This is a genomic window from Undibacterium sp. GW821-FHT11H02, assembly GCF_058808015.1.
Genome location: NZ_JBXARG010000024.1, coordinates 1 through 49,148, shown reverse-complemented (window position 1 = coordinate 49,148; position 49,148 = coordinate 1). Strand labels below are relative to the sequence as shown.

Below are 49,148 nucleotides of genomic sequence, written 5' to 3'. Positions count from 1 at the left end.
GACCCCTGTTGAATACCGGTTGTTTCACCAACCTCAAAACTCTAGTAATACCTGGCACTGATTGAGGGAGGTTTACACTCTAGTATGACTGAACATCTAAAAATTTCGATAAATCTCAAAAAAATTATTTACGAAGGGACTTCTCATTACGTCTGTCTTCATTTTGAAATGATGTTAATGTTGATGAACAAAGGGCACAAAAAAAGGGGTAATTCCAACATTAATATTTATTATCCTTAGAGTCACAGAGTAATAGCGAATAATAGGGTCCAGTCTTAAGATGCAACATCACTACACCTAACTCTCAACTTGAGTGACAGCCGAATCACGCAAAATAAAAAGAGCTCGCATAAAGATGCGTACCTGCTCTTCTACAACTGTAGTTACGCCAAACTCAACCACTGTGACAGATCACCAATATGTCATGTCAAGACTTTACGCTGCGCTTTCGTTTTCTTAAGGATTTTAACTTTTTGTTGTGTTACGACCTGACCATGTGCGGTTTGAATTCGTGAAATCATGAAGTTTGTTGTTTTGTATTCCAATTGCCTATTTTCTGACAGCGCAAAGGTAAAATGCCCATCACACATCTGCCGGTAATCGTGTATCTTTAGCGTACCATTTGAAGAGAACCGAGTTCAGAGCCTCATGTTAAATATCCTGACTTTGTGAGAATTGATCCCACTGCTATGCCAATTCCGCCTCTGTCTAGCACCACGAAGGAACATGAAATTACGCTCCTTCGTGAACGCAATTCATTACTCAATATCCTGAGTGAATTTGCCATCGCCCTATTACGCCTGCGTACTAAAGAGGAAGTGTTGTGGTACACCGCGAATGAAGTTGTGGGACAGATGGGTTTTGACGACTGCGTAATTTACTTATGGGATGCACCTAGCCAATTCTTGGTTCAACAATCTGCATTTGGACCGAAAATGTCGGATCAAGGCACGGTCAACAATGCGCTTTACCTGCGTTTAGGTGAGGGTATCGTCGGACGTGCTGCATTAAGCCGCGAAACGATCGTGGTAAATGATCTCAGTGCTGATCCCAATTATGTCGTCGATATCCAGCAATCTGGTTCAGAACTCGCCATTCCGATTATTCATTCCGATCAGTTAATTGGTGTCATCGATAGTGAAAATCTGGCAAAAAATTTTTATACCGCCGAACACATTAAGATTTTGACTGCGGTAACTTCGATGGTTGCCGCAAAATTGGGACAAACAAATTTGATTCATCAACTCGAATCGTCGATTAGTGAATTGGAGTACGCAAAAAAATTACAAAGTGTTTTATTCAATATTGCCGCACTCACCTATGAAGATGAAAATTTTTTCAAAGTGTATGAAAAAATTCATCATCTGATTGCCGAGCTCCTATACGCAAAATCATTTTTTGTCGCGGTCTATAATGAAGAAACCCGGCGGATCGAATTTCCTTATTTCGTCGATGAACGGCATCCAGAGTTAGCGGCAGATATTGGCCCGATTGATACCGAGATGCGAGGTATGTCGGCATGGATTATTTTCAATAACACCTCACTTTTGCTGAGTCGCCAAGACATCATCGAACGTTCACAGCGTGGTGATTTTGAACTCTTAGGCACTCTTGCCGAATCATGGCTGGGTGTACCGATCCATGCTGGCGATGATCTCAAGGGAGCCTTGGTAGTACAAACCTATTCCCCTTTGGTTTCGTATATCGAGAAAGACCGGGAGCTTTTAAGCTTTGTATCACGTCATGTGTCTAATCTCCTAAAACGGAAAGTCACGGAAAAAAAATTACAGCATTTGGCTCTGCACGATGCACTGACTGGCTTGGCGAATCGAACTTTGTTTCTTGATCGGGTAACACACGCCTTAAAGAAACATGATCGACAAGATCATCGACTCTGTGCCGTCTTGTATATGGACGTCGATTTATTTAAAACGATTAATGATCGCTACGGACATGCGGTCGGTGACGCGCTGTTAAATAAATTTGCCAACTTACTCACGCAGCAAACGCGCAAACTCGATACAGTTGCCCGACTTGGCGGTGACGAATTTGCCCTATTTTTGGAAGATATTGAGAGCCAAGACATTGCGATTCAATTGGCTGAACGTGTCATTCAAGCCTTACAGCAGCCAATTACAGCGAATGAAGTCGTGCTAGGCTGTTCGACCAGCATCGGCATCGCCTTCACGAATGGAACATTGATTTCTGCCAGCGAAATAATTCGTCGTGCAGACGCTGCCATGTATCAAGCCAAAGCTGCCGGTCGTGGGCACTACCAATTATATGATCCCTTGTTAGACAGCGCGAAGGTCCGAGATCTGGTCATGGGCGAAGACATCCATACAGCATTAGCGGAACAGCAGTTCGTACTACATTATCAACCTGTCATTGATGTCGCCAATGGCATGGCGGTCGGGTTTGAAGCGCTGATACGTTGGAAGCATCCGAGTAAATCGTGGATCGCACCAAATGAGTTTATTGATTATGCGGAGAAACATCGCCTGATCGAAAAGATTGATCGTTACGTATTGCGCCAAGCCCTGCAACAAATGTGTGTCTGGCGCGAACAAACTGGCAAGTCACCGAAAGTCAGTGTCAATATTTCAGGTCGCCATTTCGCCAGCGCTGAATTTATCAGCACAGCCTTGGCTTTATTAGACGAGTTTCAAATAGAGCCGCATACTTTAGGGATAGAGATTACTGAACGCGCTGTCATCGATAAATTTTCGATTGCTCAAAACAATATTCAAATACTGCAAAAGAATCACGTGCGGGTCTTGCTTGATGATTTTGGCACTGGTTATTCCTCTTTGAACTACTTGCATCAATTAACGTTAGACGTCATCAAAATTGATCGTACTTTTGTGAAAGGAAGTCGTGGTAGTAAGCACGATAACCCCATTATCAATAGTATCGTCGCGCTCGCCTCGGCGATGAATTTGACCGTGATTGCGGAAGGTGTCGAAACACAAGAAGAGTTGCTGGTATTAAGAGATGCTGGCTGTGAGCTATGCCAAGGTTTCTATTTTTCTAAAGCGCTGCCGCCGGATGACGCAATCAATTATTTTCTTACGCATCAAGCCAACTTGAAAGTCTCGATTTAAGTTCGCAGACTCGACTTCGGTTCAACGACGGGCAGGTGCTATGATCGGCAAACTTAATGCAAGGATGCGTTTATACGCAATGGATAGCTCACGCAAATCCCCCTCTTTGAGCGTCGCTTGATGCTGTTTGATAAAGGCGCCGTCGCCTAAATTATTTCAGCTCATCTCTGCGCATTGACAAGTCTAAATTAAGACTTTAAGCTGACTTCCAGTAATTTATTTAGGGGAGTTTTTCATGCGCCTTTCAGAACAAGTCAAACCTATCAGCTATTTCAAAGATAACGCAGCCAAGGCAATTGCTGAGATGACTGAGACGCAGGAACCACTCATCATTACCCAAAATGGCGAAGCGACCTGTGTCATACAAGATATCAAAAGCTATGAAGACACTAAAAATACGATGGCCTTGCTGAAAATATTAGCGCTTGGTCGAAAGCAAATTGAAGAAGGGCAATTTAAACCTGCTCGCAAAGTCTTCGCAAAAATGGACAAGGAAATACTCAAGTGAGTTACACCGTGTACATGTTGGACGATGCGGAAGAAGACTTATGGAACATCCATACCTACATTAAAAACCAATTCTCAAAACCATTGGCAGATAAAATTTATGTCGGTATTCGAGACAGCATTTTAATGCTAGAAACAAAGCCACTACTGGGGACAACAATACCGCAACTAGTCGCATTAGGAATGGCAAACTGGCGACAAATGGTCGTCATGGAAAAAAATAGAGTGGTCTATGAAGTTGAACAGAATCGCAAGCATATATATGCCTATTTGATCTGCACAGAACGGCAAGATTACGATACTTTTCTTCAACGAAGAATTTTTAAAAGATAATGCAGAGCGCTTGTTCGTGGCGAAATTTCAGCTGCAAATCACCTGTTGTTCGTCTGATTAACATCTCGTTTCACGGCTCAAATTACTCCAAGTGCAGACACTGTTGAGTGGAGGCGGCTAGATGATTCTCAGTTCTAACTTTCACGCATGGTAGTGGTTTTGCCAAATAGTGCATGGTCACCTTTGCTGCGAATTAAAGCAAAATCTTGATTGCCACCTGTTTGCTCGTAGATCACTGCCGATAATTCTTTTTCTGTCTCAGATAGCTTTTTGCGCGCTGTCACACGTTCAGTTTCTAGCAAGCGTTGCTCGATCAATTCGGCTTTACGCGTTTGTACGGCAAAGTAGGTCTGCGCGAAGGCAATTTCTGGTTTGCGCGGGTCACCATTTTGGGCAATCAAATAACAAGCGTAACGAGTCAACATCAAATCATCGACTTCACGCTGACTTCCTGAGCCTAAGTCAACCATTTTCCTGACGTCAGGAAAATGGTTTTCTATGACATGCCCAGAAACCTCGCAGGCTGTCTTCGCTTTATTCAGCACATTAAGAAAATTTTCCCACTTGGAATAACCTAATAGGTGCTGAATATCCCGTGCCAACCAAAATTCCACGCCTTGATCGGTGCGTTGAGCATGCGCTTCAAAATTGGTCGTGAGCGATTGAATAATTTCGGTTTTCATAAGTTATTTAAAGTGCGTGATGTACGATAGCAAAAGTATATTACACCACCCGACAGATGCTTGATCAAGCGTCAATAAATTATTTGGTTTTAACGCCGTCAACATATGACGCAATGCACTCTTAACTATTGACGCTCGGCGAACAGAGCGGACGGTCAAGCCTTACATTTGACATTTAAGATCAACCAACGCGACTTTCCATCTGTCTCACAGCCCGACTAACCGTCGCGTAACTTACCCCAAAATGCCTGCCGACTTGCTCAAGCGTGTAGTGCCTGCTCAAGTAGGCCAGTGCCATATTTTCGTTTCGCGTGTTTCCCAAATTAGCAAAATAATCCAATGGTTTGATGGGGGCTTGTTTTTGTTTTTTGGGGATGTCTTTGAGTGATTGTTCGGGATCGAGCTTGCATTGCATATCGAGTACAAAATCGTCGTCACCGAGATAAATTTGGTTCTTCAAGCTCTGCCAAGGAGAAGGCTGTCCTTTGCCCTGCTGAACAAATTCACGATAGCGCTGCTGTGCGATATTCTTTGTCTTAGCAAATCCACCCAGAACCCAATCGGTCGCTAAACATGCCACGCCTTCAGCCAATCCGGCAGTAGCACGATAGCTACTCCACGGCCAGTCTTTGGCACTGCGCACCATGCCTGCACGTACCGGATTTAAGGCGATGTAGCGCGCCAATTCAAGCAGGTAGGATTCTTTCTGCACCAAAATCGCTTTAAATCGTCCCTGAAAAACATGGCCAACGCGTTGATACTGCCGATTGACATACTGCGTATAAGAACCATTGAGCAATTTCATACCGTCAGACAAACTTGCGCGGTTTGTTTCAATCAACAGGTGATAGTGATTGTCCATCAGACAGTAAGCATGGCAATACCAATCATAGCGATCCACCGCGATTTTCAACAGCGATAAAAACCGCTGTCTATCATCGTCATTGCCATAAATATTCGCTCGTGCATTCCCTCGGGCGGTGACGTGGTACAAAGCACCTGCATACTCTATGCGTGATGGTCTCGCCATTTTGATCTCACGTCGGGTTAATTACGGTAGACACTCCCGTCAAATAAGACAAACTTTTGTTTCAAATTTATACGTTTATGTAGTTTTTTTTATTTTCTATAGCTTAATTAATGACCGTTACATATAAAATTCGTAAAGCTAAAAAATAAGCAGTCCTGTTTCGATTTACAATCATCACTTCAACACACTCAAAAATTTTATGTCCACAGCAAATATCAATGCACAAATGCTTAGCTGGGCGCGTACGCGCTCTGGCATCGCTTTGTCTGATTTTGCTCAAAAGTGTCATGTGGACGAAGAAAAGATTTTGGCTTGGGAAACAGGCGAGGCTGCACTAACATTTAGTCAGGCCATGAACTATGCCGAAAAAGCCTATATCCCATTTGGCTATCTATTTCTATCCACACCACCAGAAGATTCGTTGCCTATTCCTGATTTACGCACGATAGATGGTCAGGGTGTGCAACGCCCTAGTGCCGAGCTATTGGATTTGGTCAAGCTGATGCTACAACGTCAGGAATGGTACAAGGATTATTTGAAACAGCATTTGTCTGAATCTAATTCTATCGTCGGTCGCTTTAGTGTAAATGATGGCGTTATTGCCATCGTTCAAGATATGCGGAGCCGCTTGAACATTGGTGAGCATCCTGAACGTGGTACTTGGGAAGACTATTACCGCGACCTTGTTAAGCGTATAGAATCTTTAGGGATTTTGGTCATGCGCCAAGCCTACCTTGGTCATTTTACTCGACCACTTAAAGTCGAAGAATTTCGAGGCTTTGCCATCGTGGATGATTTAGCGCCAATGATTTTTGTCAATCATGCCGATGCTATGGGCGCGCGTTTATTTACCTTGATTCATGAACTCTGTCACATCTGGATTGGACAATCTGGGTTATCTGATGGCAGTACACAAACTCAACGACAAGACGAAATTTTATGCAATGCCGTTGCCGCAGAACTGCTTGTACCAGAAAAAGAATTCAGCAGTTTATGGAATGATCAACTGGAAAATTGGCAAGCCAATCTCCCGACACTTGAAGCGCGTTTTCATGTGAGTACTTGGGTACTCGCACGACGTGCCTTAACCTTAGGCTTCATCACGCAAGAAGAATACGGACTTTTTATTAGCGCGAAAGTCAAAGCGCACAAAAATAAGGAAGCTAGCGGCCCTTCATATTACACGATGAAAAAGGCACAGATCAGCTCGACTTTCTCCAAAGCGGTGGTGACGGAAGCACTCAGCGGACAGCTTTTATTACGCGAGGCAAGTGCTTTATTGGGCGGTATCAAACCAAACAAAATCGCACACTTCGCTAAGGAGCTAGGCCTTTGAAATACTTATTAGACGCAAACACTTACATCCAAGCAAAGAACCAATACTACGGTATGGATATTTGTCCAGCATACTGGGATTGGTTAGATCAACAGTTCCAATTTGGTGTGGTCGCAAGTATCAATATGATCGCCAAAGAACTCAAAGACGGTGACGACGAATTGGCTAGTTGGGTGAAAGACCGGCCTGCGCATTTCATAGCGAATGACGATGTGGACACACAATCAGTATTTGCGCAAATTGCGCAAACCGTCATAACAGGCGATTACAACCCTGGCAATCGAGATAATTTTCTAGCGAAAGCTGATCCTTGGATTATTGCAAAAGCGAAAACGATAGACGCAACTATCGTGACGCACGAAGCTTTTGCTGCCGCTAATACGAAGAAAGTTAAAGTACCTAATATCTGCCTTCAATTCGGTGTGCCTTGCGTGAATACGTTTCAGTTCTTACGGGAATTAAAGGCACGGTTTGTATTGTCTGTTTAATTTTGAATCCAAACGAAAATTGTCAGTGCCGTATTCTTTTAATCGATGCTGACCCCTTTGGTTGGTGATCGTTGTCGGCTTAGCGTTCGCCAGTGGCTCTACACTGGGAACAGAAGATAAACTGCTCATGACATACTCCAACTTTGCGCATCCAATTCTGATGATTGAATGTTGATTGGACGAGCGTAACGGAAGCTATCAACCGCTTCTGTGCGTTGCCCAACCCACGGGCAGAATAGGATGCAATCTTGACCTCCGGCGTATCCATGTTGCGCCTCGTGCCGTCACAAGCATTACACACAAAGGTGCACGAATTGTTCTTGTAGACGCTGAGTTAGCGGGCGGCGTTGTCATTATTCCAGCGTGATTTCTTTGAGGCGCGCAAAACCTGATTGAACTGCTTTGCAGTTGCCCACCAAAAGCGACACTTAGGTGCGACCATGTTTAACCGAGAAGTATCATTAGAATTTGCGATGTGTTTGCGATGTATTTGCGATGATAAGGGATGTATTTTTCGAGGCAGTTTTGACGAGAATGATGACAGCTCGTCTCTCGAAGGTTTTCAAGTCTGCGTGCAGCAAGGCGTCGTAGCTGCCGTGGCAGGATCAGCGTGACAGCAACGCCGCGCTTGGCGGAATCTATTAAGTCAAAAACCTATAATTCGATACCTCACCCCACTTTGGGGTCAGGCCATACGTTTGACATTTGACATCAGCCAACGCCATTCTCCCTCCGATTTCTTTACTGATGAATGTCAAATGCAAGGCCTGACCCCCGTGCTTTTATGAATGTCAAATGTAAGGCCTGACCCCGTGCTTTGAATGTCAAATGTAAGGCCTGACCCCGTGCTTTTATGACCCCGTGCTTTTATGACCCCGTGCTTTTACGTAAACGGTGCTTTGCGACCCGCGTGATAAGCCTGCCAAGCGATCTCTTCTAGTCTGGCAATGGCGAGGTCTTCCGCACCAAATGCAGGATCGATAAAGCTGGCGCGGTAGCGTCGACCAAACTCGGTGCGCGTGAGTTGATTATGTGCTTGACCGGTGCGTACTATAGGTACTATAGGTATGGTGATCGTTGTCGGCTCAGCGTTCGCTAGTGGCTCCACACTGGGAACAGAAGATAAACTGCTCATGACATACTCCTACTTTGCGCATCCAATTCTGATGATTGAATGTTGATTGGGCGAGCGTAACGGAAGCTGTCAACAGCTTCTGTGCGTTGCCCAACCCACGGGCAGAATAGAGCAGTCATGACATGCAACATCACCATATCTAACTCGCAATTTGAGTCACTGCCGTATCATACAAAATAGGAGGAGCTGGTTCAAAGATCGAGCCCGTTCTTCTACGATTCACCTTACGCAAAATTCAAGCACTTTGATCAGATCATTAATGTGTTATATCAAGACTTGACCCCGCGCTTTTTTCTCAAAGACCAGCAAAGCATCTTTTATCTTCCTTTCATTTCACACTAACTATACAATTACTTATCTATTTTTAGTCATATTCATAAAGATAGATGTCTCCAAATCTTGTAGTGCGTTTAACTCGGTTGCTTGCACTTCCTTATCTTTTACACAGGGCAACCTGCAATTCCTGAAGTACATGAAATAAGTATCGATGTACGAGCCTGCTCGTGACCTTAATGAACGCGACATACGCTTCAATATTGCGATCATCACCACAATTACCTCTGAACAATTAGGGAGTTTTCATGATTCAATTTAAGATAGACCAGCTATTCCGATTATCCGTGAAGGCCGCTGTCGCCTTGGCTGTTGGATTTTCTTCTACCTCAACGTTTGCTCAGTCAAATGCACTGATAGCCTTCGTAGAGGCCTACCCTGCTGAAGGTGTCGAACTGGCACGTGGTTGGTATGGAACTAAGAGTATTCCAGTAGCACGCAGCTGTGTGAGCGGCGATAAAGGCGATCTAGACAGCTCAAACCTAAGTTATACCTTCACTGAATTAACCAGTCGCGATCAAATCTACAAGGCTTTGCGCATCAACGCTGCAGCACAATATGGCGCAATCAAAGGTTCTGCCAGCTTCGCAGACACTTTCACCAATGAGCGCAATAAGCGCGCTGTTTTGGCGCAAGTTAGTTACCGTCGATTTGGTAACTACCTCGCTCCTATAGGAAAGAGCAAACAAATAGAGATCGTTAAAATTTACCTCGATAAACTAGTCAAGGCGTCCAAATCGGCCAATGTGGAAGAACGGCGTGCTGGCCTACGAGAATTCTATGAGGCCTGTGGTGATTCATACGTAGTGGCAATTGAGCGAGGTGGTGATCTTCTAACGCAATTCTCGGTGGAAACCACCATTGAAGAGCGAAATACACGCATGTCAGCCGCAATCTCTGGTGGCGCCGGTAAGTTCAAGGCCTCCCTTGGCGTTACTTCAGAACTTAAAAAGCTAATGAACGATGGAAAGACCTCGATTAATTCCACGCAAACTGGCGGCACGCCTGTGCTGGCTTCGAGCGTTCAGAATGCCTACGGTGTATTGGAGGATTTCGCCAGCAAAATCACGAAAGACAATGCAGCGCCATTTACCGTGATCTTACAGCCCTATGCAGCACATCCAGATTTTCCGGCCAATATGAAGTTTGTACGCACACCACCAAAGGAAATAACTTACTTAGCCGAATTAGCTGAAAAATTTGATGAGCTATCAAGCACCTACCGCGTAGCCACCGTCGGTCGTATTGCTTACCAATATCCATTTCAGAAAGTTCAAACAGACAGTAACCTTTGCAAAGACTTGAAAGAGGAAGGAACTCCTGGTGAGAGTTGCTTAGTGGCTGAGCTGGCAGATGAGTCGCGTTTTACTAATGGGATTGCAAATTGCATCAGAAAAGTTGTGGAATGGTGCAGAGACGACATTATTTGCGACTTGTCCAAAATTCCGAAAGACTTTTCTGCTGCCCAATGCCTGCAAAAAATGACGCTCGATAAATTAGTCACTGAGTCCAATCTTAGCCCAGGTGCGATCAGTCTGCGCAAAGCCGAAAGTGACAGTTTTGTTTCTCGCATCATGCAAGCTACAAGAGGAAACTATAAAGAGATTGAAGGCACCACTGTGGCCTTGAATGTAGATTCCTTAAACGAAACCTACCTTCGCAAACTTGCTGAGCTGCCGCTGGTAGCAGGTAATTTGCCCGATATTGGCGATGTGGAAACAATTTGCAAAAAATATACTGCGAAGCCTGAATACTGCAATTCCAAGCTGGCCGAGATTAAAACGGAAAAAGAGTTACAACCGATGAATGAAGCGCTACGTCAATGGACATTGCAAGAGCGGTTCGGCAAGACGATCGGATCTGCATGTTCTATCGATCCCGATCACCCCCTCTGTAACTCTCTAGTCGCCGCTGTGGACATATCGCAAAAACTTGTACCTAGCTTTGCGTCCCCGCGTCGATTTGCCACTGCCACTGCTGCACCTGCTGAGCCAGCTCGGATAACCACCCCGATAGTCGTTATCAAAGAACCTAGGTGCCATTCAGGTGGTAAAGGAATTGGTTGCTCACTGTAGCTTTGTTAACAAAACATCACGCAGTGGTATGTACTGCGTGATGTTTAATTGGGCGTACATCCCCGAGTAGTGAATAGAATGAACATGAAGAAAAACAGCAAGAATGGGGTCAAGTCTTGACATGCAACATCACCAAATCTAACTCGCAATTTGAGTCACTACCGAATCATACAAAATAGGAGGAGCTGATTCAAAAATCGAGCCTGTTCTTCTACGATCCACCTTACGCCAAAGTTAAGCACTTTGATCAGATCAATAATGTGTTATATCAAGACTTGACCCTCGATTTTCCTTGAGGTAAATAAAAGGCATGACCCTTTTTATTTAAATTTTTAGGTTAGTGAAATTTCGCACAAATCTTTTTCTCCCCAATACATTTTAGGGATTGCGGGCAAAGCATGACGAACCGATTTTTGAAAAGAGTTAGAAATATTATTCTCTAGTAGACGCTCCCAGTTCAACGGGTATTTTTGCCGAATTACAAAAAGAAGAAAAGACAAAGGATTCATCTCTCTTGGCAAAGCAAGGCGAATATTATTTTCTAGTCCAATATGCAAATGTGCAGCAGGATGAACGCCGCTACGATAGCTTTTAAAATCATAATCGTAGCGAATTGGCGTGACATGTGGTTTCAGACTAGCTGTATCGATTGCTTCAGCATAAAATTCAACGACGTCAGTATCGTTTCTCGACCGGTAGTTCATGTTCAAAGTTTTCATAAACTCACCCAAAGGTGGAACATCAAGTGGGCATTCAATCAAGTGGTATGACGGTGAAGGATTATTTTGGAATTGGACGATACTAAGGTCTTCAAATTGAATATGAAACCATTTTTTATCATGTGCAAGGCGCCACATTTTTTCATAAGATAATTCTCGTTGCGCTCGAATAATGTCTGCGTTAACTGTGAAGTCTTGATTTAGATTGCATCTCAAACCGGCAGCCCTCATCAAAGCATTCGTTCTAGACGGTACCATATTAAAATTTAGAAGATTTACGTCGAACCGGTGCTAGACTTTGTCTACGCTTGCGTTGCAAATCCATTAGCTTGGCTTTGAGAAGCTGCTCTAAATCATCGGCACTTAGACTTCTTTCCAACTCTTCCATCGTCGCCTCGGCCAATGCGGCACCATCATATGATAAATCACGCTTCAACCTGATTAACTGGGCTTCTTCTGGATATTTGAACCGCAAGTACGGAAGGTTACCCACAGCTTGTTCAACTTCTGCCTTAAAAGCTTCAGCCGACGCGCCAATACCCGAAACCCACAACCATCCCTTAGCTCGAGTCATAGCTGTAAATATAGTGTTTCTTGAACGAGCATTTGGCGAATGAAACAGCGCATCAATTCCAAGAACGTACACGGCAACCGCTTCGTTACCCTTTGCCTTATAAACTGTTGATAACGTAACGTGATCTTTTTCACTAAAATTCTTAATGGAATAAGAACCATCTTGCATATTGTGCGATCGAATACTACGGCTAGATAGTGCGGCAATTAATATGCCAAAATACCCCTTTGCATTTCTATCATCTGCACAGATGACAAGAATATCATCAGCCGAAAGACCTTCATTCTTAATATCTTTTTCAATACGGTCTGCTATAGCATTTACCTCATCCGTAATGTTCGAATATGTCTTTACAGTAATCTGATTGTCAACATGGTTCGCACCAGAGATACTTATTGGCGAATTTTCATTTGGCCTGATTACCTCGACAGTCGAACCACCTTCAAGACTTCCAGAAATCCATTTGTAACCAAAATCTTCCCAGTGCTCCTTGGACTCCAACATCTGCACTACTTTGCTTGAATAGAGACCAAAACCAATAGCATGTGCACAAACCAGTATCTCCAAAGGAGTTCTATAACAGCGATGCAATACTAAGTCCTCTTCAAATGAGACGAGTGGCTCTCCATTTTCCTTCGTTCCAAAAATAACTTCTGCTGTTGGCACCTCAACATCATAAATAGTCTGAAAAATGTCATATGCAATCACAAGTTTTTCTTCTATTGCTAACTTTAGCGCAAGGCGCAAGAAAGAAGGCGGAAAATCTTGCGCTTCATCCACAAAAATGTAATCAAACAGTGGAGTAACTTTTCCACTGTTAAGTAATCTTTTACAAACTTCATCAAATGGACGTCTTGAGTTGAAACTAATTGCTTGAGCAAGAGTCAATGGTTGTTCACCAACCGCTCGAGCGGAATAATGATACAAGCCTTCATTAACGCTCCCACCCCATGCATGAAGGATACGAAGATTATCCCAATCCGGGTCTCTATCATCAAATTGACGATAAAATCTCGTTATTAATTGCTTAATATGCTGGTACAAGCTTTTTGTATAGAACGTGACAGCGATACGCGCTTCCGGATTCCTTAAATGTGCCAACGCCGCCTGCATCGCCAATACTACTGTTTTGCCAGAACCTGCTAGACCGGTAATTCTTTGAAGTCCAAACACTTCGGTCATGTAACATAGCCGCTGTTCTCTATCGAACCGTCGAATTTCCTCTTCAAGCGCCTTAACAAGCGCAACTTTGGATGTAGCGGGAAAGGAATCAGTTTTCCGTTCTTTAACCCGAATGAGTCCTTTTGATCCTTCTATAACAGACGTAATTTCGAAGAACGTCGTTTTTTCCATCAAAGGCCCGAGCCTGCTTTCCAAGAATGATGAAATTTCTCCAAGAGTTTTGAGGGTTGGAGTATCTTCACTCAACTGGTTCTCGGTGATAGGAGCCTCAGGTGCAAAAACACATGCGTCAACGGCGAAATTTAAAGTAGTCCGGTTTCGACGCAATCTTGGACTTTTGATTAGTTTAGAGTAAATATGACTAAACACTGCTTCGGTTTGCGTTAATAAGCTACGCAAACCTGAAAAGTCATCATTATAAAGACCAGAATATGCTCCAAAAATAATAACTCCATGCTTTTCGCTAATAACCAAGAGTTGCGACAGCATCACTTCTTCGTCCTCACGAAAAAGTGGGAACTCACAAAATACAATTGCATCTTGTAGATCAAGATGATCTTGATGATCGCGAAGGTGTTCTAATAATCTTTGAGCCGAAGCTGATCCGTGAAATTGATAATTGCGTGGAAAAATGTCCATTGTTATCCAAGAGTACGTTGTGATCCATGATTGTCATCTAATTTCAGATGGGAAAATGGAAAATATGGAAAATAGCTTATATACGTAGGCATATTAATGTACTCAAAAAATAGATGCCACGCCATGAAATGCAACACCACCATACATCATTCACATTTTGAGTGACTTCTGATTCATTCAAAAAAATGGATGGGCAACAAAAACGTGCCCACCCAACTTTTCAACCAACTCAAGCCAAACTACGCAACTCCCGCAAAGCCACAGACACCGGTGCCAAATCCGCGCCCTGCGTGGTAATCGTCGCCAACAATTGATTCAACTTCACAATCGCTGCTGTGTGTTGTTCGCGCCAGCTTGCGATGTCTTCTTGGCGTGATAGCAGTGATTTGGTGACTTGGCTGGCGATGGAATACACGTCGTCGCGGGCGCTGCCGCGGGCTTGTGTTTGCCATAGCGTGTCGGTTGGCAGGCGGTTGATTTGATCGCGCCATCCGGTTAAGCCTAATTCGGCATCGACGCCAAAATAGGTGCGGGCGGCTTTTTCTAAATCACTGCTTGTGCTTTGTGCCAGATCGACTAAGTCCAAAGCTGGGAAGATGAATTCCAGCGCGGCTAAGTTTTCTGCCAGGCCTGCTTCAACACCGGCTTTGACCAAAGCTGCGCTGGCTTCTTGCAAGCTGGCATAGGCTGCGGCTGGTAACCAGGTCGCTACGTTGGCGCGGAGTTCGCGTGCGCCTGGTTGGTAGCGTTGGATCAGCGTTGGCAGGTCGGCGTTCGCGGTGCGGGCGCGTAGCATCCAGCGTGAGGCGCGTTGTGCGATGGCAGTCAATTTGCTGAGCAGGTCTAACTGCAATTTAGAATCGACTTTGTAATCGAGCGCATCGATTTGATCCCACAATGCTTCTAGATCAAAAATCTCGCGTGCCAGTGTGAAGGCGCGGATCACATCGGCGGCGGAAGCGGCGGCTTCTGAGGCGATGAAATTCACAAAGGTTGCGCCAGTGCGATTGACCACGGTGTTGGTGATAAAGGTGGCGATGATTTCACGTTTCAATTGATGATTGGCGATGGCATCGGCAAACTTCTCAGACAAGACTTGTGGGAAGTAGGCTTTTAAAGCGCGACTGAAGAATGGGTCGTCTGGCAAATTAGAGGCGACCAATTCATCAAACACTGCCATCTTGGCGTAGGCTAAGACGACGGCGTTTTCTGGTGCGGTGAGGCCTTGTTTGTGCGCGCGGCGACGGGCGATTTCTTCATCGGATGGGAGGAATTCAATCGCACGATTCAAGCGGCCTTGGCGCTCTAAAGTTTGCATCAGGCGTTGTTGACCATCGAGTACATACAAAGGACGGTGGCAAGCGATGTCGAGTGCCTGACCTTGGTAGTAGTTGTCGGTTAAGACTAAGTGGCCGACTTCATCGGTCATCGAGGCTAACAAGTCATTACGTTGTTTGAGCGTGAGATCGCCTGCTTCGGTGATCGCGCCGACCAAGATCTTGATATTGACTTCGTGATCGGAGCAATCGACACCTGCGGAGTTATCAATCGCGTCGGTGTAGATGCGGCCACCTTTTTGTGCGAATTCGATACGACCGTTTTGGGTGCAACCGAGGTTACCGCCCTCTGCCAAGACTTTGCAGCGCAGCTCGTTACCATTGACGCGGAAAGCATCGCTGGATTTGTCGCCGACTTGAGCGTGGGTTTCGTAAGCCGCTTTGACGTAGGTACCAATACCGCCGTTGTAGAGCAAATCGACTGGCGCTTGCAAGATCGCTTTGAGCAATTCGACTGGGGTGAGTTCTTCAGTCTCTATGCCTAAGACGGCGCGTGCTTCGGGTGTCAAGCTAATCGATTTGGCACCACGTGGATAGACGCCACCGCCTTTGGAGATCAGGCTCTTGTCATAATCTTCCCAGCTGGAGCGCGGCAGATTGAACATGCGCTGACGTTCGGCGAATGATTTAGCGACATCCGGATTTGGGTCGATGAAAATATGACGATGATCGAATGCCACCACCAATTTAATTTGTTCCGACAAGAGCATGCCGTTACCAAATACGTCACCCGACATATCGCCGATACCCGCGACCGTGAATGGTGTGGTTTGCGTATTGTGACCGAATGAGCGGAAATGACGTTTGACCGATTCCCATGCACCGCGTGCGGTGATGCCCATTTTTTTATGGTCGTAACCGACCGAGCCACCGGAGGCGAATGCATCGCCTAGCCAGAAGCCGTAATCAGCGGAGACGCCGTTGGCGATATCAGAGAAAGTTGCCGTGCCTTTGTCAGCAGCAACGACCAAATATGGATCATCTGGATCATGGCGCACGACTTTGGTCGGTGGCACGACATTGCCTTTGACGATGTTGTCGGTCACGTCTAACAGACCGGACAAGAAGATCTTGTAGCACGCTACGCCTTCAGCTTGATAGGCTTCGCGGTCGCTCATCGCTGGTGGATTTTTAAGGACGAAACCACCTTTAGAACCGACAGGCACGATGACGGTGTTTTTGACTTGCTGTGCTTTGACCAGACCAAGAATCTCGGTACGGAAATCTTCACGACGATCAGACCAACGCAAACCACCGCGAGCGACTTTGCCGCCGCGTAAATGCACGCCTTCGACACGTGGGGAATAGACCCAGATTTCGAATAATGGTTTTGGTTCTGGCACGCCTGGCACTTCGCGTGGATTGAGTTTGAAACTCATGTAAGGCTTGAACGCACCTGTTTCTGTGGTTTGCCACAAGTTGGTACGCAATGTCGCCAAAATCGTGGCGATGAATTGGCGCAAGATGCGATCTTCATCGAGGCTGGCGACTTGGCTCATCGCGGCTTCGATTTGTTCGCGGATATGCTTTTGTGCTGCATCACGGTCGCCAACAAAGTCTGGCTTGAAACGTGCGCCGAATAATTCTGCGATCAATTGCGTGATGCCACAGTTTTTATTCAATGCCGCTTCGATGTAGTTTTGGCTGTAAGCGAAACCGAGTTGTTTGAAATAACGTGAGCAAGCGCGCAAAACGGCTATGGAACGTGCGTCGAGGGCTGTGTTTAAGACTAAGCGATTCAGATCATCGCTTTCAACTTCACCGCGCCATGCTTGGCAGAATAATTCTTCAAAGCGCGCTTTGACTGCGGTGAGATCGGTTTCGACCGGTAATTGCAAACCCAGATCATGTATCCACAATTCGCTGTCGCCATCGGCCACGTGGTAAGGATGTTCGTCGAGCACGCGTGCTCCCATGCGTTCTAACACTGGCAAGGAATCAGACAATGCCACTTTAGAGGTGTTGTAAATCTTAAAGCGTAACAAGCCAGCGACTGCATCGAGTGGGCGATACAACTTAACCGCCAATGGCGATGCTTTGGACAGATGCGCCAAGATATCGGCATCTTCGGCACCGCCTTGTGGTGTGAAATCTTCGCGATACGCGCTAGGGAAGGCATTGGCAAAACGATTGGCTAAATCCAGACCACGGCCTTCGCCATGCGTGCGCAAGAGTTCATTGCTGCAATCATCTTCCCAACGCTGGGCGAGTTTGGCGATACGCGCTTCGAGTGCAGAAACATTCACGTTCGATGGTGCATCCGCTTTAGCACGTACTAAATAATGAATACGCGCTAATGGACTGTCGGTCAGCATAGGCGTGAATTCGATGGAATGTCCATCGAGTGCAGTCAATAATTCGGTACTGATCTTGACGCGCAATTCGGTGTTGTAACGATCGCGTGGCACAAATACTTGCGCTGATGTGAAACGACCAAATGGATCACGGCGCAAGAACAAGCGCACACGCTGACGTTCTTGCAAACGCAAAATGCCAATCGCGTGGTCAGTCAAAGTGGCGGTATCGACTTGGAATAATTCATCGCGTGGGTAATCATCCAGAATCGATTGCAAGGCTTTTGCTGCGTGGCTCTCAGGTACGACACCCGCTGCGCTCATGACGGCGGCTGTGCGTTGACGCACTTGTGGGATTTCACTGACCGGTGCGGAGTAGGCGGTGGATGTGTAGAGACCGAGGAAGCGCGATTCGCCTATCACTTCACCTGCATCGTTAAAGCGTTTAACCGCGATGTAATCGAGCCAAGCGGGACGATGTACGGTGGCGCGTGTCATCGCTTTGGTGACCAACACGGTTTCTTCGGAATCGATCAGCGCCACGACTTCAGGTGGCAAAAGCGTTTCGTTCGTTTGCACTTTACCGCGCAAAATACCGAGGCCAGAATCTGGCAGCGCAACCAGGCTGACTTGATTGCCGTTGCGTTTAAGTTCGTAATCACGCGCACCGAGGAAGGTGAAGTGACGGTCTTCGAGCCAACGTAAGAAAGCAATGCCCTCGCCATGACTTTGATGCGTGCCTGTGAATTTTTCTGAAGCAATTATCAGTTCTTTAACGCGGCTCAACATCGGCTGCCAATCGACTACGGCACCACGTACATCCGCCAAAATATGCGTCAATTCATCAACCAAAGCTTGTTGCTCGGCGGCGCTGACGATACGGTCGCATTCGACCAAGATCAAGGATTCGACCGCATCATTGCGCCCTGCTGCTTGCGCTGCGGCGACTGTGCTGACCGTATCAATACTGCCATCGGCATTGCGCGACACGCTCATCAAGGGATGGACAATCCAGTGCGCGGTACGACCGCTGCGGTTAATCGCCATCGTCACCGAATCAACCAGGAAAGGCATATTGTCATTCACGATCTGCACGACCGTGTGTTCACTGACAAAGCCATCTTCGGCCAAACTAGGATTAAATACACGGATCTTCGGGCTATTCGCCGCACGGGGCGAATCTAACAAGCGCCAATGCGCGTTCGCCAAAGCAAACAAATTCGCCGCGCCACGGGCGGTGATTTCATCAGGATCGGTGTTTTCAAAATAAGCAGCGATAAAGCCGCCTTGACGTTTGCTGGCTGAGCCAGAATGTTCTTGGGCATATGCCATGAGTTCGGCAAAATGGGATGAGGTCATGCTTGTTCCTTACTTGTTTAAAGTTCAAGAAGTGCCAATTCGTTTTAATTTTATCGGTTTCGCAACAGCCGTCTTCTGGGTAAGAAGTCGCGCCGCCAACCTTAGTGGAAAGTCTCTAGAAATTCCCATATTGCAAGTATCCTCCATTCGAGAGGGAATGACAAATCGGCGAACGGAATTTCTACAGAATCCATGCCACTTTAATGAGCGGCGCTAGTGTAGCCGTAATTACATCTGCCAGACAGTAAGACCAGTAGGTGCGAGAACTTAGTTTGGCTTAGATCAAATTGCTGATCGGTGTTGAGGTTTTGCCATTGAAATCAATATGCGAATCGGTAGAACGGGTGCAACCCGACGAGATCTGTTGATCTGAATGTCCCCTCTCCCGCAAGCGGGAAAAGGCAGCACGCGCATGAGTTATTGGACTTACGTCGTTAGCGATGCCTTGAAGAGATCAGAAATCTAAGATCGCTAAACAATGTCCGTCATTAAAATTCAATAAAAAAAAGATCCGCGTGCAATGCTGGCACAAATCAAGCTAATTGCCATAGAATCTTAGTTTCCTTACATCCTCTTCCATCACCATTTCATGTCGACCTCTTCCTCTACGACTTCTTTCATAGGCTCGCTCTTCGCTCACCAAGTTCGCCTTTCACGTGGTGGATTCTGGTTACGAACTTTTTTGATTTGGTGTGGTATTTACGCGGGAGTGACGCTGACTGAACCGCTGCCAGTCGAAGTGAGTGTGGTGCTAGTCAATATTCCCGCTCTGATATTACTGGGCTGCGCCTGTATCCAAAGGCTGCATGATCGCAACTATTCTGGCTGGTATTTGTTGCTCATCCTGATTCCTATTCTCGGCGCACTTTGGCTGATGTGGCAGCTCGCCTTCCGTGCCGGTATCGCTGATGACAATCGCTGGGGCAAAAATCCCTTGCACCGTGAAGGCGATTACTTAGTCGTCAGCTAAAACTGTTTCAAATGCCTGAGGCGCCAGCGATTTTGTTTAATTGCTTAAGTTATCGAACGTCGTCAATAAATTTAGTGCATTTAAGTGAGAGCCACCTGTTGTGAAAAATTCGAATTTGATCGTTAACGATGTCACCGGCCTCAATCCCGTTCGTGTTTGGGCCATCAGCAAACCCAAGAACATCGCCGACGTGACCGATACCATTTGTCGAACCGATGGCCCGATCTCTGTCGGAGGTGGACATTTCAGTATGGGCGGCCAAACTGCCAGTGAAGCTAGTCTGCATCTCGATATGCGCGACATGAATCAAGTGATCGCCTTTTATCCTGGCGAAAAGCGCATCCATGTACAAGCCGGCATACGTTGGTGCGATATCCAAAAATTTGTTGACCCTCATAATCTGTCCGTCAAGATTATGCAAACCTATGCGAACTTCACGGTTGGTGGTTCACTAAGTGTGAATGTGCATGGGCGCTACATGGGACTAGGTCCTATCATCTTATCTGTGCGCTCATTCAAAATCGTCATGACAGACGGTAGCCTGCGGGAAGCATCCCGTGAACACGATGCCGAACTTTTTTTTGCCGTTATCGGCGGGTATGGCGGCTTAGGCGTCATCGTCGAGGTCGAATTAGATTTAGAAGACAACGTACGGGTAAAGCGCCTCGCCCGTAAGATGAGCACCCCGGAATACATATCGCATTTCAAATCCAAGGTGCGTTACTTTCCAGATGCGGTCTTTCACAATGCTGATCTTTATCCGCCACACTACCAACGGGTGCGCTCGGTAACTTGGGCACGCACTGAAGAGGCAGTGACGCAAGCAGAACGTTTGCAAAAGGGTGGGCAAAGTTATCCTATCAGTCGCTATTTTGTATGGGCAATCTCAGAAACACCGCTGGGCAAATGGCGCCGTGAATACCTCATCGACCCTATCTTGTATTTCTTCAAGAAGGTCCATTGGCGCAATTACGAAGCCAGCTACGACGCTGCCGAATTAGAACCTGCATCTCGTAAACTCAGTACCTATGTGCTGCAAGAGTACTTTGTGCCGGTGGATCGCTTTGATGAATTTGTACCGAAAATGGCAGAAATTCTGCAACGACATCAAGTCAACGCACTCAATATTTCAGTACGCCATGCGCTATCTGATCCGGGCTCCATTATGGCTTGGGCCCGCGGTGAAACCTTCGCTTTCGTACTGTATTACAAGCAGCGCACCAAGGATCACGCCAAACAACAAGTCGCGGTATGGACCCGTGAGCTAATCGATGCGGCCATTAGCGTCGGTGGTAGCTATTATTTGCCCTACCAACCTCACGCAAGCCGTGAACAATTTCATCGTGCCTACCCGCGCGCGCTGGAGCTATTCGCACTCAAGCGAAAACTCGATCCTGATTTTCGCTTTCGCAATGTACTTTGGGATAAGTACTATGCGCCCACTCTTACTGAAACGGAACACACCACATGACAGTCATACCTTCTTCCGAGTTTAAAGCTGTTTTTTCCGATACTGCATGGAGCGATCGCTTCTACAAGTTTTTACAAAACATCTATCGTCTGTATCCCGAAGATCAATTCCATGACTTGATACGTCAAGCCAGCCAAGAACATAACAACGATGAAGCGACATATCGCCGCATTCAGCGCGGCTTGCCTAATATCAAACCCTTCCTCGCCGATTTACGTCTCGCCTTACCTTCACTCTTCAAACAAAAGGGTGAAATGGCTCGCCAAACTCTACGCTTGTTAGGGAATAAGCGCGACATCAATACCTATCTCGAAATCGGTTCAACAGGCCGCTACATCAGCGAACTACGCAAACATGTGAAGGTCAAAGGTACTATCATTTTGGTCAATGAAGTGGCGCCGGGATATTCACCTATCGATATTGCAGAGCGAGGTCAGCTCAGCAAGTTGGGCGAATTTTATCCACTCAATAACTATGCGCCACTCAATCCAGAAATCGCCTCAGATAGCGTTGATTTGCTCAGTTGCTATATCGGTTTGCATCATATAGAACTCGATAAATTAGATGCTTTTGTGGCCTCCATCGCACGCGTACTGCGTCCCGGTGGCATGTTTATTTTGCGTGATCATGATGTCACCACGCCAGAGATGCGTACGTTTGTATCCTTAGTGCACACCGTATTTAATGCTGGTCTAAATGAAAGCTGGGAAACCAACCAAGCCGAGTTGCGCTTCTTCCGGCCTGTGAACGAATGGGTTGAGATCCTTGCCCGTCATGGTTTGCGCGACTTGGGTCACCGTGAATTACAGGCGCATGATCCTTCCGATAATGTACTGATGGCCTTCATCAAGTAGAACGATCTCCTTCAAGGACTTTAAATGAACACGATGAAATCCTCGCGCCTCTTCTCCATTTTGGCCTGCTCCTTACTACTATGTCTTTCAGCCTTTGCCATGCGCACTGACACGGCGCCAAAATCGGCACTTCCTCCTGAACATCAGCGTGGATTGGAGCAGACTTTATTGACGTTTCCAGAGTGGTTCTTAGTGTTCAGCCCAAATGAATATGCCAATTTTATTGCTCGTGAACCTGCGAGCCAATTTCCGTTTTACGGTCATCTCGGCCAATTTTGGCAGAGCTATCGCGCGGTCAGTAATGAAGCCAGCGCACAAAACTTACCTCCCAACCCTGGCTATCATTTAATGGTCATGGTCATTGGCGTCAGCACTACTATTGAATACGCCCTAAAATCAGCCTATGAAACTTTGCTTGGACGTCTAACAGAGGCAAGCGCCAGCGCTACGACTCAGGAAGATGTATATGCGGCCAAAGTGGCGCAGGACTATGTCGACTTCATCCGTGTCTATCCTTGGTATGAGTACGCCTATGCAGACAAACTACAAAGTCTATGGTCCGAGACTTCGTGGACGGGCAAAAACATGTTACGCAAGTGGGAACGCAAATTTGCTTTAACCACCGAATATAGCGCGAAGATGATCTACGCCAAGTTGATCAAACTTGGCACAAAATCGATCTACGATGCCCCCTTACCTGTAACAGGCGTGGTCACTAATGCGGCTCCTACGAACACCGCCCAGCTGCCCCATTTGCAAATCCTGAGTAAGCTCGACAATGGCGCTACTGCCCTCACCATTCCACGTTATGAAGCCTTCACTTCTTATGCCCGCAACATCGCCGCACAAGGCATCAACTTTCAAGAAATCGCAGGAAATCGCGACTTTATCTTAGTGAGTGTGTTGGGGCCAAAACAGTGGAGACCTTCAGACAAACAAAGAATCTTGTTTACGCAAACGATTCTCACGCAAAATGACAAGCAGCGATATGCCTTTTTGATCCCAGTCCATCAACTCGCTTCCTCATTACGAGAATGGGATCAAGCGCAGATTGAGATTGAACATGTGTTCGACTATTGAAGAAATGCCGGTTTCCCTAGCACCACCTCAACTGCCAGCGGTTTGAGTAGTAAACAATAAAAAAGAGCCGTTCGCACAAAGTGCAAACGGCTCGCAAATGACTGCCGAATTCCCCCCGGCTGTCTCCACACAACTAGGTAAAACTCAAGTTGCTTAGAATTTCTTGTTATATTCCACGCGCAATTTGACTGTCAGTGGATCGGCGTACTGACGCACACCGCCATATGTGGAGCCTAATTTAGCGTTCGAGCTACCATAGGACTCATTACGAGTTAAGGCGGATTGATCATTAAAGACGTTAAACACATCCACACCAAACACCATGCCTTGAAGTTGCTGCGGCTTGTAGGTCAGGCTCAGGTCTAAACGTTTTTCTGTCGGCATGCGTCCTAAAGAACCGCGCGGCGCTGGTTTGCCGTCGCAGAAGCTATACGCTGAACCGTAACCTGGGCCACCCCACTCTGCACCGATAGGGTAGTTCGGATTTTCACCATGTTCGGAGACCAAATCGGTGCCACGGCATGTTTTAGGACGTCCCGATTGCAGCAAGAGATTCGCGGCGATATTCCATTCAGAATTCAATTCATAGAAACCGAAAGCTTTGATCTGATGGGTGCGATCGTTTGGCAAAACCCCATTGGCGAAGGTCATGAACTCAGGAAAATCCCAGTTGGCTGTCACGGCAACATCGAGCTGGCCAGTGTCGGAATTGGTTTGACCTTCCATATTGCCCTTGCTGCGCGACCAGGTGTAGTTGAATTTGCCGTACCAGGAATTACTGAATGGATGTTCGGCAAACATATCAATCGCCGTATATTTGCGCTCAGCTTTTGGATAGCCCATTTGCTTCGCACTAAACGTCACCCAACGGCCATTACCGGTCGCATCGCCTTGGTCATTGTGGCTCTCCACCCAAATCGTGGAGGCTTCGCCCGGATTGAAAATCCAGCAAGACAAATAGTCGCGTGGTACACCATCTTGTCTGAGGCCTGCTTTTTTGGAGTAATCGGCGATCAAACGGGTGTCGCAAGTATCATCAATCCCCGCGCCCAGATTGCGGTAAGTGAATTTCAAGCCCAGATTTAAACTTGGGCTGACCGCCTTTTCAAAACCTAAAGTCATTTCATCTTGGAAGTTAGGCTTGAGATCGCGCGATGCAATCGAACGTGGGTCTTTGCGTGTACCGGATTCTCCATCGGGTGAGGAAGCGACGTTGATTGCTTTTAAGCCGGTAGGTTGGCCATTGCTATCGATGCCGGTGTAAGTGAAGTCTTGGTTCATATAGGTAGAACGACTCGCGGCACGAGCGGCTACCTGGGTTGGCAATTGCAGATAATAGCGACCAGCACTACCGAATACCTTCAAGCTTGAATCACCGTTGACGTCCCAAGAGGCGGACAAGCGCGGTGCCAGCTGGTTCTTCATATTGATAAACTTCTCGCCGTCACCATTGAAATTGCTGTACTGATCATTACGCAAACCAGCAACGATTAGGAGATTTTTTGTGGCTTGATAACGGTCTTCCAAATATTGCGCAGACTGTGTCGCCTTGGCTGAAGTCAAACTATCAAAAATGAATTCATTGACATAGTAGCCCTGCGTGCCATAGCCGCCATAATTGGCCACAATCGCCTGACGACCATTCGAGACTTCAGCTGGTTTGGTCGGATCACCATCCACTTTGAGATAAGTCCAGGTACCATTACCCGAGCTCTTTACACCCGCCATGCCGGATTCAATCGCATTGCGATCCAGACCTGCACGCAAAGTATGTGCACCCATTTTGTATTCAAGATCGAGACGTAAAGAATCTAACTGATCTTCACCCGGACGGCTCAAATTACCACCGTAGCGATTCGCATTGACGCTATACAAGCCGAGCTTATTCAAATCCGGCTGACGTCCATCGACTGTGGAGGAGACAGTATGAATGCTGCTGTTGTTTGGGTCACTACCGAAGTAAGTCACGCCACGTGGTGCTCGCAAGCGACCACCCATCGCGGTCAAAGTCAAATCCTGAGTCAATTGACCTGTGTACTTCAACATATTGGTTTGCGCACCGGCACCAAGTGCGGCAGGATTGGTTGCCGTGGTTTCGGTGAACTTGACATTGTTATGCGTGTCGCTGACTTTGTCGTAACCATAGGTGCCCACCACCGATTTGGTGCGATCACCGATCGAGGTCCATTCCAGACGATGATCATCGGTGATATTCCAGTCAATCTTGGTCAAATAGCGCACCGTCTCAGTATTGGTTTTTGCCCAGCCATTGTCCTTCAAAGAATTGCTGGCAACCAGATCGCCGTTGACTTGTCCAGTGTAGCTATCGACTTTTTCAACTGCACCAAATACAAATAATTTGTCCGCAATGAGTGGGCCGCCCAAGGTCAGACCGTATTGCTTGACACTATCTTCACGTGAAGACGTGCGAAAACGAATTTTTCCATCTGGTGCGGTCACTGTGCCGTTATATGGGTAATAAATATCTGCACGTTTGGCGCGTAAAGAATTCGGGCTGATGCTAAAAGTAGCGCCAGCTTCCCAGTTATTCGTGCCGTTCTTGGTCGTCATATTCATCACGCCACCAATAGAGCGGCCAAACTCCGCGCCGAAGCCACCGGTGATGACCGAGGTCTGTTGCACAGCGCCCCAAGGCAAAGCAGTGGAACCTGTTTGCGATAAGGGATTGGTGACCGGAAAACCATTCACATAATAGGAATTCTCGGATACGCCGCCACCGCCAAAGCTGGCGACATTGCCATATGCGGCATCGCCTTTGGTGGTGTTAGGGGCTAATAGGGCAACCGCTGTCAAATTGGTTTGTATCGGCAAACGTGACAGATCTTTAGCAGTGAAAATCGCGCCGTTATTAGTATTCGACACGTCAATTCTGGAGCGTACGGCTGACACCGTGACGGTCTGGGTAGCAGCACCGACAAATGAGGCTTCGACACCCTGACCAATCACGATATCAAGCTCTTGGGTATTAGCGACTTTGCCGCCTTTCAATAACTCCACCTTGTAATGTCCCGGCGGTAACGCGGTCGCGGTGTAGCGTCCATCCGCATCTACGTTAACCAGACGTTTCAGACCGGTATCGGTATTTTGCAAGGAGATGGAGGCGCCGGCAGCATTCTCTACTTTACCGTAGATGGTGCCGCTGGCATTCGACTGCGCGTAAGCGACTTGCATGCCGCCTAGCGACGTCAGCGTGACGCCAAACGCCATGACCAAGGCGTGTGCCAATAAAGTTTTTTTAAAGCGATGAGTCTGGTTCTGCATATGATTCCTTGATGTGCAATTAAGCTGCTTTGAATGTATTAATAATTGGAGTGACTGCTGTGCTTGCTGGAAGTATTCTTGAGCAGCGCTTGCAACAAAGACTGATGTTGCAAAATATCTGCTTTAACACTGCGTTTCCCGGTAGAAGAATTCGCTTCAAAAATACGCTCCGAACGAGATTGAAAAGAAACCCGCGCCAAGCCGCCGCTACGTCTTTTTTTGTACATAAAATGTCCTGAAAATAGGGTTGGAGCTGGCGTTTGATATCCAAAAAATCAGGCAATTCTCGTCGCGAAGATGTTCAAATATCAAACTTCAAGGTCGTCCAGCGATGTGAACTTTGGCATAGGGTTTTTCATCTCACCAGCTTGGCGGGATGAACATCAATAACTTTGGGAGACTATTTTTCGGGCTGGGATCAAACGAAAAAATGGTGGGATGAAGTGCAAGAATTTGTAGTGTTTTTGCACAGAAGTTTAGCTTGCCCCAATTTTAGAAATCACTGAAATTGAATGAGGAAATTTCAAATGGCAAAGACCCATTCTAAAGTCATACAGCATCTTATTTTGATAATGCGCGGCATCCAGATTTCAGCTTTATGTGCTGCGAACCTGGACGCAAATCATGAAACGACTCAAGTCCGATTAACATTGCTCATATCATCAGGCCTCAGAACAGCGCGGGTTGCATCCGCCCTACAGAATCTATGGTCGTAAAGCCTAATGTATGACGTCGATAAAGCGAGCGCTATTGCCGTCATTCCTGCGTGCTTTTAGCAGGAATCCAGCGGCGTCTGTTGCTCAACAAAAGACGCTGGACTCCTGCCTACGCAGGAGTGACGGTTAATGGGTTTTGCGCTTGGTTTGACATGTCTAGATACTTATGCCTAACCTTGAAGGAGAAGGAAAACAGCTTGCACTATCGAGCCAAGATCTGCTTGACCTTTTTGATATGGCTATCACTCACCCGAACCGTATCGCCATTGCTCAGCAAAACCGCATAGGCGCCGTCGGGCGAAGTTTCTAGAGTACGAATGGCATCGACTCTCACCAGCGCCGTTCTGTGCAAACGTAAAAACTGCGCGTTAGGTAGACGTTGTTCCATGGATGAAATCGTGGTTCTATGCAAAATCACGCGATCGACTAAATGCAATTCCACATAATTAGCGGCCGCACTTAACCAAATTATTTCACGGATGTCGATACGTTCTATCTTACCGACTGAGCGCACGGCGACATGACTTAGGCTGGGTGTGGCGGCGCCGGATTTCTCCGCATCTTTTTCCAGAAAATAATCTTGCATCACTGCGCTTTGGGCTAATTGTTGTTTGGTCTGTAGAGCATGTCGGGCGCGTGCCAGCATGGCAGCAAAGCGTTCATCATCAAAAGGTTTGAGTAAGTAGTCGAGTGCAAAAATCTCGAATGCGCTGACCGCATGTTTATTGTAAGCCGTGATAAAAACAATCAAAGGCGGTTGCGGATATAGAATCAATTCGCGCGCAAAATCTAAGCCCGATTGCGTCGGCATTTCTATATCTAATAAGACCAAGTCGATAGCTTCGTTTTGCAAAATGAGGCGGGCTTGAGCCGTGGAATGGCAGCTAGCGACTAGCATCCATTCTGCGTGATCGGCTAAGGCGTATTGCATATTGGTCAGAGCCGGTAGCTCATCATCGACCATCATGACTTTGTATTTTTGGGTGTCCATTTTTTGCTTTCAGCTTTTGCGCTAGGCGATGCCAAAGTCGCTTGCTCAAGTTGACGACTCAGAGGAATACGAATCTCGGCAATAAATTCATTTTCTGTTTGAGTCGTCTCCAAACTAGCTTGCCCTTGGTAGAGTATTTGCAAACGTTCGCGCGTGGAAGCGATGCCTAATCCATGTCCACCGCTCGCCTTGGCAGGGGCAAACCTGGCGTTGCGAATGCGAAAAATGGTCTTGCCATCCACCATGCTCAGTTCTATATCGATGCGGCACTGCTCATGGTGGGTTTCTACTCCGTGGTGTATCGCATTCTCTACTGAGGGTTGCATCAATAAAGGTGGACAAGGTACTGCCTGCCAATCTCGGTCCTCAACATGCCAAACTACCTGCATGCGGTCGCCGAAACGTAGTAACTGCATGTTCAGATAATCGCGCACAAATTGTAATTCATCGGCCACGCTCAACCATTCGTGCTTACTCGAATCAAGTACAAAGCGTAACAAGGCATTGAGTTGTTTTAAGGCAGTGCCGGCTAGCTGCCGGTCCGCACCACGAACCAGTGCGCTGATGCTATTGAGTGCATTGAATAGAAAATGCGGTTTCAATTGCCCTTGCAGGAGTTGCAGGCGCAATTCCATACCTTCATTTTGGGTCGAGATGAGTTCCAATTCACGCGCCACCGTACGCTGCCAGGCAGCAAATCCCGCTTGTAAAAAATAGGAAAATAGAATCAAAAACAAATCTATCCATAAAATAAAGGCCGAGGATTTTTTGAATTCAGAGAGAAAAAGTGACAGCGGTTGATCCGCGAACAGCAAGGTAATCATCACCTTATTTGCCGTAATGAGTGGCAGCCCCAAGACCACCAACAACAAGGCGCTCAATATCATAGCACTCGGTTTCAACATCGCTTCTGGCTTGAGCCAAATGGCGACTGCGAGTAAGCAGTTCCCCAAAGATAGCGGTGAAAAAATCAACAAATATTGTATCAATATCGAGGCTCTAGATTGCGTCAACTTTTGAGTATCAGCATCCAAAAAAACTGCCAGCACATGAAACACGGCAATACAGCTCCACAGGCTAAACGAAAGCACACAAATCACGATCAGCGATTGGTAACTGCGAGTGTCGCGTGTGACCGATGGTGTTCTGGCGCTAAGCATCACTAAGCTCCGACAAAGGGAAATCCAATGCGACGCCATGGGCAAATACTTCTGAATCCGCATGGCGCACAAAACGTAGCGCAGCGTCCTTGCCTTGCAATATCGCGATACGTTGCTGCACCGCCTGCAATTCTTCCGTCATGCTTGGCACCTGCCCGGCATCGCCACTAAAATCAAGCGTCAGGTGCAAGACATTCTGCACAATAGCTGCCTGAACCCGGATACGCCCACTGGCATGCTGCAAGCTCACCTGCATATTGCGCAGCGCATAATCAAACAAGGGATACAGTAGCAATGGTGGAATCTGGTGCGCCGACCAATCTCTGGCTTCCAATGCCCACTCAATCTGCAAGCGATCGGCGAAACGCAGGTTTTGCAAACTTAAATAGTCTCGGACAAAGCGAATCTCACACTCGATACTAATCTCCGTCTCTTGCGAAGACTCTAAAACATAGCGTAACAAATCACTCAATCGTGCTAAGGCACGCGTGGCCAAGGAGCCTTCGGCATTGATCAGCAAATTTTCTATTCCCTCCAACGAGCTGAATAAAAAATACGGTTCCAGATGTGAACGCAATTGCAGTAACTTCAGCGCGAGTAAGTCCTGGCGGGATTGAATAGCAATCATCTGTTGCTGACGGCTACGTTGCCAGTAACTGAAAGCCAGATGGGCCGAAAAGCTAAACAACAGCACCATGACATCCACCCAAATTTGCATAGGTGAAAGCAGTTGCACAATCTCATCCCAACTCGGTTCATGCTTCTTAATGCGAAACGCGATAAATGCGTGTTCATAAATGACGTGTACAGGTAAAAATACCAGTATCAGAAACAAAAAAGTCTTCACAGCCAGGCGCCAATGGATAGCGCCCTGCAGCTTAGCAAAATACAACATCAAACCTGTACTCAACAGAGGCCAAGGCAATAGAATCACAAAAAATTTAAACAACTGGCGCTGAATATTGACTGGCGCACCCACATTGCGCAGATCATAAAGATTCGCAAACGTCGCCAAAAAGAGTAAGACCGTCCACAACAACCAGACCACAACGATCGATCGCCACATGGTCTTTTTAGAACAAGCGATATCGGGAACCGTCGTCAAACTGAGGTGATCGAAGCTAGCCTGCATGGGCGTAAGGAAATAAGCATAGAAAGAATGTTACAGCTTGCCACGACTTTGGGATAAATGCATCTGGCTTGGGATCAAGCGGGAGAAAAGCGGGATGGTTTTCACTTACATCGGCATAGATGAATGAATTGCCTTGCCAATCTACTAGCAATCCCTCAGCCAATTCGCATACAATCCCCTTAAGCAAGCGACTCGCTTCGGTTCAGTCCAACAAGGTTTATCCGCCGCTGTGCTTCACCGAGTCTTATTTTTGCAGCTGAAGACACGGAGGAAGCCGAAGATAAAGCCATAGATATTTCGATTAAAGACTTGGGCGAAAAAATCCAAAATCCAAACAGCGAGCCACTTGTCGTTCAGGTCAGCAAAGTGATACCAGTACAACAGTTTCCCGCATGCGAGATAAATGTGGGTAGAACATTTTATATTGAAACGAAGTGGTGGCAGTTTTGGAAATAACGCGACTAATCGTTTTTCACCTAACCAGCTAAGGAGCCAAACATTCATAATTTAGCAAAAATCGTATTCACGTTTTTCTTATTAATCAATGCAAGCGGGTGTAGCACGATGAGCATGAAACCAGAAAATAATAAAGCAATAGAGGCAGAAGTTCTTGCTGCGTTTAAGGGCTTGGTTGATGCGAGCACGTCACTAGATTCAAATCGTTATTTTGAATATTTTGATAAAATAAAATTTACTGGTTTGAATGCAGATGGAAAGGTTTGGCATTCAATAAAAAACCTAGAGGATTTAATAGTGCCAGGATTTTCTGCGGTTGAAAAAAGCATTTCACTTGAATTTTACAATGTGAAAGTGACCGTCATAAACCAAACTACAGCAATCTTAGTGAATGAATACAAGCAAACCGTTCTTCTCAAAAACGGAAATGTGTTTGAGCATGCGGGTGGCGGCACACAAGTCTGGTCAAAGTCTGAAAGCGCATGGAAACTTGTAAGTGTTTCCGCTAGCAATGCGAGTCACTAGCGTAGATTCGGCACGTTTTTTTGTGCCCACGCGGACTTGTTGATTTGTCGATGGGCGGCTCCACAAGCTTAATTCTTTTCACCTTTTTCTACCGTAACGCGTGGGCACGAAGAGGCTGTGCCCACTCTACTACTAGCTGCGTTGCGGTTCAGCCAAGCAGGGCGGATGCAACCCGCGCCGACAATCGCTTAAAGATTAGCAAAAATTGGCGTCACTTCGGTACACAGAGTTCGAGTAGTGTCATATAGTTCAGCACAGCGCGGATCGCATTCGCCCTACATGACTAAATGTCCCATAAGTCTATGTGAGCCTTAACCATGCCAACGATATTACACAAATTCCTGCTCGTACTAGGTGCCATCCTGATTGCGGCTGGCATCACCTACCTGCCATGGGTCATTTTATTTAGACTGCCAGACTCTATCAGCACGTTCTGGGGGATGACCGCGATCCTTTGGGCACCCTTTTTTCTTATAGTTGGGATTGTTGCAGGCTATTTCTCAGCTTCTGCCCTTTGGCCACGATAGCCTTGTAGAGTGAGCACGCTTTTTTGTTGAGGTGGATTAGTTGGTTTGTCGATCAACCTTTCCACGGGCTTAATTCTTTCCACGATTTTCGAAGGTAACGCGTGGGCACGATGAGGCTGTGCCCACCCTACGAATCGGTTGCCGAATTGCAGCATGCTAAATTGGGCAATGCGGGACCTATCGTCAATCTATGCTATCCCCAACTCTTCCAATCGCAACAATATCTCCAAACGTCGCTCTTGTTTAATCGTTTGCCAATGACGGTTTTCTTGTGCACCCATAATGGCGTACAGCATGTTCAAACTGGTGGAAGGGAAAACTTGTTTGAGTTGCAGATAGAGGCGATAAGGATCTGCCGCCAATAATTCGGCGGCGGTATGGATGCCGATTTGACGTAGCATGGCACTGGATTTGGGGCCAAGTCCTGCTAATTTTTCCAATTCGGTTTGCTGCGCTTTCACCATACCACCACCTAGGTGTCAAATTAGGCTAATTTGCCATTCCCTTCTTCAAATTATCTAGCCCACCTACCACAGGCAAGACCAAAGATGTTTGCGCCAAATCCACGCTCAATTCGGTGCCCGCTTTCGGCCATAAAGTAAAATCATGGTCACTAGACATGATCATCAATGCCAAACGTTTACCTGCAGGGATGACCCGGTCCATAGGTTGAAGATCGAATGTCAGGTCGACAAATTTACCCGGAACTAGCGGTGTGCCTGGCAATTTAGAATCGTAATTGCCGGTCTTGGTCAGGGAACGATAGTTTTGTGGATCAGCCCAGGCGCGGCTGACTACGCCTAGTTGTCCAGCTGAGCCTACGGCCTTTTCATCAAATGGCAGGGTGACTAACCATACCGATAAATTGGCGGCGGCTTTGTTGGCGGCGACGCGGATTTTGATGCTCGGTGTGCCGGATAAATGAACCGCTTCTGTCAACTCAGGTGTGGCGTAAATCAAGCGGTGTGGTGATTGCTCGGCACTGGCTAATACGCCGCCCTTGTATTGCACATCGTCGATAATTTTTTCTATTGCGCCTTTGGTTTTAGCCACGGCTTTGAAACTCAAGCTACCGGCTTTATTACCGCCTGCACCTAAGAACAAATTCACATTGCTGGCTTCAGGATTAGGGAAGTCCAGATACGGCGTGGGCATCGCACCGCGCTCTGCGCTTTCACGCATGATCATGGCGCGGGCATCTTTTTCTACGCCGTTGTCGATACCGTACAAATAATGCGAGAGCCAGCGATTACGCATCTCTAATGGTGGTGGTCCACCATGACCGCCATGGTGTAGGAATAATTGTGTAGCCACGCCATTTTTCTTAAGTGCTTCGTAGATGCGAATGGAGTGTTCTGGCATCACATTCCAGTCATGCTGACCGTGGGCGAGCAGGGTGGCGGCTTTCACGCCTTTGATCTTGGCCAGTAAATCACGCTCGGCCCAGAAATCATTGTAGTCGCCATACTTACGATCGAACTTTGCGGGGTACAAACCATCCCGTATGGTGGCATTGCAATAGGCGCGTTTTTCTGGTGCGCCGCTGTACACAAAATCAAAAAGCTGATCCACGTCTTCGCCCAGATAACCGCCTGGATGACGTACTAAGCCATTGCTGCGATAGTAGTGGTAGTAAGACGTATTTGGCGCAATCGGAATAATTGCTTCTAAGCCTGCAACGCCCGTGGTCGCAGCAGCCAGTGGGATCGTACCGTTGTAGGAGGTGCCGGTCATGCCGACTTTGCCGGTGGCCCAGCTTGCTTTAACTTCGTCCGTGCCATCAATACTGGTATAGCCTTTAGCGCGGCCATTCAACCAGTCAATCACGGCCTTGGGTGCTAATTCTTCCACCGCGCCGCCTATGGTAGGGCAGCCTTGCGATAAGCCTGTACCTGGCGCTTCTGAGTGGACGACGGCAAAACCACGTGGTAGCCAGGTGTCGATTTCGGTTCTGGCGATCTCAGGACGGACCGGGATAAATTTTGCTTGCTCATTCACTGGACGGGCTGGTGGGGCTTCACCTAATTCGTGTTTTACATCCCACATTTTTTGATTCTTCATGGTGCCAGCGAAGTAGGGCGAAGACTCATACACGACGGCGACTTTTAAATTTTCGGTATCGGTTTGCAAAGGGCGCGTGACGTCGACATGAACCCGATCTTTTTTACCATCACCGTCGCTATCAAATTCGGTCTCTACCCATAATTCTTGTTTGATCCACTTAGTTTTATCCTGAAAGCCCGCTACGATTTGCGCCTGACCGTTAAAGAATACCGGCACGGTTTTATCCGAAACAGCGGCCGGTGTTTGTGCATAGGCCATGCTGCTGATGGCGACGGCCAATGCCAGAGTAAGCACTTTGGGTTGGCTCAATAGGGTCTTTGCAGACCGGTCATTAGTGTTTTTTTTCATAGTAGGCCCATGGGCTAAGAGGACATTATTAAGGGTTACAAAAGTACGTTGATGTTAGACGTGGGTAGGGCTTAGGACAGCGATTATGCCAAGAAGTTTAAATTAAATATATCAATCGTACGAAAATTTATACGGCTCAGCCTATTCCCCTAAAAACATGACGATTTTGGCATAGCTAGGGTAAGCACCAATGATCAGATTTAACCGAGATTTCGCATTAGGGCCTTAGGCACGCCTAATGGAAATTTCGGTTTAACCCAGAATTTCCATTGGGATTTGAGGCGATGGTGGATGCACTTTTCGAGGCAGTTTTTACGTGAATGAGGCGCAAATAGCTAGCTATTTGCAACGAAGAACGAAAAAAATGACCGAAAATGCGCCGCCAGCGCTCAAATAGCGTCGAAGACGCGCCTAATGGAAAATCTGGGTTTAAGACTTGCAGATTTTAGCGAACTTGCTATGCTGCGCGTCCTCTCTCCTGTTTTTTCTGGCCTCACATGCAACGTCGCTCAATTCTGATTCTGTCTTCCGTCCTCATCGTCTCTGGTTTATCGTTTTCTGCTTACTGGTGGCTGCAGCCCGAAGCGACACGTCCATCCATTTCGCTGTTGAAGAAGAAACCACTGGCGACCAGCTTTGATTGGGAAGCCGAAGTTTTTCAATTGAGCCAAAGTGCTTATTTTGAAGCGCCCAACAATACGGAGAAACGGCCTGATCCTAGTTTCAGTGACCCGTTTGGTATCGCCATGGATCAGCAAGGCAATCTGTATCTCGCCGATGCCGGCGACCACAATCGGATATTAAAAATCAGCAAAGATGGCTATGCCAGTGTGTTTGCGGGCGGTGAAGAGGGCTATCTAGACAGCGTGGCCATTAATGATTCAAAAAACAGCGAGTTCACCGCCGCCAAATTCCATACCCCTTCTGGTTTAGCCATAGACAAAAAGGGCAATCTCTACGTCGCCGATACCGGCAACCACGTGATCCGCAAAATCGAACCCAATGGCAAAGTCTCGACCGTCGCTGGTAACGGGCAAGCAGGGTATCGCGATGGCGCAGCGGCTCAGGCTCAATTTAATGCACCTATCGGCGTGGCAGTTGGCAAAGACGGCAAGGTCTATGTGGCCGACACCTACAACGACAAAATCCGCGTGATTTTGGCCGATGGTCAGGTGCAAACTATCGCTGGCGGCAGTCAACCTGGCTACCTCGATGGTGCTGGTGGCACAGCCTTATTCGATACGCCAAGTAGTCTCGTGGTGAATAGTCTGGGTGAAATCATCGTGGCCGACACACGCAATAACGCCGTGCGCAAAATCGGCATCGATGGGCAAGTAAGTACCCTGATCGCTAGCGATCCCAAGGATTTCGATGCATTGCTACGCCGCCCCGTTGGTCTGGCCATTACGCATGATGATTTTCTCTATGTCGGTGAACTCTCGCACGGTAGGATTTTGCAAATCGCCCCAGATGGCAAAAGCCGTGGGCTGACTGGTGTCGATATCGATATCATTCCGGGCGACGATACCAGCCCGCGTATGAGTAATCCAGTAGGACTCACGGTGAATGCGAAAGGTGATCTGATCGTCAGTGATAACGCCAAAAATGTCCTGCACGAAATTCGGCACAAAGGCGTGCTCGATAAGGAAATACGAAAATCATGGCCCGTCATCTTGACCGAACCGGTTGCACCACTTCTGCAGCCATCGCTGTGGCCTTTACTGCCACAAGATAAACCGCATGAAGTGGTCGGCACTATCGGCGAAGTACGCGGCAATTATGATGGCGAAAGCCGCGATCACTTCCACCGCGGCGTCGATATGCAAGCCGCGATGGGCGACGCCGTCGTCGTGATCAAAGAAGAAAAAGTCAGCTCTCCCGTACCTGCTTGGGCTGCCACGACAATCAACGAAGGCATGCGTGTGAATAAGCTGTCGTATATCCACATGAAGGTAGGGCGCAATTTAAAAGAGGCGCCGCTAGACCCACAAAAATTCCAATTCATCAAAGACGCGCAAGGCAAATTACTGCAAGTACGTGTACGTCGCGGCACACGCTTCCATGTTGGTGAAACCATAGGCACGGTCAACAGCATGTATCACGTGCACCTGAACTACGCGCCGCAAGGTGATGTGGTGAATCCGCTTAAATTGAATTTCATCGGTTTTCAAGACAGTGTCGCGCCACAGATCACGCGCATTGATATCGCTGACAAGGATGGCAAGATACTCAGCATAGCGCCCACCGCATCAGGCAAACTGACAAAAAACAGCAAAGGCAAAAAGCCAGCAGCGGAACCTGCCGCGCCAACTTCGACGGTCGTCAAATTAGCCAAATCCTTAGAACAAGTCAGCATCATCGTCGATGCCTTCGATCAAGCTGACGGCAATATGGCACGTCGCCGCCTAGGTCTCTACGAACTTGGCTATCAAATTCTGCAAGCAGACGGCACGCCTTTGGCCGGTTTTGAAAAGCCCAAAATGACGATACGTTTCAACCACCTGCCTGCCGATGAAGAAGCGGTCAAAGTCGCTTACGCGGAAAATAGTGGTATCACGGTTCACGGCAATGCGACCACCAAATTCCTCTACAACCTCACCAACGAAATTCAAGATGGCCACGCGATTATCAATTTTTGGAACATCAAAGATCTGGCTGCTGGCGAGTATCGGATACGCATCACCGCCAAAGATTTTGCGGGTAATCTGGCAGTAGGCAAGACCGAATTAACAGTCAGAATCGAATAGCTGGAACTAGCGTGGGGTCACCGCCGCGCCAACCATGAACCATCAAAGTGGACGAATCGGCCTATTGGTGCCATGAGCACGCTACGCACCTTAATCTAATTGTGCTAAGGTACTTATCTACCTAAATATAGATGCGCTGACGCGAATCGCTACTGCTTTGCAAAAACCATGGCCCACATTATCGAAAATTCAAAAGAGCATTTACAAGATTTCATTCGTCTCAATGAAGAATGGATTAGTCACTATTTCAAGATAGAAGAAACGGATAAAAAATTAGCGGCGAATCCTTATCAAGTCGTCGACAACGGTGGGTTCCTGTTTTTTCTGATGTCGGATAATGAAGTGCTAGGCGTATGTGCTTTATTCAATGAGGGTGACGGTGTTTATGAGTTAGCCAGAATGGCGGTTTCGCCGAAACATCAGGGCAAGGCGTATAGCAAGCAACTGATGGAACACTGCCTAAACAAACTCAAAACCCTACAGGCAAAAAAAGTCTATCTGGTGTCCAATACCAAACTAGAAGCTGCGATTCATCTGTATAAAAAATTTGGATTTCAAACCGTTTCTGAAGGCCCTCATCCGGTTTACTCGCGAGCTAATATTGTCATGGAACGTAACATTTGAAGACAACTATTGAGCAACGACAGTTCGATCCTGCAACCGAAAATAGGTAGTAGCCATTAGTGACTTATCGACATAAATTGAAATTTTTATTAACCTGAAATTATAGAGGGAGACAACATGAAAAAAACAGTTCTACAATGTTTCATCGCGCTTAGTATTGCCAGCTTCGGTAGTATTGCCACAGCTCAAATCGACCTGAATCAAGCCCATCGTTCCAGTGCGGACAAAATACGGGACGTCACCAGTAAGCCTTTAGAAACCTTGGCCCTGATGCCCATCAAAGAAGGCATGACGGTGTTGGATCTTTTGGGTGGCAGTGGCTATTTCAGCGAACTGTTGTCGCAACAAGTGGGTGCCACTGGCAAAGTCCTGTTGCACAACAATAAGGCTTATATGCCTTTCGTCGGCAAGGATTTAGAGGCACGTTTAGCCGATGGCTCATTAAAAAATGTGGTGCGTTATGACCGCGAAGTTGATCAATTAGGTTTGGCAGAAAATAGTCTGGATGCCGTGTTTTTTGTCATGGGGTATCACGACATGTATCACGTTGGACCGGGTTGGAAAATTGACGATAAAGATTTGATGGGCCAAATCAAAAGAGCCCTCAAACCCAACGGCTTGATGCTGGTCATTGACCACTCGGCACCCGTCGGCAGCAAACTGGCGCAAACCCAGAACAATCATAGAATTGATGAAGAATTTGTGAAAGCCTCACTCCAGGGCTTCGGTTTTGAAATCGTCAAACAAAGTGATTTGTTACGCAATCCTGCTGACCCTAGAACCAACCTAGTTTTTGAACCCAGTGTGCGCGGTAAGACAGATCGCTTTGTGTATGTGGTCAAGAATGTGAAGTAAGTTGATCGAAATGTGAGGGGTTGGGATGGGGATAGGGTTTAGTCGAAATCACTGAAACCCCTCAAAAAATCCATGCAAATACCCCCTTCTCCCGCAAGCGGGAGAAGGGTCGGGGATGAGGGTCGTCGGGAGGGCGAAATGATGTTTGATCTGCGCATCATAAATTTTGCGAATGAAATTAATTAGGCATTTCCATAATTTTAGCTACCCTCACCCCAACCCAGATTTTCCATTAGGCGCGTGTTAGCGCCTATCAGACATACTGCGGCATGACAAACCAGGCGATGCGGTTCTAGCACATATACCTTCGATCAGAGACGCTCTCAACGCAATGCCGAATACCCCCGCAAAGCCTGCCCCATAAAATCAACAAAGCTGCGCACCTTAGCTGAGCCGTCCCGTCCTTCTCTGTGCACAATATGGATAGGCAGAGCGGCGGATTCATACTCGCTCAATACGGTCTTTAATGTGCCCTGTTCCAATTCGCGTGCTATTTGATAGGACAGCAAACGCGTGATGCCGGCACCCTGTAGCACGGCAGCAATGGCACCATCATTGCTCGTGACCGTCAGACGCGGTTTGATACGAATAGATGCCGCGTGATCGCTGTCACCAAATTTCCATTCGACTGAAGGACTCACACCTGCGGCGGCAACGATATGATGCTGTTTCAAATCATCGGGTGTCTGCGGAATGCCATGTAGCGCTAAATAGTCGGGTGAGGCACACAATACCCGTCGCACTTGTCCCACCCTTAGGGCACGCATACTGGAGTCGGGCAGTGCGCCGATACGCACGCCGACATCCACGCCTTCTTCCATCATGTTGACGACACGATCTAAAAACAGTGCCGAGACATCGACCGCTGGATAACGCTGTAAGAATTCAACGATATGCGGCATGACAAAGATCTTGCCAAACAAGACCGGTGCGGTGACGGTCAAATGGCCGCGCGGATCGGCATTAATTCCCGCCGCAGCTTCATCGGCTTCCTGCACCTTGGCGAGAATCTGCCGTGCATCATCTAAATAGCGCTGCCCCGCATCGGTCGGCCTGACAAAGCGGGTCGTGCGATTGAGTAATTTCACGCCCAGACTCTCTTCCAATGCCGCCACTGCACGGGTGACTGCAGGCGGCGACATGCCCAGACGTCTAGCGCCGGCGGCGAAGCTTTCTTCCTCAGCGACCGCGACATACACCGCGATTTGATGAAACCTGTCCATAAGTCTGCCCCTGAATTATTCCGATTTTTGAAATAATCAATTGTAATCCATGAGTATTCTTCATTTCAATGACTATAGGCACAATGCATGCATTCGCTAAACAACTCAAGCAACAAGAGAGCGAAGCGATGCAAACCCTATCGACATTCAACTACGAAAAAGGAAATACCATGAGCCGCATTAATCTCGTCACCAATGAAACCGCTACGCAAGAACAACAAGCTTTGTTCGATGCGATCCAATCGCAATTGGGCGTAGTACCGAATTTTTTGAAAATCTTCGCTAACTCACCAATTGCGCTGAAATCCTTCCTCGGTTTATACGGCGTAGCGAATGAAGGTAATTTGGAACCATTGACGCGTGAACGTATTGCCCTCGCTTTGGCTCAGCAAAATTCCTGCGAATATTGTCTGTCGGCGCACACTGCTTTGGGAAAAAAAGCAGGCTTGAGCAACGACGAAATTACAGCAAATCGCGCTGGCAGCAGCCAGGACGCTAAAGCCGCAATTGCAGTGAAATTGGCGCGTTCCCTCGCAGAACACAAAGGTGAAATCACCACCGCAGAATTGATTGAAGCCCGTAACGCTGGGTTCACTGATGGCGATATCGTCGAGATCATTACCCACGTAGGCATGAATTTACTGACCAATATTTTGGGCAAAGCGAGCCGCGTAGAAATCGACTTTCCAAAAGTCACTTTAGCGTAATCGTCCTGTGCTCAATGGCCGTTTTCCATTGAGCACAACAAACCAAGATATTTGACCACTCCCCCGATACATTGAATAAAAAGGATACACCATGTTTCACTCAACTTTACGTCGCACCATTTTGGCTTCCACTTTATTGGCAGCATTTGCTGTGTCCGTTGGCACTCCGCTGACAGCGCAAGCACAGGATCAAAACTCTACTGCTGCGGTCAATCTTGATACACAAGGCGTGGCTTTGCACGGCTACGATCCAGTCGCTTACTTCACCGTGAAGGCACCGACCTTAGGTAAAGCCGCTTACACCCATACTTTTGAAGGTGCGACCTATCGCTTTGCGTCAAAAGAAAATCTGGAAAAATTTAAGGCACATCCAGCACAATACGCACCGCAATTTGGTGGCTTTTGCGCTATGGGTGTGGTCTTGGAAAAGAAGCTCGACGGTGATCCACAAGCATGGCGCGTGGTCGATGGCAAACTGTATTTGAACGTCAACAAAGACATTCAGAAAAAATGGTTAGAAGACGTTCCAGGTCATATCTTCAAAGCAGGAAAAACCTGGCCTGAGATCAAAAACAAAGCGCCGAAAGATTTGTAATCCGATCTGCATTTTAATCTGGAATTTCGATCTGAAATCTTTATCCAGGCGCAATCCTTGCATCACGCGATCTGATCTTAGTCTCGCAATCGAGTAGATCAGATCGCCTGAGGTGCCACCATCTAAAAAAGAAAGAAAGCACCATGCCTACAATCAGCATGTATAGCACAGGAACTTGTCCTTACTGCGTCCAAGCAGAATCACTCTTGGACCGCAAGGGTGCCAAAGTTAACAAAGTCATGGTAGATCAACTGCCACAAGAACTTCACAATATGATCGCGCGTACGGGTCGTCGAACCGTGCCACAGATTTTCATTGATGATTTGCATGTCGGTGGCTTTAGTGATTTGCATCAGCTTGATCAGACAGGACGTCTCGATCAACTTCTACAACGCGTCTAAGATTTTTATCTAAACCCGACGCCCCCTCATTTCGAGCGCTACGCAGGAAGGAAGACCCTATATGCAAACCAAGCCGGGCCACTCACTATTGACGCAAATTCTGAAGCCAATTTTTATTTCGCAACAAGGCTTACAAAGCTTGTTACCAATAACCGACCTGCTGATGCGTCTCTACGTCGGCAAAGTCTTTTTTATGTCTGGAATAAGTAAGCTTCGCGATTGGGAAATGACCATCTCCCTGTTTATGGATGAATATCACGTCCCTTGGTTGTCGCCTGAAGCTGCCGCCTATTTGGCGACAGGCGCCGAATTGTTACTTCCTGTCTTATTGGTACTGGGCTTCTTCAAACAAATCGCCGCCTGCGGATTGTTCGCAGTCAATATTCTGGCCGTAGTCGCCTATTACAGCGTGCTACAAGACCTGCCCGCTGCACTCCAAGATCATATCGAATGGGGTTTAATGCTGCTGTTGATTGCCTGCTCACGGGCCAATCCGCTCCAAATTGATCACTACTGGGGCGGTCAGCGCTTACGCTAATTCTTGGAATAATCAATTGCGTCGCCTAGCTATTCTCATTGTTTTGCACAGGCGATACACTGGTCACAGCTGCCTAATAAAGTCTATTTGTAAGATCTCATCCTTCTGGAGAACACCATGCCACGTGCATTCGCCGCCATCAACTTCACGCCTAGCGTCAAAGCTGCGCAAACCCGTTATCACAGCCGTGAGGCGAATATGGGCTTTGAATTAGCAAACGACACACGCAGTGATTTGACACTGCGTGAAGCGGAATTTATCGAAGCACGTGACAGCTTTTACCAAGCGACGGTGAACGAAGATGGCTGGCCCTACGTGCAACACCGTGGTGGACCGATTGGCTTTCTCAAAGTCTTGGATAAAAACACCATAGGCTTTGCCGACTTTAGTGGCAATCGCCAGTATCTGAGCGTGGGCAATTTAATTGCGAATGAACGCATCGCCATGATCTTGATGGACTACCCCGAGCAAAGACGCATCAAGATCTGGGGTCGCGTCAAAATTGTTCATGAACATGAAGCACCTGAACTCATCGCCCGCTTGGAAATGCCAGCCTATCGTGCTCGCATTGAACGCGCATTCATCATCACGGTCGAGGCCTGGGACTGGAACTGTCCGCAACACATCAAGCCACGTTATACCGACGAGGACATCGAACAATTGCTGGCACCCATGCAGGCAGAAATCGCAGCACTTAAGCAAATGCAAAAATCTAGTGATGAAACGAAAACGGTGAACACGCCAACCGTGCCCGCTGCCGGTCTTGACAACGGTCCCTTAAGCCTGGTCGTGAGCGGCATACGACAATTAACACCAAAAATTCGCGCGATTGAATTGCGTGATCCACAAGGCGCTGACTTACCCAAGGTCGAGGCTGGAGCCCACCTCAAACTTCCCGTCATCTTAAGCAACGGGCAGGCAGCGGTGCGTCATTACTCAATCGCCTCCAATCCAGCGCGGCGCGATATTTACGAAATCGCGGTACTACGTGAAGATCAGGGTGAGGGCGGCTCAGCCTTTGTGCATCAACACTATCAATTGGGCAGCCTGCTGCATTGCGAGCTACCGAAGAATGACTTTCGTTTGTCCAGCACCGCCCGACCTGCGCTCTTAATCGCTGGTGGTATCGGTATCACTGCCATCAAACCTATGGCGCAAAGTTTATCGGCAAGCGGCAATGCATTCGAGATGCACTATGCGGCGGCATCACAAGACGATATGGCCTTTGGAGATCGCCTACGCCGCGACTTAGGCGCGCAATTGCATTGCTACTTTTCGGATCAAGGACAACGCCTGGCCATCGATGAATTGCTGCAAAATGCCAACAAAGATAGCGACATCTATGTATGCGGCCCAAGTCGCCTGATTAATGCGGTCATGGAGGCAGCGAGTCGCTTTGGCTTTGACGAAGAGCAAGTCCATTACGAACATTTTTCCGCGGCCAAGACCACAGGAAATCGTCACTTCGAGGTCGTGCTCAAACGCTCGAATAAAGTCATCCCTATTCAAGCAGACCAAACCGTATTGCAGGCATTAAACGACGCGGGTGTTGATACGCTCTCCGATTGCGGCGTAGGCAACTGTGGCACCTGTGCGGTCAAAGTGCTGGATGGTGAGGTCGAGCATAGAGACCATGCGCTCAATGCCAAGCAAAAACAAAATAATTTGATGTGCATATGTGTCTCTCGCGCCCATAGCGACACGATTACCTTAGATCTCTAAACCCAATAAGGACAACGATGAGCATCGAAACCAAAGCACCTTTACCGCCCTTCAATTTAGCCAGCGCAACACAAAAAGTACGCCTGGCTGAAGACGGCTGGAATTCGCGCGACCCGCAGCGAGTCTCTTTGGTCTATACCGAAGATAGCCAATGGCGCAATCGTCATGAATTCCCCGTCGGTCGAGCCCAGATCGTCGAATTCCTACAAAGAAAATGGCAACGCGAACACGAGTATCGACTGATCAAAGAAATTTGGGCTCACGATGGTCAGCGTATCGCCGTTCGCTTCGCCTATGAATGGAAAGATGAAACAGGGCAATGGTTTCGCTCCTACGGCAATGAAAATTGGGAATTCGAGGAAAACGGCCTGATGCGCAAACGCTACGCCAGCATCAATGATCTAGCGATTAGTGAAAGCGAGCGTCTCTTTCATTGGCCGCAAGGCAGAAGACCGGATGATCATCTTGGCTTGAGTGAACTGGGTCTTTGATCCTACCAGCCTAAAGATGAACGACTCTACGATCGACTCTGACTGAAAGCTAAACTAGATCGCGATAAAAAGTATCAGCTTATTTTTTGCGTCAAAATTAACAGTTTTACTGGTATTTTGATTATGATGGCAGGCCACATCAATGTGCAACTCTCACCTACATCAAGATCAATCGCTAGGAAAAAACATGGCTGATACCGACAAACCCAAAGGCCCTGCCTCATATTTTCCATCCATAGAAAAGAAGTATGGATTTCCAATTCAACACTGGCTAGACCTGCTCAAAACCCAAAAAGCACTCAAGCATATGGAGATGGTCGCGTGGTTGAAAAGCGAACACCAAATGGGGCATGGCCATGCCAATGCATTGGTGGCGGTGTTTCGTAGTCAAGAAGGTTTGTGAGGGTCGCATGAGAATATTCGCTGGCATTATCCTGATGCTCATTTCTTTCGCTGGTTTTGCAAAAACAGAAGAGCCGATCCACCAAGACTGGGTAGCAAAAGATCGTGTATTCCTTAGCAAACTCAAAGAGCGCTATGCAAATTCGCCACACACCGTACTCAGCCTTTTACAAGCTGAAAAGCACCGCAAAACCAAACTGGGCTATGGGTATGAGTATGTAAAAGGCAGTATGGGCATGGGTTATGTGAGTACTTTTTTTGAAGTGATCTACAAGAATGGTGTCGCGGTATCGTTTAAATTAAAAGCCTACTTACCTGACGATGCGCGACTTAAAGACCAGTACATGAAGCCCTATGAAGGCCTTTACCAAATCGTCAATGGTGAGGTCAAACCCCTCATCTTCAATGCATCTGAAATGAGCCTGCCATTAGAGAGCTGCGAAGTTTCATTCAGCGTCACACCAGAGATCGCGCATTACATGACGCCATATTCAGGTATTCAATATGGGTCTAGAGGCGGCGAAGCCTACACATTACTTACCAATAGAGCGGAATATATCGCGCTCAAACCCAGCTTAAACGATGACGCCTATCCTTACCTACTTTGTAGCAAAAACCCATCGACCAGGCTCACAGCCATAGAACACATCTATGCACAAAAGCTGGATAAAAACGACGCAACACTCAAGAAAAAAATTGCGGAAATATTTAAGCAGACACCCGTCATTACCACTTTAGAAGGATGTTTTGAACTGCAAGTTAATTCAAAGAAATTGGTACGTGAATTGTCAGTAAGAGACAACAGATGAAAATCACTTGAGTCAGCAAAAAATAGACTAGCTCGTCGCCCATTGCGATGAGAAATATCCACATATACAAATCTCTCTATCGAACTTATGCCGCAAAAAAATTTCCTACTGACAGTAGATCAACTGAATGCCTACGAAAAAAGTGGCGAAGAATTTTTTCTTTCTATGGTCTGATATTAGTCGCTACCTTGATCTACCTGGTCGCTTTTTACTATTCACCATGGAGCAAGGCACCAGCTTGTTATGTGATTGGTTCGCTCTCAGTGATAGGCTGTCTCCACGCAGCAAAAAAACTGCGAGATGTCGATCGGGTCAATGCTGCGGTCGACGCAGAAATATTACTTGGTGTGCATAACGATGACTCACTTGGAGATATCGATGACTAGCTTATACGACGATCAGCAGCAATTCACGATGACCGCTGCCGGCATGTATCTGGCACACACGCGTTTGAGACAGCATCGATTCATCAATTCAAGTCGATCTCTTACAGCCCTTCAGTTTATCAGCAGTTTATTGAAGCTAACTACGCTTGTCGTGTTCATCATCATGTCGACTAATTCGTATGCCAAGTCAGGTTTTGAGGGCCGCTGGAAGGTGACGCACATCAAATTCGAAGAAGAAGTATCACCATGGCTAAAAGCAAACGCACTACCCGCCTACCTTGAAATCAGCAACGACAATGGCACAACTGTGGCACGCTACACGGATCAAAGTGGCATGACACTTGACTGTATGAGCTTCTTAGAAATTATCGAAGGACATGAAGCCATTGCCTTTGGATGTCCACCACCATTCAAAAGCAGTGACATCTACTCACCTTTGCACCGTATCAAACTCCATGGAAAAACCTTGCAAGCGATTACGTTTACAGACCACCAAATCTATACGTGGACTGCGCTGAGAATGGCGAAATGATCTCAAGGATTCAAGATCAGCCAGTCATTGCGATCACATTGGGGTCTATCACTGTTGGGATAGCGGGTACGCGTTCAATTTGATCGTCGCGGAAGTGAATTTTTACTCTGGCGACCTATGTTGCAATCGAGATTCCAATTATGTTGTGGTATTTCAAACGGCATCACTTACTCATAAAGAAGTAGGAGCAACACTGAAAGGCGATGATAGGGCAGGCACTTTTTGAACATTACAGACCCTACGCAGATGCCATCAAAGCAGGGGATTTAGCCATGCCTGCGCAAGAGCTTCCCCTCATAGAAAGTGCCGATCAAGTATGGCCGCACGTCACGCTGTTATTCGTCTCTATCATTCCTTTAGCAAACAAATTGACGGTCGAATTTGGGTACAGCGCAGATTGGGATGAAGAACATACATTAGGCACCCGTTTCCAGGGCGGCACATTGCTAGAACTTTGCGGCAGTGTTCTACCAGCATTAGAATCAAAGTGATTTTTTAAATTACAATCTGGCTTCTCAAAACCACACACTACAACATTGCACAATATGAAATCTGTCTGGCTTTTCACTCTCCGCATGCTAAAACTGTTTCTCTTTCTAGGTTTAGCACTGGCAATCATCATTGCGATCGGCATACAAATACCAATCAGTGAACCACCAACGGTCGCGCCAACAGGCGCACTCCTGATCACCGATGTGACCGTGATCCAAGCAGATTCTGGGCAAGTGCTACCATCACAAACCGTAGCAATGACTGAGGGGCGCATTACTTATGTCGGCGCTGCGGCTCAAGCACCCACACTCAGCAATACGCAGACGATATCAGGTTCAGGAAAATTCCTAATTCCTGGTTTATGGGATATGCATCTACATACAATTAGTCTGTCGCCACAATTGCATTTTCCTTTGCTGATCGCCAACGGCATCACTCATGTGCGCGACATGGGTGATGGTTGTTCATGGACGGGGAGCTTGAATTGCGTTTCTCAAACCAAGCTTTGGCGCAAACAAATTCAAGCCGGAGCGATGTCTGGCCCGCATATCCATCAAGCAGCCCATTTCCATGTAGAAGATTTAGGCGACGATATGGAAGAAAACAATGATGAGAACATCACCAAGCAACGGGCATTTGCACTCGTTAATAAATTAAAAGATCGTGGCGACGAACTGATTAAACTTCAATTAGCACCAAGCGAAAATGCCGCAACGTTTTATGCCATCTTAGATGCAGCGCGACAAAACAATATGCCGGTAGCCGGGCATGTTCCATACACGGTCGATTTACTCGACCCACGGGCTGTTAATCTACAGAGCATAGAGCACGACAACTCGCTGCTTCCACAATGCGCACAAGATCATACCCAGTTTGACGGTCGCAATAAGTCGAAACCAGCCTTACTTAGACAATTAAGCGAGCAGAGCTGCGAACGGGTATTAAACAAGATGGCACTAGCAGGAACCGCATTCGTGCCTACCCACGTGGCTTCCAATGGACAAGATTGGATGCTTTTAGAAGGAACAGCTCAAGCCAGTGCCAATACTCAATATGTGATTGCACCACAACGCTGGCTGTGGTGGTTGTATGCAAAATTGGCTGTCGCAGGTGTTAAACAAGAACACCGCCCGGTGGTAGCAGCCTATTATCAGGCCTCATTAAAACTCAGCCTGCAAGCACACCAACATGGCGTCAAAGTATTGGCGGGCACTGACGCCATGGATGCCTATGTTACTCACGGATTCTCCTTACATGAAGAATTGCAACAGTTAGTCAAAGCAGGTTTCACCCCGGCTCAGGCACTCGCAGCAGCCACCTCAGAGCCAGCCGCATTTATGGGAATGCAAAACGAGTTCGGCAAGATCGCCGTTGGCTATCAAGCAGATCTAGTACTACTCAACAAAAATCCTTTAGTCGACATCGCCAACACACAGAGCATAGAGGCTGTAATCCAACAAGGCAGTGTGCGCACAAGAAGCGATTTAGACAAACTGCTAAGCTATGTGAAACTACAGGCAAGCAGTTTTGCGATGTCTTGCCAGTTTTTGTGGCGTTTATTGAAGACGGGATAAAAGCATTTGCATCCAGTAGCGTACTGAAGTGTGCAGCACAATATGACACATGAACAGGACGACACTGTGATCACCTTTATTCTGTCTGTCACATTCGTCACCCCGGCGATAAAGTAGACTGCAGTCACTTGTTCACGGTTACTAGGGCCTGTTAACATTTAAATCGGGAGATGCGTTCAAGCCAAAAGGTGAGATGGCAAGGCGTAGTTCGCCGCCGAGGCTGATGCCTCGGCAAGAGCTGAAATAAACCTCGCGCTGTCCATCGCGCGTTTTGGCTTGAACCCTTCGGGAATGGGCGAATTGGATAAACTCGCGGGCACATGGCGTTGTTGCAAGTCGCTTACAG

Annotated in this window: 40 protein-coding genes; 26 read left to right on the top strand and 14 right to left on the bottom strand. The window is 47.2% G+C overall.

Annotation, left to right across the window (positions count from 1 at the left end):
- Nucleotides 1–689 precede the first annotated feature (689 nt).
- From AC1RR2_RS18935 to AC1RR2_RS18925, 3 genes are all read left to right on the top strand, one after another.
- Complete coding sequence (locus AC1RR2_RS18935) at nt 690–3,104, top strand: EAL domain-containing protein (protein WP_493223837.1); 2,415 nt, start codon at nt 690–692, stop codon at nt 3,102–3,104.
- 235 nt (nt 3,105–3,339) lie between these two features.
- Nucleotides 3,340–3,612, top strand: a complete 273-nt coding sequence (locus tag AC1RR2_RS18930) for a type II toxin-antitoxin system Phd/YefM family antitoxin (RefSeq protein ID WP_493223836.1) — start codon at nt 3,340–3,342, stop codon at nt 3,610–3,612.
- An 8-nt stretch (nt 3,613–3,620) separates the two neighbouring features.
- Nucleotides 3,621–3,944 carry a type II toxin-antitoxin system RelE/ParE family toxin gene (locus AC1RR2_RS18925; RefSeq protein WP_493223835.1) on the top strand — a complete coding sequence of 108 codons (324 nt, stop codon included), beginning with the start codon at nt 3,621–3,623 and terminating at the stop codon, nt 3,942–3,944.
- 134 nt (nt 3,945–4,078) lie between these two features.
- On the opposite strand, the gene dinD is transcribed toward AC1RR2_RS18925, so the two are convergent.
- Nucleotides 4,079–4,627 carry a DNA damage-inducible protein D gene (gene dinD, locus AC1RR2_RS18920; RefSeq protein WP_493223834.1) on the bottom strand — a complete coding sequence of 183 codons (549 nt, stop codon included), beginning with the start codon at nt 4,625–4,627 and terminating at the stop codon, nt 4,079–4,081.
- A gap of 181 nt (nt 4,628–4,808) precedes the next feature.
- Nucleotides 4,809–5,657 (bottom strand): REP-associated tyrosine transposase, encoded by an 849-nt coding sequence (locus AC1RR2_RS18915; protein WP_493223833.1) that lies wholly within the window; start codon nt 5,655–5,657, stop codon nt 4,809–4,811.
- A gap of 199 nt (nt 5,658–5,856) precedes the next feature.
- Between AC1RR2_RS18915 and AC1RR2_RS18910 the strand changes: the two genes are divergently transcribed.
- Together AC1RR2_RS18910 and AC1RR2_RS18905 are read left to right on the top strand one after the other, a co-directional pair.
- Nucleotides 5,857–6,993, top strand: a complete 1,137-nt coding sequence (locus AC1RR2_RS18910) for an ImmA/IrrE family metallo-endopeptidase (RefSeq protein WP_493223832.1) — start codon at nt 5,857–5,859, stop codon at nt 6,991–6,993.
- Nucleotides 6,990–7,481: a DUF4411 family protein gene (locus tag AC1RR2_RS18905; protein ID WP_493223831.1), complete on the top strand. Its 492-nt coding sequence runs from the start codon at nt 6,990–6,992 to the stop codon at nt 7,479–7,481. Before AC1RR2_RS18910 ends, AC1RR2_RS18905 begins: the two co-directional genes overlap by 4 nt.
- 883 nt (nt 7,482–8,364) lie before the next feature.
- On the opposite strand, the gene AC1RR2_RS18900 is transcribed toward AC1RR2_RS18905, so the two are convergent.
- The gene (locus AC1RR2_RS18900; RefSeq protein WP_493223830.1) at nt 8,365–8,616 is read right to left on the bottom strand and encodes a hypothetical protein; all 252 of its coding nucleotides are present in this window, start codon (nt 8,614–8,616) and stop codon (nt 8,365–8,367) included.
- A gap of 581 nt (nt 8,617–9,197) precedes the next feature.
- On the opposite strand from AC1RR2_RS18900, the gene AC1RR2_RS18895 reads away from it, so the two are divergent.
- On the top strand, nt 9,198–11,024 hold the full coding sequence (locus tag AC1RR2_RS18895; protein ID WP_493223829.1) for a hypothetical protein: 1,827 nt from the start codon (nt 9,198–9,200) through the stop codon (nt 11,022–11,024).
- A 332-nt stretch (nt 11,025–11,356) separates the two neighbouring features.
- Here AC1RR2_RS18895 and AC1RR2_RS18890 read toward each other — a convergent pair whose 3' ends face one another.
- The 3 genes from AC1RR2_RS18890 to AC1RR2_RS18880 all read right to left on the bottom strand — a co-directional run bounded on the left by AC1RR2_RS18890 (nt 11,357) and on the right by AC1RR2_RS18880 (nt 19,128).
- Nucleotides 11,357–11,974 carry a DUF2290 domain-containing protein gene (locus tag AC1RR2_RS18890; RefSeq protein ID WP_493223838.1) on the bottom strand — a complete coding sequence of 206 codons (618 nt, stop codon included), beginning with the start codon at nt 11,972–11,974 and terminating at the stop codon, nt 11,357–11,359.
- Nucleotides 11,975–12,002: 28 nt separating this feature from the next.
- The gene (locus tag AC1RR2_RS18885) at nt 12,003–14,138 is read right to left on the bottom strand and encodes a DEAD/DEAH box helicase (RefSeq protein ID WP_493223828.1); all 2,136 of its coding nucleotides are present in this window, start codon (nt 14,136–14,138) and stop codon (nt 12,003–12,005) included.
- Nucleotides 14,139–14,367: 229 nt separating this feature from the next.
- Nucleotides 14,368–19,128, bottom strand: a complete 4,761-nt coding sequence (locus AC1RR2_RS18880; protein WP_493223827.1) for an NAD-glutamate dehydrogenase — start codon at nt 19,126–19,128, stop codon at nt 14,368–14,370.
- Between the two features lie 589 nt (nt 19,129–19,717).
- On the opposite strand from AC1RR2_RS18880, the gene AC1RR2_RS18875 reads away from it, so the two are divergent.
- The 4 genes from AC1RR2_RS18875 (at nt 19,718) to AC1RR2_RS18860 (ending at nt 23,503) form a co-directional block, all read left to right on the top strand.
- Complete coding sequence (locus tag AC1RR2_RS18875; RefSeq protein ID WP_493223826.1) at nt 19,718–20,098, top strand: DUF805 domain-containing protein; 381 nt, start codon at nt 19,718–19,720, stop codon at nt 20,096–20,098.
- Between the two features lie 100 nt (nt 20,099–20,198).
- Nucleotides 20,199–21,569, top strand: a complete 1,371-nt coding sequence (locus tag AC1RR2_RS18870; RefSeq protein ID WP_493223825.1) for an FAD-binding oxidoreductase — start codon at nt 20,199–20,201, stop codon at nt 21,567–21,569.
- Nucleotides 21,566–22,423 carry a class I SAM-dependent methyltransferase gene (locus AC1RR2_RS18865; protein ID WP_493223824.1) on the top strand — a complete coding sequence of 286 codons (858 nt, stop codon included), beginning with the start codon at nt 21,566–21,568 and terminating at the stop codon, nt 22,421–22,423. The genes AC1RR2_RS18870 and AC1RR2_RS18865 overlap by 4 nt, the downstream gene beginning before the upstream one ends.
- A gap of 24 nt (nt 22,424–22,447) precedes the next feature.
- Complete coding sequence (locus AC1RR2_RS18860) at nt 22,448–23,503, top strand: hypothetical protein (protein ID WP_493223823.1); 1,056 nt, start codon at nt 22,448–22,450, stop codon at nt 23,501–23,503.
- Nucleotides 23,504–23,656: 153 nt separating this feature from the next.
- On the opposite strand, the gene AC1RR2_RS18855 is transcribed toward AC1RR2_RS18860, so the two are convergent.
- The 5 genes from AC1RR2_RS18855 to AC1RR2_RS18835 form a co-directional block, all read right to left on the bottom strand.
- Nucleotides 23,657–26,785 carry a TonB-dependent receptor gene (locus AC1RR2_RS18855; RefSeq protein WP_493223822.1) on the bottom strand — a complete coding sequence of 1,043 codons (3,129 nt, stop codon included), beginning with the start codon at nt 26,783–26,785 and terminating at the stop codon, nt 23,657–23,659.
- 38 nt (nt 26,786–26,823) lie between these two features.
- Complete coding sequence (locus AC1RR2_RS18850; protein ID WP_493223821.1) at nt 26,824–27,012, bottom strand: hypothetical protein; 189 nt, start codon at nt 27,010–27,012, stop codon at nt 26,824–26,826.
- 691 nt (nt 27,013–27,703) lie between these two features.
- Nucleotides 27,704–28,492: a LytR/AlgR family response regulator transcription factor gene (locus AC1RR2_RS18845; protein ID WP_493223820.1), complete on the bottom strand. Its 789-nt coding sequence runs from the start codon at nt 28,490–28,492 to the stop codon at nt 27,704–27,706.
- Nucleotides 28,465–29,652, bottom strand: a complete 1,188-nt coding sequence (locus tag AC1RR2_RS18840) for a sensor histidine kinase (protein WP_493223819.1) — start codon at nt 29,650–29,652, stop codon at nt 28,465–28,467. Before AC1RR2_RS18840 ends, AC1RR2_RS18845 begins: the two co-directional genes overlap by 28 nt.
- Nucleotides 29,645–30,784: a histidine kinase gene (locus tag AC1RR2_RS18835; protein ID WP_493223818.1), complete on the bottom strand. Its 1,140-nt coding sequence runs from the start codon at nt 30,782–30,784 to the stop codon at nt 29,645–29,647. The genes AC1RR2_RS18840 and AC1RR2_RS18835 overlap by 8 nt, the downstream gene beginning before the upstream one ends.
- Before the next feature lie 570 nt (nt 30,785–31,354).
- Here AC1RR2_RS18835 and AC1RR2_RS18830 point away from each other — a divergent pair.
- Nucleotides 31,355–31,765 carry a nuclear transport factor 2 family protein gene (locus AC1RR2_RS18830; protein WP_493223817.1) on the top strand — a complete coding sequence of 137 codons (411 nt, stop codon included), beginning with the start codon at nt 31,355–31,357 and terminating at the stop codon, nt 31,763–31,765.
- Nucleotides 31,766–32,480: 715 nt separating this feature from the next.
- On the opposite strand, the gene AC1RR2_RS18825 is transcribed toward AC1RR2_RS18830, so the two are convergent.
- A complete protein-coding gene (locus tag AC1RR2_RS18825; protein WP_493223816.1) occupies nt 32,481–32,756 on the bottom strand; it encodes a DUF4332 domain-containing protein in 276 nt (91 codons plus the stop codon).
- 25 nt (nt 32,757–32,781) lie between these two features.
- A complete protein-coding gene (locus AC1RR2_RS18820) occupies nt 32,782–34,704 on the bottom strand; it encodes a Xaa-Pro dipeptidyl-peptidase (RefSeq protein ID WP_493223815.1) in 1,923 nt (640 codons plus the stop codon).
- A 497-nt stretch (nt 34,705–35,201) separates the two neighbouring features.
- Here AC1RR2_RS18820 and AC1RR2_RS18815 point away from each other — a divergent pair, with 497 nt between their 5' ends.
- The 3 genes from AC1RR2_RS18815 to AC1RR2_RS18805 all read left to right on the top strand — a co-directional run bounded on the left by AC1RR2_RS18815 (nt 35,202) and on the right by AC1RR2_RS18805 (nt 38,930).
- A complete protein-coding gene (locus AC1RR2_RS18815) occupies nt 35,202–37,451 on the top strand; it encodes an NHL repeat-containing protein (protein ID WP_493223814.1) in 2,250 nt (749 codons plus the stop codon).
- 168 nt (nt 37,452–37,619) lie between these two features.
- Complete coding sequence (locus AC1RR2_RS18810; RefSeq protein ID WP_493223813.1) at nt 37,620–38,075, top strand: GNAT family N-acetyltransferase; 456 nt, start codon at nt 37,620–37,622, stop codon at nt 38,073–38,075.
- Between the two features lie 117 nt (nt 38,076–38,192).
- A complete protein-coding gene (locus AC1RR2_RS18805) occupies nt 38,193–38,930 on the top strand; it encodes a class I SAM-dependent methyltransferase (protein WP_493223812.1) in 738 nt (245 codons plus the stop codon).
- 323 nt (nt 38,931–39,253) lie between these two features.
- Here the strand turns inward: AC1RR2_RS18805 and AC1RR2_RS18800 are convergent, their stop codons facing one another.
- On the bottom strand, nt 39,254–40,153 hold the full coding sequence (locus AC1RR2_RS18800; RefSeq protein ID WP_493223811.1) for a LysR family transcriptional regulator: 900 nt from the start codon (nt 40,151–40,153) through the stop codon (nt 39,254–39,256).
- 68 nt (nt 40,154–40,221) lie between these two features.
- Here AC1RR2_RS18800 and AC1RR2_RS18795 point away from each other — a divergent pair, with 68 nt between their 5' ends.
- The 12 genes from AC1RR2_RS18795 to AC1RR2_RS18740 all read left to right on the top strand — a co-directional run bounded on the left by AC1RR2_RS18795 (nt 40,222) and on the right by AC1RR2_RS18740 (nt 48,802).
- Complete coding sequence (locus tag AC1RR2_RS18795; RefSeq protein ID WP_493223810.1) at nt 40,222–40,860, top strand: carboxymuconolactone decarboxylase family protein; 639 nt, start codon at nt 40,222–40,224, stop codon at nt 40,858–40,860.
- A gap of 91 nt (nt 40,861–40,951) precedes the next feature.
- The gene (locus AC1RR2_RS18790; protein ID WP_493223809.1) at nt 40,952–41,455 is read left to right on the top strand and encodes a YHS domain-containing (seleno)protein; all 504 of its coding nucleotides are present in this window, start codon (nt 40,952–40,954) and stop codon (nt 41,453–41,455) included.
- Between the two features lie 143 nt (nt 41,456–41,598).
- Nucleotides 41,599–41,856, top strand: coding sequence for a glutaredoxin 3 (gene grxC, locus AC1RR2_RS18785; protein WP_493223808.1), 258 nt, complete (start codon nt 41,599–41,601; stop codon nt 41,854–41,856).
- Between the two features lie 61 nt (nt 41,857–41,917).
- Nucleotides 41,918–42,394: a DoxX family protein gene (locus AC1RR2_RS18780; RefSeq protein ID WP_493223807.1), complete on the top strand. Its 477-nt coding sequence runs from the start codon at nt 41,918–41,920 to the stop codon at nt 42,392–42,394.
- A 117-nt stretch (nt 42,395–42,511) separates the two neighbouring features.
- Entirely contained in the window at nt 42,512–44,116 is a 1,605-nt protein-coding gene (locus tag AC1RR2_RS18775; protein ID WP_493223806.1) for a 2Fe-2S iron-sulfur cluster-binding protein, read from the top strand.
- A 17-nt stretch (nt 44,117–44,133) separates the two neighbouring features.
- On the top strand, nt 44,134–44,607 hold the full coding sequence (locus AC1RR2_RS18770; RefSeq protein ID WP_493223805.1) for a nuclear transport factor 2 family protein: 474 nt from the start codon (nt 44,134–44,136) through the stop codon (nt 44,605–44,607).
- A 187-nt stretch (nt 44,608–44,794) separates the two neighbouring features.
- Complete coding sequence (locus AC1RR2_RS18765) at nt 44,795–45,010, top strand: DUF4287 domain-containing protein (protein ID WP_493223804.1); 216 nt, start codon at nt 44,795–44,797, stop codon at nt 45,008–45,010.
- Nucleotides 45,011–45,017: 7 nt separating this feature from the next.
- Complete coding sequence (locus AC1RR2_RS18760) at nt 45,018–45,818, top strand: hypothetical protein (RefSeq protein ID WP_493223803.1); 801 nt, start codon at nt 45,018–45,020, stop codon at nt 45,816–45,818.
- A gap of 188 nt (nt 45,819–46,006) precedes the next feature.
- Nucleotides 46,007–46,204, top strand: a complete 198-nt coding sequence (locus AC1RR2_RS18755; RefSeq protein ID WP_493223802.1) for a hypothetical protein — start codon at nt 46,007–46,009, stop codon at nt 46,202–46,204.
- Nucleotides 46,197–46,736 carry a hypothetical protein gene (locus tag AC1RR2_RS18750; RefSeq protein ID WP_493223801.1) on the top strand — a complete coding sequence of 180 codons (540 nt, stop codon included), beginning with the start codon at nt 46,197–46,199 and terminating at the stop codon, nt 46,734–46,736. The genes AC1RR2_RS18755 and AC1RR2_RS18750 overlap by 8 nt, the downstream gene beginning before the upstream one ends.
- 203 nt (nt 46,737–46,939) lie before the next feature.
- On the top strand, nt 46,940–47,227 hold the full coding sequence (locus tag AC1RR2_RS18745) for a DUF6985 domain-containing protein (RefSeq protein ID WP_493223800.1): 288 nt from the start codon (nt 46,940–46,942) through the stop codon (nt 47,225–47,227).
- An 84-nt stretch (nt 47,228–47,311) separates the two neighbouring features.
- Nucleotides 47,312–48,802, top strand: a complete 1,491-nt coding sequence (locus AC1RR2_RS18740; RefSeq protein WP_493223799.1) for an amidohydrolase family protein — start codon at nt 47,312–47,314, stop codon at nt 48,800–48,802.
- Nucleotides 48,803–49,148 lie beyond the last annotated feature (346 nt).

Excerpts from the sequence above, each read along its gene's own strand:
- AC1RR2_RS18915 (WP_493223833.1), bottom strand. The coding sequence starts at position 5,657 with ATGGCGAGACCATCACGCATAGAGTATGCAGGTGCTTTGTACCACGTC.
- AC1RR2_RS18885 (WP_493223828.1), bottom strand. The coding sequence starts at position 14,138 with ATGGACATTTTTCCACGCAATTATCAATTTCACGGATCAGCTTCGGCT.
- AC1RR2_RS18825 (WP_493223816.1), bottom strand. The coding sequence starts at position 32,756 with ATGGTGAAAGCGCAGCAAACCGAATTGGAAAAATTAGCAGGACTTGGC.
- AC1RR2_RS18815 (WP_493223814.1), top strand. The coding sequence starts at position 35,202 with ATGCAACGTCGCTCAATTCTGATTCTGTCTTCCGTCCTCATCGTCTCT.
- AC1RR2_RS18795 (WP_493223810.1), top strand. The coding sequence starts at position 40,222 with ATGACTATAGGCACAATGCATGCATTCGCTAAACAACTCAAGCAACAA.
- AC1RR2_RS18935 (WP_493223837.1), top strand. The coding sequence starts at position 690 with ATGCCAATTCCGCCTCTGTCTAGCACCACGAAGGAACATGAAATTACG.
- AC1RR2_RS18790 (WP_493223809.1), top strand. The coding sequence starts at position 40,952 with ATGTTTCACTCAACTTTACGTCGCACCATTTTGGCTTCCACTTTATTG.
- AC1RR2_RS18845 (WP_493223820.1), bottom strand. The coding sequence starts at position 28,492 with ATGGACACCCAAAAATACAAAGTCATGATGGTCGATGATGAGCTACCG.
- AC1RR2_RS18770 (WP_493223805.1), top strand. The coding sequence starts at position 44,134 with ATGAGCATCGAAACCAAAGCACCTTTACCGCCCTTCAATTTAGCCAGC.
- AC1RR2_RS18760 (WP_493223803.1), top strand. The coding sequence starts at position 45,018 with ATGAGAATATTCGCTGGCATTATCCTGATGCTCATTTCTTTCGCTGGT.
- AC1RR2_RS18850 (WP_493223821.1), bottom strand. The coding sequence starts at position 27,012 with ATGTACAAAAAAAGACGTAGCGGCGGCTTGGCGCGGGTTTCTTTTCAA.
- AC1RR2_RS18830 (WP_493223817.1), top strand. The coding sequence starts at position 31,355 with ATGAAACCAGAAAATAATAAAGCAATAGAGGCAGAAGTTCTTGCTGCG.
- AC1RR2_RS18750 (WP_493223801.1), top strand. The coding sequence starts at position 46,197 with ATGACTAGCTTATACGACGATCAGCAGCAATTCACGATGACCGCTGCC.
- AC1RR2_RS18860 (WP_493223823.1), top strand. The coding sequence starts at position 22,448 with ATGAACACGATGAAATCCTCGCGCCTCTTCTCCATTTTGGCCTGCTCC.
- AC1RR2_RS18780 (WP_493223807.1), top strand. The coding sequence starts at position 41,918 with ATGCAAACCAAGCCGGGCCACTCACTATTGACGCAAATTCTGAAGCCA.
- AC1RR2_RS18740 (WP_493223799.1), top strand. The coding sequence starts at position 47,312 with ATGCTAAAACTGTTTCTCTTTCTAGGTTTAGCACTGGCAATCATCATT.
- grxC (WP_493223808.1), top strand. The coding sequence starts at position 41,599 with ATGCCTACAATCAGCATGTATAGCACAGGAACTTGTCCTTACTGCGTC.
- AC1RR2_RS18775 (WP_493223806.1), top strand. The coding sequence starts at position 42,512 with ATGCCACGTGCATTCGCCGCCATCAACTTCACGCCTAGCGTCAAAGCT.
- AC1RR2_RS18800 (WP_493223811.1), bottom strand. The coding sequence starts at position 40,153 with ATGGACAGGTTTCATCAAATCGCGGTGTATGTCGCGGTCGCTGAGGAA.
- AC1RR2_RS18890 (WP_493223838.1), bottom strand. The coding sequence starts at position 11,974 with ATGAGGGCTGCCGGTTTGAGATGCAATCTAAATCAAGACTTCACAGTT.
- AC1RR2_RS18865 (WP_493223824.1), top strand. The coding sequence starts at position 21,566 with ATGACAGTCATACCTTCTTCCGAGTTTAAAGCTGTTTTTTCCGATACT.
- AC1RR2_RS18855 (WP_493223822.1), bottom strand. The coding sequence starts at position 26,785 with ATGCAGAACCAGACTCATCGCTTTAAAAAAACTTTATTGGCACACGCC.
- AC1RR2_RS18805 (WP_493223812.1), top strand. The coding sequence starts at position 38,193 with ATGAAAAAAACAGTTCTACAATGTTTCATCGCGCTTAGTATTGCCAGC.
- dinD (WP_493223834.1), bottom strand. The coding sequence starts at position 4,627 with ATGAAAACCGAAATTATTCAATCGCTCACGACCAATTTTGAAGCGCAT.
- AC1RR2_RS18810 (WP_493223813.1), top strand. The coding sequence starts at position 37,620 with ATGGCCCACATTATCGAAAATTCAAAAGAGCATTTACAAGATTTCATT.
- AC1RR2_RS18895 (WP_493223829.1), top strand. The coding sequence starts at position 9,198 with ATGATTCAATTTAAGATAGACCAGCTATTCCGATTATCCGTGAAGGCC.
- AC1RR2_RS18765 (WP_493223804.1), top strand. The coding sequence starts at position 44,795 with ATGGCTGATACCGACAAACCCAAAGGCCCTGCCTCATATTTTCCATCC.
- AC1RR2_RS18875 (WP_493223826.1), top strand. The coding sequence starts at position 19,718 with ATGTCGACCTCTTCCTCTACGACTTCTTTCATAGGCTCGCTCTTCGCT.
- AC1RR2_RS18910 (WP_493223832.1), top strand. The coding sequence starts at position 5,857 with ATGTCCACAGCAAATATCAATGCACAAATGCTTAGCTGGGCGCGTACG.
- AC1RR2_RS18900 (WP_493223830.1), bottom strand. The coding sequence starts at position 8,616 with ATGAGCAGTTTATCTTCTGTTCCCAGTGTGGAGCCACTAGCGAACGCT.
- AC1RR2_RS18835 (WP_493223818.1), bottom strand. The coding sequence starts at position 30,784 with ATGCAGGCTAGCTTCGATCACCTCAGTTTGACGACGGTTCCCGATATC.
- AC1RR2_RS18930 (WP_493223836.1), top strand. The coding sequence starts at position 3,340 with ATGCGCCTTTCAGAACAAGTCAAACCTATCAGCTATTTCAAAGATAAC.
- AC1RR2_RS18745 (WP_493223800.1), top strand. The coding sequence starts at position 46,940 with ATGATAGGGCAGGCACTTTTTGAACATTACAGACCCTACGCAGATGCC.
- AC1RR2_RS18840 (WP_493223819.1), bottom strand. The coding sequence starts at position 29,652 with ATGCTTAGCGCCAGAACACCATCGGTCACACGCGACACTCGCAGTTAC.
- AC1RR2_RS18820 (WP_493223815.1), bottom strand. The coding sequence starts at position 34,704 with ATGAAAAAAAACACTAATGACCGGTCTGCAAAGACCCTATTGAGCCAA.
- AC1RR2_RS18880 (WP_493223827.1), bottom strand. The coding sequence starts at position 19,128 with ATGACCTCATCCCATTTTGCCGAACTCATGGCATATGCCCAAGAACAT.